We start from the raw sequence: 43,787 nt of genomic DNA, 5'->3' as shown, positions 1-43,787 counted from the left end.
ATGTGGAATCCGGCAGCATCCCGACTGCACACGGGTCGACCGGTCATATTCGGATACTGATTCGGGCCGTGAAAACATGATCGGCGAACCGCTCAGGCCGGCAGCGGCCTCTCATGCAAGATTGAGGTTAGGTTGGTGAGCAGCAAACCTGGTCCTTCAGGGCGGGGTAGATGATGCTGACGATCGACTCCGGGGAGGTTTCATCGGCTGGTGCACAACCAGATTTCATCCATTTTCTCGGATTCCGATAAACTTTTCCCAAAATTAGCTTGAATGTATTTACCTTGCATTTCTGTCGGGGTAGGCATGTGGATTACGGTCCATTGAGCTGGCTGTATACGCAATATTAACCGAGATCTTGCTGATTGCCGCAATGTCGACATCGTGGGAGAGTTGCCGTGCGCGTTGACAAAATGTGATCTACATTCGGTGTTGTAAGGATTGATTCAAGATCACAGCGAAGGGAAGATTGAAATGGGTAGTTTGGAAGATTTCGATATCTCGGTACTGTTGCAAAAGTTGATCGCATTCGTTGATTCATTTTCATCGGACTCGCCGGAGACTCCGGAGATCCCGCAGTAACCTCAGTGACGAATGGTGCTGCGTATCACCTGTTCAGCGGGTATGCGCAGCACCAGTAGTCGTCGACGACAGGATGGTGGGTCGAAAATGCTGCAGGGCACATTGCATATTTCCTGAACATTTATCGAAATTATTTCGTTTTCCAGGATCGTATTCTCTGCATCATCAGCGTATCGCTCCGTCGTTAAGTGGATAAGTTGCCGGCGTGCTGAGATGGACAGTGAATTTCGCGGACTTTGTTCATTCTCGAATCCGCGCATGAGTGTAGGCTTCGCATCGGCTGGCTGATTGTGCGAAGCTTTCGCGCGATATTCGGTTTTGGTCTATCTTCTGTGCACTGGCCCCGGTCGCAGGTTTGATCGCCGCGGTCGATGCTCTGGGTCGATCCCCTGCTGACGGGATGAACCGCGGCTTCTGATCGACACCAACCTTGTGAATAGGAAGAAAGCGTTCTACTGCGCCGCGCTGACCGACGACATGTGGAAGTCGGGGATCCGCAGCGGCGGCATTGCGGTGCGGGTGAACCAGTCCTTCCATTCGCGGGGGAGTGTGACCTCGGTGCGACCGGCCTCGGTGACCCTCCTCAGCAGATCGAGTGGGCTCTCGTTAAATCGGAAGTTGTTGACCGCTCCCACGATCTTGCCGTTCTCGATCAGATACACCCCGTCACGGGTCAACCCGGTGAGCAGCAGCGTTGTGGGATCGACTTCGCGGACGTACCAGAGCGTCGTGAGAAGGAGCCCCTTCTCGGTGTTGGCGATCATGTCCTCGATGGAACTGCTGTCACCGCCGGTCAGGAGCAGGTTGTCGCCGGGAACGGCGACTGGCCGACCGAATTCTCGAGCAGCGTGACGCGGATACGCGAGAGCGGCGATCATGCCGTCCTTGATCCAGTCGACGCGATCGATATCCAGGCCGTTGTCGAAGACGGAGACGGATTCGCTCGACGATGTGGTGACAACAAACGGCGCAGATTCCAGGCCGTCAGCTTCGGGGTCCGATGTCAGGGTCAACGCTAGATTGCCGAGGGTTTCACCGATCCGCGTTCCGCCGGTAGTGGAGAGAGCCGTGTGACCTTCCTCGGCTCCGCGACCCTCCATGGTCCACATCAGGTAGATCATGAGGTCGGCGACAGCGGACGGGGGCAGGATGGTTTCGTAGCGTCCGGCCGGCAGGCTCACCGAGTTCTTTGCCCAATCGAGGCGAGTGGTCAACTGTGACAACAAGTCCGATGTGGAGATATCGGTGAAGTCGACGGTGCCGGATCCGACCCAGGCGCTGGCGTCGCCGCGCTTGCCGTTGATCTCGACGGAACCGGTGGGCTGGACTGTGCGTCGACGCACTCCGCTCGAGGTACCCAGCCACGTCGTGTGCAGTTGGTGGTGGGCAAAGCCGAACAGCTGATCGTCACCGTCGAAACCTGTCGCAAGATCCGACGCTAGTTGCGCAAAGACATTGATATCGGTGAGTACCGGGGCCAGATCCCAGTCGGAACTGGCTGGACCTGCTGGAATGAGATCGGATGCGTCGTCGGCGGGTGTTGCTGTGCGAGCAGCCTCCTCGCTGGCCTTCACAAGAGTGATGATCTGCTCGGGATCAACACTGCTGGAACTGACCGTGCCGACGCGGGTCACATCACCGTCGCGCACAATCGAAATGACTGTCCACGTGCGAGACAGTGACACTCCGTTGGTGGTCATCGAATTGTTGGCCCACCGCAACGACGCTTCGCTGGCGTCGGTCACGATGACTATCGATTCGTCGACAGTCCGCGCAGCCAATGCGCGTTCGACTACCTGCTGCGCCATGATCACTGTTGAGCCTCCGAACGGGTGTTGAGGATGTTGACTCCGCGGAACAGTGCAGACGGGCAACCGTGACTGACGGCAGCAACTTGCCCCGGTTGAGCTTTGCCGCAGTTGAAGGCGCCGCCCAGTTTCCACGTCGATGCTCCGCCGACCGCTTCCATGGATCCCCAGAAGTCTGTGGTCGTGGCTTGATACGCGACGTCGCGGAGTTGGCCGTCGAGTTTGCCGTCACGGATCTTGAAGAATCGTTGGCCGGTGAACTGGAAGTTGTAGCGCTGCATGTCAATTGACCATGACTTGTCGCCGACAACATAGATGCCGTTTTCGATGCGTGAGATCAACTCGGCCGTCGACGTATCAGTTTCAGGATCCGCCGAGAGGGACACGTTGGCCATCCGCTGGATCGGAACGTGGTGCGCGGAGTCGGCGTACGAGCAACCGTTGGAGCGCTCCAAGCCCAGGCGCGGCGCAAACGCGCGATCGAGTTGGTAGCCGACCAGGGTGCCGTCGTTCACGAGATCCCACCGCTGCGAGGCAACCCCGTCGTCGTCGAATCCGACGCTGGCCAGGCCATGCTCGGCGGTTCGGTCAGCGGTGACGTGCATGATCTGTGTGCCGTATTTCAGTGTGCCCAACTTCTCGGGCGTCGCGAAAGAGGTGCCGGCGTACGCGGCTTCATAGCCGATCGCGCGGTCGTATTCGGTTGCATGACCGATGGATTCGTGGATCGTGAGCCACAGATTTGTCGGATCGATCACCAAGTCCGTCAGACCCGGTGTGACGGACGGAGCCTTGACCTTCTCGGCCAGCCACGCTGGGATGTGTGCCAGCTCGTCGGACCAGTCCCAGGTGCTTTCCGAGCCCAGGTACTCCCAGCCGCGGGCCACCGGCGGAGCCAACGTCCGCATCGACTCGAAACTGCCTGCCGACTTGTCGACGGCAGTTGCCTCGAACTCGGGGTGCAGGCGCACACGCTGCTGGGTGATAGAGGAACCGGCAAGGTCGGCGTAGAACGTCTGTTCCTTGACCTGCAAGACGCTGGCCGTGACGTGGTCGACGCCGTCGGATGCCTGCAGACGCCCGGAATAGTCGACAAGTAGATCAACCTTTTCTGCCGTCGGAACTGCAAACGGATCGACCGCGTACGGCGAAACCCAGGTTGCGTCGGCATAGACCGGTTCATCGGCCAGAGCGACCGGATCGCGATTGAGGGAGCGCAATGCGAGGGCAACCTCGACAGCTTGGCGGGCGATCAGTACTGCGATTTCCGGCGAAACCTCGGCATGCGAAGCGAAACCCCACGTTCCGTCGACGATGACGCGGACGGCTAATCCCACTTCGTCGCTGTCCGAGACGGCTTGAACTTTGCCGTCGCGCAACCGGATCGACTGGGTAAGCAGGCGGTGAACGCGGACATCCGCGTGCTGCGCTCCGGCAGCGCGGGCTGCGGACAGCGCTGCCTCCGCAACGGCATTGAGGGGGAGGGCGAGGAAATCTGCATCGACATCTCGGGTGACGGTCACCGTCATCACGCTAGCCGAACTGCTGCCATCCCAGACGAATCACCATGGCAATGACCACAACCAGCAGTGTGATCCGCACAAAGCCGGAGCCCTTGCTCAGCGCCATCCGAGATCCGATGACCGCGCCCACCACATTGCACACGGCCATCGCCAGTCCCAAGCTCCACCACACATGGCCCGCGACGGCAAAATACGTCAACGCCCCGAAGTTGGATCCCAAGTTGATCACCTTCGCCATCGCGGCGCTGCGCACAAATTCCGTGCCCAGAAATGTCGCGAAGCTGATGATCAGGAAAGTGCCCGTGCCGGGGCCGAGCAAACCGTCGTAAAGCCCGATGAGGCCCGCCGACAGCAAGATCACCAGCGCTGTTTTTCGTTGGGTCGGGCGATGGGTCGCCAGCGTTGTCCCCAAACTCGGGCGCATCGTCACAAATAACGCGACGCCTACCAACACGACCATGACGATGGGTATGAAGTATTTTTTGTCGATCAACGAGACTGCAGCTGCGCCGCACGCCGAGGTGATTGCGGCCAAGATTGCTGCCGGGACGAGTTGACGCCATTGCATCGGGATCCGACGAGAGAACGTCCAGACAGCGGCGCTGGTGCCGGTGAACGCGGTCAGCTTGTTGGTGGCCAGCGCGGCCTGTGGCGTCAACTGGGGCGCCACCAGGAACAGTGCCGGGAGCAGAATCAAACCACCACCACCGACGACGGCATCTACCCAACCCGCCGCAGTTGCAGCTGTCATGAGTAGGCCCCAGTCCGCGATATCCACGGCGGTGACTCTTTCACAGTTGTGACAGTCTTGAGCGCATGAGGAGGTTCAGCCTGTGGCTGCGGGGTAAACCCTTGATCGCGGACAGTGGGCTGGCGCTGCTCTTCTTTATCCTTGAAATTGTTTCGTTCGTGGGTTCTGATCGCGATGAGCGTTGGCCACAGCTTTTTCTCGGACTTCTGATCTGCCTGCCAGTCGTGTGGCGACGTAAGTATCCGCGTGTGTCGGCTGCCGCGATTCTCCTGATGTCTTTGACCAGCACGTTCATCATGTGGACGACGGACAGTGCTGCAGCCGAGCATCCGGGCCTCCTGGCACTCGGTGTCGCTCTCTACACCCTGGTGGCGTACGTCGACCGGCGCACCGCTGCCGTCTACCTCGGTCTCCTCGTCGTGGACACGATATTGTCCTCGTTGGTTGTGCGACAAGACGTGATCCTCGGGATCATCATTTCCGCACTGCTGTTTGCCCTTGCCTGGATCACTGCTGAATTCTTCAGTGCACGAAGGGCATACGACGAGGAAGTGGCGGCACGTCTGAAAGTTGCCGAATACGATCGTGATCGACGCGCCGAAGAAGCTGTGGCAACTGAGCGCACGCGTATCGCCCGCGAACTCCACGACGTAGTTGCCCATGCGGTGAGCGTGATGATCGTCCAAGCCGACGGCGCTTCCTATGCCGTTGATACCAATCCTGCGCTGGCCAAGAAGGCATTGGGCAACATCTCGAGTACCGGCCGTGACGCGCTCGCAGAACTGCGTCGCACCGTCTCACTCCTGCGATCCGAAGTCAGCGACGACGCGATGCCTCAGCACGGAACTGCCGGCATCGCCAAAGTTGTCGACATGATGCGCGCGACGGGGTTGCAGGTACGGCTGGAGTTGACCGGAGAACTCGACGACATCAGCCCGTCCGTCAGTTTGGGCATCCACCGACTTGTTCAGGAATCGCTCACCAACGTATTGCGGCACGCCGGAGCAAATCCGAAAGCGCGTGTAACTGTGCGACGCACCGAGACCGCAGTTCTGCTCGAAGTGATTGACAACGGCTCTGCGAGATCAGCATTCATCGGAGGTTCGGGCAACGGATTGGTCGGGATGCGCGAGCGGGTCCACGTCTTGCACGGCACTCTCGAAACCGGTCGTCGCCCGGACGGTAGTTGGCGCGTGTACGCGGAACTGCCGCTTGAGATTCGCGATTGAGGCACACGAACTCTGTACGAACGACCGATACCGATTGCGTGGTGTGTGCCGATATCTTAGGAGGGTTGAGCACGGTGCTTCGCAACCATCGATTGTTCAGCGCCTGATCCCCTGCAAGGCAACGACGATCCTTCTTTGCCGCTTGTGGCGTGCTCCGAAACCAGTATCTACCTTCTGGGACCGAGCATTCTGAGCGGCAACAGCCTGAAATCTCCGAGTGCCTCCTATAACGATCAGCAGGAGAGATTTGAACTCGGCGTGGACTTCACAGCGGAGGGGAGTCAGACGTGGGCTCAATTCACCTCCGTCAACATCGGCCGTCAGGCTGCGTTCGTCATCGACTCGAAAATCGTCAGTGCACCTACGATCCAGGGTGCGACTCCGGCGGGTTCTCCGACGTCCATAACCGGGTCATTCACGGAAGAGACCGCATCGACCTTGGCTGCCACGCTCAATAGCGGCGCGTTGCCGATTCGTTTTACACGATCGAACTGACGTGTTCCCCGCGAGTGATCCGAGGACGAAAAGCAAACACCCGCACCTGCCGGGAAGGCAGAGTGCGGGTTGTATCGGTGAGGGTTGTGCGTTTGTCGGTGCGGGCAATCTTGAGCAATTTGTCGGCAACAGGGGGAATGCCCTGTACTTTTACGGCGTGGTTGCTTCTGGTAGCCGCACCGCACCTTGTGCGGATACCGCCCGGAAAGGGCCAACACCATGACAAGAACCGAATATCAGCACCGCCGGCCACACGGACACGGACACCGTCGAGGGTTCGCCGCTCTCGCGGCCGCCGGATTCTTGGCGCTCGCCGCCGCGACCACCGCAGCCGCAGCACCCGTCGGTGTGCCGATCAATACGCCGGCCCCAGCCCCCGGCACAATCGCCTCCTGGGGAGACAACATCAGGCAGCAGGTAACCGACACCCCCGCTGGCAGTGATTTCACCGCCGTCGCCGGCGGCTACGCCCATTCGGTGGCGCTCACAGCCGACCGCACAATCATCTCCTGGGGAGATGACGCCAACCAGCAGGTCACCAACACCCCCACCGGTAGCAATTTCACCGCGGTCGCCGCCGGCCGCGACTATTCGGTGGCGCTGAAAACCGACGGCACGATCGTCTCCTGGGGATACGACGACGACGGGCAGGTCACCGACACCCCCACTGGTAGCGGCTTCACCGCCGTGGCCGCCGGCACCCGCCATTCGGTGGCGCTGAAATCCGACGGCACCATCGCCTCCTGGGGAAACAACGGCAACCAGCAGGTCACCGGCACCCCCACTGGTAGCGGCTTCACCGCCGTCGCCGCCGGCGGCGACCATTCGGTGGCGCTCAAAGCCGACGGCACGATCGCCTCGTGGGGAGAGGACGGCCAGCAGCAGGTCACCGACACCCCCACCGGTAGCAATTTCACCGCGGTCGCCGCCGGCCGCCTCTATTCGGTGGCGCTCACAGTCGACGGCACGATCGTCTCCTGGGGGTTCGATGGCAACTTTCAAGTCAGGAACACCCCCGCCGGTAGCGGCTTCACCGCCGTGGCCGCCGGCAGCGGTCATTCGGTGGCGCTGAAATCCGACGGCACCATCGCCTCCTGGGGAAACAACGGCAACCAGCAGGTCACGAACACCCCCGCCGGCAGCGGCTTCACCGCCGTCGCCGCCGGCGGCTTCCATTCGGTGGCGTTGAAGAAGGCGACTGCCCCCGCATTCACCGACGCCGGACCGGTCACCCTCAACGGGATCGCCGGAACGCCGTTGACCCGAGAGTTCACGGTCACTGGTAACCCGGCCCCGACCCTCACCGCGACCGAACTCCCGGCCGGACTCACCCTCAACCCCACCACCGGTGCCTTGACCGGAACACCCACCGCTACAGGGTCGTTCCCGTTCACGATCACCGCAGACAACGGTGTCGGAACCCCCGCCACCTTGACTGTCACACTCACTGTTGCGGCAGCACCGGCAGCTCCGATATTCACCGACGCCGGACCGGTCACCCTCAACGGTATCGCCGGAACGCCGTTGACCCGCGAGTTCACGGTCACCGGAAACCCCACCCCCACCGTCACCGTGGTCGACGCGGCGCTGCTGCCCACCGGCATGACCTTCACCGACGGTGTTCTGTCCGGAACCCCCACCGTTGCAGGGACGTACACGTTCGTTCTCCGAGCAGCCAACGGTGTCGATCCTGACCTGACGCTCACTGTCACCGTCGTTGTCGCGGCTGCGCCGCCGGTGGTCGATCCGCCGGCGACCGGATCCCTCGGTTCGCTCGGCTCCCTGGGTAGCTCATCTTTCAGTTTCGGAAGCTGATATGAGTTGAGTTAGCTGTTGTGGGTACGGACGTTGATGACGCGGGACTGAAGTAGACGGGCTGGTCCTCGGCGCGAGAATGGGAATTGCGACATAGCCGTTCTCGACCAAGAAGGACCAGCCCTGTGACACACCGTAATGCTCCACTGACAGTGGAAGGAAGACGCCGCCTGATCGAGCGGTGCCAGAGCCGTCCGATCGCCCACGTAGCGGCCGAAATGGGCATCTCCCGCCAATGCGCCTCCAAGTGGGTCAACCGGTATCGCAAGTACGGTGACCTGGGACTACAGGACCGATCCAGCGCACCGCACCATCACCCGGCCGCCACAGCGGCAGGGCTTGTGGCCGAGATCGAAGCGATGCGACGGACCCGGAAATGGTCGGCCTCACGGATCACGTTCGAACTGCGCACCGACGGCATCGTTATTGCTCGTCGAACGGTCACGAAAATCCTGCGGAACCTGGGATTGCACCGCCGCCGGTTCATCGACCCGAACGGCGAAACCAACCGAAAACCACAGGTCATCATCGCGAAACGGCCAGGGCAGATGGTGGATGTCGACATCAAGGAAGTCGGAAAGATCCCCGACTGCGTCGGTTGGCGTGCCCACGGCCGCGGCTCCGACAAGGCCAAACGATCCCAGCAACGGAAAACGAAGAACAAGCAGGCCCGCATCGGTTACACCTACCTGCATCCGCGATCGACGGCAACACAAGGCTGGCGTACACCGAGGCCCGCGACAACGAAACCGCAGCAACAGCCATCGATTTCATGAACAACGCCCGCATCTTCTTCGCCGCGCACCGAATCATCCGTATCGAGCGCGTGATCACCGACAACGGATCATGTTATCGGGCATCAGATTTCACATCTTCATTGCGAGAAGCGCGGCACTACCGCATCAAGCCGTATACCCCGAAACACAACGGGAAAGTCGAGCGCTACAACCGCATCCTCGCCGAAGAACTGCTCTACTCCCGCGAGTACACCAGCGAGGAGCAACGACGCACCGCCGTGGAAATCTGGAACGTTCACTACAATTATCACCGACCGCATTCAGCACGCGGAGGACGACCGCCTGCCGCTTACCGCCGGCACCGCGTCACCAACGTCCGCGCCTCATACAGTTAGCCCTTCACAAACACCTCCGGAGATGACAGGAACAGTCGAAGCCTCTCACCTAGTGGTGAGAGGCTTCGACTGTTTCGGCCGAGTCTCGGTGACCATCTTGCGACTGCCGGATCGGGTGGTCGGCAAAAAGGGAAGAACCGGCACTCTGCCGGGGAGGGCAGAGTGCGGTTCTGTGATCCGCCTTTCGGCGTCACCACAGTGTCAGAAAACTGACACGTCCCTTCTGTCGGCGATGGACCAGGCCAGCGGCGTCGTGATTGGGCAGGTCGAGGATGGCCTTCAAGACGAACGAGATCCCCAGGCTGAGTGAGCTTCTCGGCCAGTTCGATACCAGAGACATTGCTTGCCTGGTACAAATCACAAGCGGTTTGCAGCTCACCGGGGTCGGCAATGGGATCCGGTCAGTGCGGATAGCCTCGACGTACTGTTCGAGCGAGAATCCCGAGGGTGGACTTCAACGACGTTTCGGCGATGACTGGAAAGATCCCTGCCTCACGCCATTTGGCGTCAATGGCGGACCAGTCGTAGTACGACGTCACGAGGGAACCGGCGTCGGTCGGTTCGATCCGATAGCCGTAGACGTGCCCGATCGCAGGTCGAATCGTTCCCAGGATAGTCCAGGCGATTTCACGTCCCGGCACAAAGGTTTTGATGTTCACGGTCACGTCGTACTCGCCCATCGGAATGTCACCGAGGGCCTCGCGATCCATGTGTACGACAAAGCTGTCGCCGACCGCCGTCACGGTGTCGCCGTCCGCATCCATCAACATTCCGGAGCCGTCGATGGCAACGTGTCCTTGGGGATCGCAGAGGACTTCGAAGATCGACGCGGGATCCGCGCGGATGATCCGTTGTACTTCGATTCGCTCAGTAGTCATATGGGGAATCCTGTCAGATGTTTTCATCTCACGGATCAGAAAACTGACACGTCCGCGTCCATGACGTCGTTGTCGATATCGCGCAGGATCTCTCTCGTCGACGTCAGTGTTGGTAGGACGTTCTTCGCGAAGAACGACGCCACCAAGAGTTTGCCCTCGTAGAAGGGCCCGTCTGCGGTAGAACTACCGCTATCGAGTGCCTTCATCGCTACTTCGGCCTGCACCAACAGTCGCCAGCCGATGAGCAGATCACCCACAGCAAGGAGGAACCGCACCGAGCCCAGTCCCACTTTGTACAGTTCCCCGGCCTGCTCTTGCGAGGCCATCAGGTAACCGGTGAGGATCCCGGCCATACCTTGGACGTCGTCGAGCGCCGTGCGAAGTAGCGCGCGTTCCGCTTTGAGTCGCCCGTTGCCCGCTTCGCTGTCGATGAAAACCTTGATCTGTCCGGCAACATGGGCAAGCGCGACACCACGGTCACGCGCGATCTTGCGGAAAAAGAAATCCTGCGCCTGGATGGCTGTCGTGCCCTCGTACAACGTGTCAATTTTCGCGTCGCGGATGTATTGCTCGATGGGGTAGTCCTGCAAGTATCCAGAGCCGCCGAACGTCTGCAGGCTCTCGGTGAGCCACTCGTACGCTCGCTCCGAGCCGACGCCCTTGACGATCGGAAGCAGTAGATCGTTCACTCGATGCGCCAGTTCCGCGTCTGCTCCGGATACATGCTGAGCTACGTCGGCATTCTGATGAGCCGCCGTATAGAGATACACCGCGCGCAGACCTTCGGCGTACGCCTTTTGCATCGCGAGGCTTCGGCGGACGTCCGGGTGATTGATGATCGGCACCCGCGGCGCCGTCTTGTCTGCCATCTCGGTGAGGTCCGAGCCTTGGATACGTATCTTGGCGTACTCCAGAGCATTCAGATAGCCGGTGGACAGAGTTCCGGCAGCCTTGGTACCGACCATCATCCGGGCGTTCTCGATTACCTGGAACATCTGGGCAATACCGCTGTGTACGTCGCCGACCAGCCAACCGACTGCGGGCACCTCCGTGGCACCGAATGTCAATTCGCACGTCGGTGAGGATTTGATCCCCATCTTGTGTTCGACGCCGGTGACGTACACACCGTTGCGTTCGCCGAGGTCGAGTGTCTCGGGATCGAAATGGAACGCCGGCACATAGAACAGGCTCAGGCCCTTCGTTCCCGGACCTGCGCCCTCCGGACGTGCCAGCACCAGGTGGAATATGTTTTCGGCGGTATCACCGACATCGCCGCCGGAGATGAATCGTTTGACGCCTTCGATGTGCCACGTTCCGTCGTCCTGTTGCATTGCCTTGGTCCGGGCGGCGCCGACGTCGGAGCCGGCATCGGGTTCGGTCAACACCATCGTGCCCGCCCAACCGCGATCCAACCCGGTTTTGGCCCAATGCTTTTGCTGTTCGGTACCCACGTTATACAGCACACTGGCCATCAGTGGACCCATGTTGAAGAAGCTGGCCGACGCGTTGGCGGCCACCATCATCTCGCCGATCGCCCAGACCAGGGGCGCGGGGGCCGGAACGCCGCCGACGCCTTCCGGAAGTCCCAACCGGGACCATCCGGCCTCATTGACAGCTGCCACAGTTTTCCGAAGTGGACCGGGCACGATGATGCGATGGTTTTCGGCGTCGAATTCCACAGGATTGCGATCGGCGTCTACGTACGACGCCGCAACTGGCCCTTCGGCGAGCCTTGCAACTTCCGCAAGAATGTTCCGAACGGTATCGGTATCGAGATCTCCGTAGTCGCCCGCGTCGAGTAGCTTGCTCAGGTCGAGGACCTCGAAAAGGTTGAATTCTATGTCGCGCACATTGCTCTTGTAGTGGCTCACAGCTTCTCCTACCGCAATAGACCGATGTTAGAAGCCTGCCCCAGAAGAGAATCCGTACGCAACCGTAGGTCGCTAACGGAGGGGGGATAAGTGTGTTGCACGGGCGCGGCGGGCACCCTGCTTGCACTCCCGGGAGAGATCCCAGAGGTAGTGGTCGAAGTCGACTTCCATCGTGTGTCGAGGCGAGGTGTAGAACTGGCGTTTGTTGCGGTTGTGCTCGCGTGCCATCTGCCTACGGATCTGCGCGTCTACCGGCGGAACGTATCGGCCGGTGAGGATGTCCGTGATCCAGGCGCATTGCGCTTCGGCTAGTGGCATTACTGCGCCGACGGGCTGAAGGAGTCCGATGAAGTACAGGCCTGGAAGATCCGGGTGCACTGTTCGCTTCCAGAGCGGAAGGTCGTTGTCACGGGCACGGATCAGGTCGGGGTCGAGGAACGGAAAGCTGACCCGGTAGCCGGTGGCCCACACGATCAGGTCGGCTCGTGTGCTGGTTCCGTCGGTGAAAACTACTGTGTCGCCGTTGAATCGGTCGATTGCCGGGCGTGGAACTATCGCGCCGGCGTCGAGTCGTGCGCGCAGTTGCTCGGATTGCACCGGGTGCGACTGGCCCGGCTTGTGCGTTGGCCGGGGAAAACCGTAACGGGTGAGGCTGCCGGAGGCGACGGCGCCGAGCCTCAACCTCGCACTAGTCACCCACCACGGCATCCATCCGGGAAGCGCGACCTGATCGGCTGCTCTGCCGAAGAGCATCTTGCGCAGTACCCACTGACTGCGCCGTACCGAAAGGGTTGTGCTGCGAGCAACTTTCGATGCCTCGACTGCGATGTCGAGCGCCGAATTCCCCATACCGACAACGACCACGTCACGGTCGGCGAGTTGCTCTCGGCTGCGGTAGTCGTGGGCATGGATCTGAGTGCCGGTGAATGCGCCCGGGTAGGCGGGCTCGGGCCAGCGCGCGTCCCAGTGATGCCCGTTGGCGACGAGGACGGCGTCGTAGATTTCGACGCGTTTGCCGGTGGGGCCGTTGGTGCGCACCGACCAGGTGCCGTCGGACTCGCGCCGGACATCGTCGACGGTGGTGTTGAAAGTGATCGTGTGCCGGAACCCGAAATGGTCGACGTACGACTCGAAGTAGGCGTGGACCTGCTCATGCCGCGCATAGGGCGGGTAATCGGCGGGCATCGCGAAATCCGAATACGCCATGCGCGGGCAGGAGGTGTTGATCTCCAACGTCTCATAGCAAGCGGACTGGCCATTGGGGTTGTTGTAGACCCAGTTGCCGCCGATCATGCTGCCCTTTTCGAAGCAATCGAACGGAATGCCGGCGGAATACAGCGCCTTGGCCGCGGCGATGCCCGATGATCCCGCGCCGATGACACACACCCGAGGGAGCGACGGGTCTACCGGCACAGGCGCACTGACCGGCGGTGCACGATGTCCGGGTTTTACCAGGTAGGCCACGGTATCCATTCTGGCACAGGCGCTGCGGCGTCGTCTGCACCTTGGCCCTAGAATCCTCTGACGAACAGGTACCAGTCGCCGTCGAATTTTTCGTAACCGGTGTCGCCTTCACGTCGCGGCTCGCCGAGATACGGCGCCCCGTCGGGCAGGTACGCCAAGCCGATCGAATTGAGCAGTCCACCCTCGATTTGGAAGCGGCACCCATTGTTGTCCGGCCAAATCTGAACCACCCGGTACACGCCGATCCTCTGGGCGTCCAAAGATTTCTGGCAATCTACGGCCATTGCGGCGAGGGAGTCCTTGGATACCGCGAACGCAACGCGTGACGGGACGGACAACATCACGAGGGCGAGGGTGATCAGCACGAGTACCGGTGCAGCGGTACTCAAACGCAGTGCCCGGTACTTGATCCAGCCAACCAGGCTGAGTACCAACCACGCAACACCCACGATGGCGAGCGTCGATGCTGCGAGCGCGAAGATCGGAAAGAACACGACCGGCGGCATGAAGGACCACACGATAACGCCACAGGCGAGGGCGACAAGTAGCACTGTGAACCAGGTGAGCGCGGTCCACCAGGACGCCGGACGTTTATCGTCAGTCATCCGCGAACCTTCGCACAACGATGAGCGTGCCGACGGCAAATGACGTCAGATGGCTTGGGTCGGGTCATCTACGGAACATAGAAGGTTGCGACGCCGGGGATGGTCGTTCCGCCAACAGCCGGTATGACGGTGACTGCAACCTGCCCGGCGCCGGTCGGCAGGATCGCCGCGGCCGGAATTCCGTTCAGCCCGTCCGAGAGCCGAGCGGAGCCGGATGCCCCGGTCGAGAGGTTCAGCCACAGCACCTCGGACGAGAGAAGGCAGCCCCATCGGTCTTCCTTGCCGCCGGTGATCGTCACCGCGCCAGGCTGCTCGCCGACCACGGCCGTACAGCGGATCGGCGGTACGTCGAAGCTGCCGTTCGGGTTTCCGAACGGTGCCGGGTTGATCTGGAACGGAACGGTGTCTGCAGCGGAGGCGGCAGACACCGGCGCTAGAGCGGAACCGATGGCGACGGACGTGCAGATGGTAAGTCGGCGAACAAGTTTCATCACGGATACCTCCAGCGCTCTGGTGACTAGGTGTCGCGCCCATCCTGCACGCGGGGTGTGGTCGGTGCAAGTTGGTCGTCGCCACCAATGGGTCTTGATCACCGGTAAGTCGTGACCTCAAACGAGTCCGATGAGTCCGTTTTGCCTGGTACGTTCTTTCGAACTGAAGAAACGGAGTTCCAGCGTGACAATCCGCCGCGTGCCGATCTTATTCGTCTCATTCATTGCCGCAGTCGCACTCGTCGCGGCCGGATGTTCGTCGAACTCCGACTCTGATTCGGCGCTCACAGCCGACGCGTCACCGCCGGCCGGTTCCGTCGCCGGTGTGAGCGTTCCGGATGCGTTCACCGCGCTCACGTTCAACACGATCGGGAATTCGCCCCTGCCGTTCCGGGGAACCGACGGCAAATATCACGTTGCCTACGATCTGCAACTCACCAATGCCACCAAGGTGCCGGCGAGCCTGGACAAGATCGATGTAGTCGACGGAACAGATCCGACAAAGATCATTGCCAGTTTCTCCGGCTCGGCACTGGTTGACCCGACGTGCGCCTTCGGCAACTGCAATCGACTGCGCGACCTGCCCGCGGGCTACGTCGACAGCGCTGCGATCCCGCCGCAGGAGAGTCGGGTCCTGTTCATCGACTTCACTCTGGACTCGCTCGACCAGGCACCGAAGGCTGTGCTGCATCACCTCTACGGAACCGGCGCTGCCTCACCGGCATTCGGTGCGCCCGGGCCGATCGACTACCTGGCAATGCCGGTTGCCTTCTCCGCGCAGACCGTTCCGGTGATCTCGCCGCCGGTGCGTGGTGACAACTGGATTGCGCTCAACGGCTGCTGCGAACCGGGTTTTCCGCATCGCAGTTCGGTGATGTCGGTCAACGGCAAACTGAACAACAGTCAGCGCTTCGCGATCGACTGGAAGCGCACGAACGATCAGGGCGAGTTCTATGCCGGTGACAAGACCGACAATGAGAGCTACGTCGACTACGGGACAGATATTCTTGCCGTTGCCGACGCCACGGTGGTCTCGATCCTCGACGGCATGGAGGCGAATGCTCCGGGCATTCTGCCTGCTAGCGATCCGGCGCTAGCGGCGAAATTGACTGTCGAGAATGTCGATGGGAATCACGTTGTGCTCGATCTCGGTGACGGCGTGTACGCAATGTACGCCCACATGATCTCCGGGTCGGTGACGGTCAAGCCCGGCGACAAGGTGACCGAAGGTCAGGTGCTCGGAAGACTCGGAAACACCGGCAACGCCAATGCTTCACATCTGCATTTTCAGCTGATGAACGGACCGAGCCTGCTCGAGGCGGATTCCTTGCCGTATGAACTGAAGAGCTTTGGTTACGACGGGCAGGTTGCGCCGCAGCAGATCGCTGATGCAGATGACTACCTGAGTGGCACGTTTCTGCAGGGAAAGTTGCCGAAGCCGGAGTCGCGGACAAGCGAAATGCCGCTTAACCTGGCGATCGTGAACTTCCCCTAGGCTGGGCCGACGAGCCGGACGGCGCCAGAAAATGGACGTAATAGGCGTTGTGGTGTGTCGGTAGCCTCTCCACAGCGTGGCCACCTATGGGTACACCGTCGCCGCTATCGACGCGCCTGGTCATGGTGACCGGCCGCGAAACGTGCAGGATCAACGGTGGGCCGAGGAGATTCATCAGGCCCGGGCGGCAGGGGAGCCGATCATCCCGATCGTCGTCGACTACAGCAGGTCGCTGGCGGAGCGCGCGGTTCCGGAATGGCAAGTGACCTTGGATGCTCTCCAGGCATTGCCCGAGATCGGCGCCGAAGCGTCGATCGGTTACGGCGGTGTGTCGTTGGGTGTCGTGACGGGGCTGATGTTGTCAGCGGTCGAACCACGAATCGTTGCCGTGAGTTTCGGTGGGGTTTTCGTGGACGACGCACTGATCGAGGCGGCACGTAAGGTCACCGTCCCGGTTGAGTATCGGATTCCGTGGGATGACCAGGAATTCGACCGTACATCCGGGATCGCGTTGTTCGATGCCTTCGCGTCGAAGGAGAAGACATTGCACGCTTACTCGGGCCGGCATTACCCGGTGCCCGAGTACGAGCGCGAGAGCTCGGCTCGGTTCTTTGCTCGCCACCTCGACCGGGTCCCCGGTACGACTTCTCGCTGACAATTTCCGAACCTGTTGTGGTTCAAGGACATTCCCCTCGGGTGATGCGCCTTCTCGGAATGAGATGTCGACCGAGACGAAAACTGCCGGTGACCGTCGAAGTCGACGGTCACCGGCAGTGACGTAAGTAGTGAGGGCTGGGATCAGCGGAGGTACTGACCGCAGACGGGCCATGCTCCGACGCCCTGGCCGGCGAGGACGTTTTCGGCGACGCGTTCCTGCTCGGCCTGGCTGGCGTTGTGGGCGCTGCCGGATCCGCCGAAGGCGTTCCAGGTGCTCTGGGTGAACTGCAGTCCGCCGTAGAAGCCGTTGCCGGTGTTTGCAGCCCAGTTGCCCGATGATTCGCATTCTGCGACGCCGGACCAGTCGTGGGTGGCGGCAGATGCGGTGCCGGCGCTGAGTCCGAGGGCTCCTGCTGCGAGTGCTCCGGCTGCGGCGACGGTTGCGATGGTGCGGGTAACGGTGTTCTTGGTCATTCGGGGTGAATCCTTTCGGGTCCCGCCGTTGGAAGACGGTGACCGTCTCAATTCCCACTACTAGGAATGATGTTGTCCGATATCGCGGGGTGGGATGTGGCGCCGGCGATTCGGTGCTGCCCGGTTGCTCGGGCTGAGAACAACGATAGAGAACGATTACGGATTGGTCACGGGTCGGCGTGTTTGCGCAGTTTTGTGCAACGGATGTGCATCAGTTGGTGTTTTTGCAGGTCAATTGCCGTTAATCGGGCGCGGAAAACGTTACAGAATTGCACCTACATGTGATGCAGATCACTTTTGTGACGGTCTTTGTTGGCCTGATGTGAGCTGATTTCGAGCGATTTGTGACATTCGAACGACCGCTGCGGGTGGTTCCGGTGGGGGGAGTTTCGGGTGTGTTGTGGGCCGGTTCTTGTCGACCGACCGCCTTGGTTTTCCTTGCAGGCCAAAAGAATTGGCTCTGAAAGCTTCGCAGAATCTGGACGGATGCTCAGATGCCGGCTTACGAGATGCCCGTGTCTGCGTCCGTAGCTTCCATTGCGAGAGTGCCGAGGGTGTCAGTACCCGTCGTAGGGTTGGAAGATGACAGGCCCGGGAGGCGGGACGTGGCGTAGGACGGCGACGATGTGGCCACTGGTCAGCGGCGCCTTGTGCGGGATCTACGTCGCACGGCAATTCGCGGCTCCTGGTTTCACGACGCGGCTCCTGGGGATCTTCCTCGGCATCCTGTGCTCGCTTCCTGCGGGAGCGTTACTGGGCGTAGTTGCGATCTTCGCCGGAAGGGCCGTACTCGCCTTCATGCCGCAGAACGCGACGGGCCGCCGGTTGATGGGTTGGAGACTCGCATTCGGTGGTGCAACAGGCATGGCAGTCGCGCTGGTGATCATCGCCGCTCTCGTATGGGTGGGCCTCGACGGCTGGGGTCCGTCTACGTACGGTGCTGTGGGAGCGATCGCAGTCGTTGCCTTTGTTGCGTCATGCCTTTACTTCCCGGACCCGGGCTGCGCAGGGTCGGGATGAATGGCCTACGCGCTCAACTCCATTCTCACGGACCCAATTTCGTCACTTTCTCCGGTTCGGGTCGGCTATCGGCGCTGGGGCCGCTACGGTGAATGGACATTGCTTCGAGGTCAGGGGTCCGTCGTGCCAAAGTTGGAGATCAAGCGGAAGTCCGAACTTTCCCGGAAAGAGGCCTCTGAGAGGCTTATTGCGCTGGGACATGCACTTGCGAGCGGTTCCGAGGTGGAATTGGGCTCCGGTGGAGACTCGATTGAAATCGTTGTCGCCGATCGGGTCCAGTGGGAGCTCGAGATTGAGGTCGACGGAGACAAGTGCGAGATCGAGATCGAGATCAGCTGGCGCGACGATCCGTCCAGCGACTCGAAGTCCGAGGCACCCGAGAAATCGGCGCCTCCAGCCAAGGCCGTGCGTCGTAGTCGGACGCGGAAGACCGCCGCAACCTGATCTGCCCCGGGCGTCGTCAGCGACAAGTTAAGCGTCGAACTCGGCGGCGAGGTGTCGGGCCTGCGCCAACTCCGCCGTTGCACGCTCGGCAGCTTGCTCGGCGGAGCGGCGAGCAGAGTCGGCGAACCGGCTCTCCGTCTCGGCTCGTGAGAGTTCGTCCCGGAGTTCTTCGACTCTGCGCGTCGCCTTTTCTGCTCGTTCGATCGCCCCGTTCAGCTCGGAATTCGTCTGGCCCACAGTGGTTTCTGCATCCGTGACGCGAGAATGTGCCTCACCGCGCGCCTGTTCGTCGGCTCCGCGGATGGTGTCTTCGGTCGGAGTTGGCGGCTCGGGCACCGATGCGAGGGTTGCCGGTCCGAAGCCGCTGTAGGACACTGCACCGAGCATCCGCCCGCGGCGCAGGTCGTCTCCGATATCGGGGTCGGCGAGCGCCGCGGACAACGTCTGGCCGATCTCGCGCAGCACGGACTCCGGCAACTGGTGAGCGCGGTCCTTGGCCGCGGCTACTGCGCTGTCGGTGAGCTCAGACAGGAGTGCGGCGCGGCGGATTGTCAGCGACCGCAGTTCGTCACCGCGTAGGGCTTGCTGCGCCGAGCGCAGCGCTGCCCCGAGATCGAGGAGCCGATCGAGATTCTCCGGCTCAGCCCGAGCAAGCAAGTTGAGGGCCCAACCCGTCGTTGTGGGTTTTCGCAGACTGCCCAGTTCCTTTGCCAGTGCCTTGTCGCCAGCTTCCTTGGCTCGCGTCACGAAGGAGTTTCGGGCAGCAACGAACTCCGCGGGTTCGAGCCCGTAGAGATCGTCGGCCGCGCTGTCGAAGTCCACACGTCATTGTGGCATTGCCGACGCCATCCGCACATGACGAAGCCGCCGGCCCCGAAGGGAATCCAGCGGCTATGTCAGGGTCGGCATCCGCCTTGCGCCTCTCGGCAAGTGGCCGCTCGAAGCGGCATTTCTGGGGTGGTACCCGGGGCAATGGATCGGACTCCGACAGCCTGTACAACGAGCACGTGCGACGGGATATTCCCCTTGCCCGGGATCCGCGGCTACCGGCTCGCGGCGATGCCCGCTCGGCGGCCGAAAAATGTACCGTCGCCGAGTGAGGTCCCGCTGACATAGCCCCACGAGTGCAGGCCCGACGTCGCGCGCCCCGCTGCGAACAGGCCGGGGATCGCGTCGCCGCCGAGGTCAAGGACGTGGCCGTCGACGGTGGTGTGCAAGCCGCCGATGGTGAATACCGCGGCGCCACCGCCGTCGGTGCCGTTGTCGCCGAGCTCCGGTGGGGACATGCCACGTTGGACGTCGATCGCGGCAAACGGCGACCGCAACGGTCGCAGCCAACGCTCGGACTTGTGGAAGTACGGGTCCTCGCCGTCGGCCGCGAAGCGGTTGTACTCACCGACGGTATTCTGTAGTGCACCCTCCGGCATGCCGATCTCTCGTTCGAGCTCCTCGAGGGTTTCGGCGACAAAATGTGGTTGCACGCCCCATCGTTCGTCGACTGGTACCTCCTCGTACGCCTGCTCGTCGAGGATGACCCACACCTTCAGGTTGTGCTTGAAGAGCGCTGCCTGTCCGACTAGGCCGGGATAAACGTCTTCGTTGATGAATCGTTGGCCCACGTTGTTGACGATCATGCCGCGCACCATCATTCCGGGCACCAACGAGATCCCGACCTGGCCGGCCGACATGTGCTTGACTGCCGCGCCCGCAGCTTGCGCCATCACGATGCCGCGGCCGTCGTCGCCGCCGTCGCTGTTGACACTCAGGCCCACCAACTGTGGTGCGTGCTGCGCCAGCATCTCCTTGTTGTCGGCGAAGCCGCCAGTGGTGATGACGACGCCGCGACGGGCTCGATACGTGACCGTCTCGTTGAAGTGTCGGGCGAGGACGCCGACCACCCGGCCGTTATCGGTGATCAGCCGCAGCGCTGTCGTGTCGGAGTGGACTGCGATGGCGCTTTTCTCGACGGCCTCGCTGAGCACAGCCATCAGGATCTTGCCGCCGAACCCGTCAGAGGTCACGCGGTGTCCGCGAGGCGCGGGCTTGGCGATCTCGTAGAAGGGATAGGCGTTCTCACCCATCCACATCAGGCCGTCGTCGGTGGGCGGAACCCAGGTGGGGGAGTCCCACAGCGACGGTTTGAACGGCACACCGTGGTCGACCAGCCACTGATAGTGGGCGACGCTCTCGCGACTGTAGAGACCTACTTTCTCCCGGTCCGCGTCTGGTCCGAGGGCGGCGAGGAGGAACTTCTCCATTTCTTCGGCGGTGTCGTCGAAGCCGCACGCCTCTTGGATGGGGGTGCCGCCGCCGAGATACATTTCGCCGCCGGAGAGCGCCGATGATCCACCCCCGCCGCTCTGCCGTTCGAGGAGGATCACGTCGGCCCCCGACTCCACAGCTTCGAGTGCGGCAGAAGCGCCGGCGCAGCCGTAACCCAAAACGAGGACATCGGTTTCGTGGTCGAAGGAATCGATCTCAGCGATATCGATGGCTGTGACGGGTACGCGTGCGCTCATCCGGTTCTCCTGTTGTCGATACTGGCATCAGAGTGGTGCCAGTCACAGTAGGGGTGTTTCAGCGGATCGAGAATTAAATGACCCAGTCAGTGGGAGACGACTGAATCGCTTGCGTCCCTGACAGTCTCGGCCAGTTCGCCGGCTCTTGCCCGTCGCATGGAAGGAATTGGCCCCTCAGGGACGTCGAGATTTTCGCTTCTTGTGCGTACCGTCGCAGAAGGGCGGGATCGATGTTCCGCCGCATCGGCAGAGCGCTACAGTGGCTCGTTCGCGGTTGATCGGGTTGCCGTCGGCGTCGATCAGAGTCGCCGGGCCGCGTACGAGCAGCGGACCGTCCGGGCATACCGTGATCGTGACATCGCGATCCTCACATCCAGGATTGGAAACGGAGCTCACATGTCCTCCACAGAGATTGATCGAGCACCATCACACACAACCAACGTCAGTACGCGCATGCCGATCCCTGCTGCGCGAGGATCGGTCAGTGCGAGGTTGATCGCGGTGCTGTCCGGTTCCGACGCTAACCCTGCGGCCTTCAATGCCGCCGTCCGGGGGTTGGCTGAGCAACACGATGGACGATCGATCCTGTTCGACGAGGACGCACAGTTGACGTTGACACTGCTGTACGAACTGCATCTACAGGGGCTTCACGGTGTGTCCGACGATTGGGAATGGAACCTCGACCTTCTCGCAGGACGTGCCGCACTGGAAACGATCTTCGAAGCAGCGGTGCGTGACGTCGTGGGCACGCAGCAGGTCAAGGATGGCGATGTGGTGTCCGAACTGTGGGCGATGACTGCCCCGTCGACTGGCCCGAGTATGTCCAAGTTCATGGCAACAGAAGCCAGTTGGGACCAGTTTCGAGAGGTGCTTGTCCACCGTTCGCTCAATCAACTGAGGGAATCCGACGTTCACACCTTGGGCATACCTCGCCTCGCCGGGGCGCCGAAGGCTGCTCTGGTGGAGGTGCAGGCAGACGAGTACGGAGGAGGCCGCCTCGAACGGATGCACTCGACGCTCTTTGCGACGACGATGCGCGAACTCGGCCTCTCGGATCACTATGCGCATTACCTCGAAGTCGTTCCGGCAGTTACTCTGGCAGGACTGAACGTGCTTTCGTTCTTCGGCCTGCACAGACGCCATCTCGGGGCTTTGGTCGGCCATCTGTGTGCGGTGGAGACCACCTCCTCGCTTCCGAGCAAGAATTACAGCGCCGGCCTGCGAAGGCTCGGTTTAGACGCTCGCGCCACTTTGTTCTACGACGAGCATGTCGAAGCCGACTCGGTTCACGAGCAGATCGCGGTTCGTGACCTTGCGGGAGGGCTCGCTGAGCAGGATCCTGCCATGGGCAGGAATATTTTATTCGGCGCTGCAGCATGTCTGGTGTTCGATGATCTACTGGCCGAGCACATTACGGGCAGCTGGGAGCGGGGAGAGTCTTCATTGCTTCCAGCACGGCTTGGGCCTTTTCGGTCCTGTTCAGCGCCGATTGAGTGATCAACGAAATGCACGCAGGGATCAAGATCTGAATGAAGAGTATCCAGGCAACGATATTATCTGTATCCTCTGATATAGATTAACTGTTTCCGGGGTGAAGGTGTTCCGGTGTACTGACGGGCGTCCGAATTACTTCAGAGAACGGAGAGTGCAGTGTCCGATACCGATGGAGACCTCCCAACTGATCACGCACATACCAATCGATCGCATGTCGGTGAAGCGATCGCCGACGAACGTAGCTATCCCGGATACATTCTGATCGGGCTTGGTCTTGCGGCACTCGGATTAGCCTTGGTAGCAGCCGGCTACGGATTTCGCGGATGGGCACTTATCGCTGGGGCTGTGTGCGTGGTGTCCTTCGCATTCGGAGTGTCTGCCGTTTTGATGGAGCGACGGCGCATCAAGCGTCTCGAAGGTCGAAATCTTCTAGATCAGGAAGGTCACTGATTCGCGCCGACAGCTAATCGACCGGCACCTGACGGCTCTCTGTGGCTGTACGAATTCGGTTCTGTCCGTGCACTATGAAGATCGTTGTCGCTCGAAGTGCATATCCGGAGCGGTTTCCAAAGGGCATTGAAGGGTTTCGTCGATGACTGGAAAACCCAGTTCTGCGCTGGGAAACGAGCAGACAATCAACAGGCGGACAATAACTTACGGGATCTCTGTCGGTTTGGCTGTGACTGCGATGATCATTGCGATTGCATGGCTGGGTGCTCGCCGGGGCGAGTGTTTCGGTGCCGACACACTGATCTGCTCGCGGAAGGATCGGCGTCTGTTGGTCTTCTTGCCGAGCGCAACGCTGGCACTGGGCACTGTCGGTGCATTCTTGCGAGCTTCGCCCCGATGGCATCGCATGCAGCGCCTGTGCGTCAGGCCCTATTTAGGATGGGTTCTCGCGGGCCTGACTGTGGTGTACGGAGCGGCATCCATTTCGTACTTACTCTGACCTCGAGGCAGGGTGAGCGCGGTTGTCGGGGCATCAGAGTCGTCAGAAGTGAAGGGCGCAGGGATGGATACCCAACACGTATTCATCTGAAACCTATTGAGCTGATTCACTTTCAATCTCGTGATCCAGGAACCTTCGAGACCGTCCCGCGCGTTGTTCAACTATGACTAATTACAAAACAGTCAATCCCGCGACAGGTGAAACCGTCAGGGAGTTCGATACTTTGGATGACGCGGGAGTGGAAGCCGCACTGAAGAAGGCGCATCGCGGCTATCTGAGCTGGAGAAATTCTGCACCGCAGACGCGCGCGCAAATACTGGGTAGCACTGCCGAGTTGTACATCGAACGCGCCGACGAGTTGGCGCGCATGATCTCACTGGAGATGGGCAAACCGGTCAGCGAAGCGAAGGGCGAAGTGCAACTGTCCGCCGCCATCTACCAGTGGTATGCCGACCACGGCCCGGCGTTGCTCGACGAAGAGCGACTCAACGTTCCCGGAGCCGAAGAATCGGTGGTGTACCGGCGCCCCATCGGCGCGCTGGTGGGTGTGATGCCGTGGAACTACCCCTATTACCAGGTCGCCCGGTTCGCAGCGCCTAATCTTATGCTCGGTAACACGATCATCCTCAAGCACGCGTCCAACTGTCCGCAATCCGCATTGTTGATGGAAGAGATCCTGCGGCAAGCGGGTTTACCTGAGGACGCGTACGTCAACGTCTTCGCGAGCAACGAACAGATCGCTGACATGATCGCCGACCCTCGAGTGCAGGGTGTGTCCTTGACCGGCAGTGAGCGCGCCGGCACCAGCGTCGCGGAAACCGCGGGACGCAACCTCAAGAAGGTAGTCCTCGAACTCGGTGGCTCCGACGTGTTCATCGTCCTCGATTCCGACGACATGGATGCCACAGTCGCATCGGCAACCAAGGCACGCTTGTCCAACGCTGGTCAAGCATGCAACGCGGCAAAAAGATTCATCGTCACCGAAGATTTCTATGAAGACTTCACACGCAAACTGACTGCCTCATTCGAATCCGTCTCCGCTGGTGACCCTTCGGAAGAAAGTACAGTTCTGGGGCCACTGTCTTCGAACAGTGCAGTTGACACGTTGATCGCGCAGATCGAGGACGCGGTGTACAAGGGTGCGACATTGCTGACAGGAGGGAAGAAGATCGAAGGTCCGGGCGCATACGTTCAACCCACACTGCTGGCAGACGTCACCCCGGAGATGCGCGCGTACAGCGAAGAACTCTTCGGCCCTGCGGGCGTCGTCTACAAGGTGAAGTCCGCGAAAGAGGCTGTGGAGCTTGCTAATTCGTCGGTCTACGGATTGAGTGGGTCGGTCTGGAGCGCCGACCTCGACGCAGCGCGCTCGGTTGCTGCCGATCTCGACGTCGGAATGGCGTTTGTGAACGAACACGGCACGACGTTGCCCGGTCTCCCGTTCGGCGGAGTCAAACGATCCGGCGTGGGGCGCGAGCTAGGCCCCTGGGGAATGGACGAATTTGTCAACAAGAAATTGATCCGGGTCTCCAAGAAGTAACTACCGGATAAGTCCCCTGACTCCTGTTTGGATGGAGTCGGGGGACATCCGTGCGGGTATCCATCCGAGTGGGTGAATCTCACCGATGGTCAGGTGACGAGCCCCTCGGTCGCAGCTACGGATTCGGGCGTTGCACCGACGGGCACGAAGGTTTCCAGAAGCAGATCGGGGTCTTCGTATCGGGCTGTGCGTGTGAGGGCTTGCCGCTGGGAAAGGGTCTCGTGCACTTCGTCGCCCGTCATCGGGTAATCGGACACAGGATGCCGCCAGTGCGCCGCCACCAGCACGCCGTCCGTCGTGAGGTGCTCCGCAACGTCGTCCAGGACGCGCGGAAGAGCGTGCGGTTCGACGTAGTAACACACTTCGCTGAGAACGATCAGGTCGAAAGTGATGGCCGGCCACGGATCACCAAGCGCCCAGTAGATGAATGTCACGTCGGGATGGGGAGTTCGCTCCAACCGCGACCGAGCTGAAACGAGGGCAGAATCGACGATGTCGGTAGCCAGCAGGCGGTCGCATCTTGGCGCGAGCACGGTGGTGAGGTTGCCGATGGAGCAGCCTGGTTCGAACGCGTGACGGAATCGCGCGCGCGGCAGTATCGCGGCAGTGAGATTGCGTTTGCGGTGCTCGTACCACCGTTCGTCGAACCCCCATGGATCCGGGTTCTGCGCATACATCTGGGTGAAATAGTCGTCAGGCATTCTGCTCATGGGACGAACACCGTTTCGTGGTTGCGTATCAGCCGGGCGAGTACGTGTGGGGGGAGGATTGCCCGGTCCGCCGGGTGCTCCGACAGATCGGTGATCTGGCTCGCGAACATTCGGGCTGCTGCCCGTTTCGCGTCGAGTCGGTCCCTCACAAGCGGGACGCTCCGGGCACGTATCCAAGGAACTGATAGGTCGCCAGGAAAAGACCAGTGCCACAGCCAGATCGGATATTCGACAAGAACCGCTCTGGCCTCGTGCGAAGCGCGTGCCGCAGCGCGACCGGCGGCCTCATGATCGGGATGGCCGTCGGTGCGCAACGGGGCTGCACACCAGAAACCCGCCTGCAAGTAGGAACGAATCCGTGCAGCGAGCGCGTCTTCATGGTCGGCAACTGCCCCGTCCGGCAAGCCCAGGCGGATCGGTGAATCCAGCCCGAGGCATCGTGCGGCCCGGTTGGATTCGCCGCGTCGGCGGATTGCCAGCTCATGGCGGGTCACCGTCGGAGAATCCGGGTGGGAGGCATCTCCGTCGGTGACCGACAGGATCGTCACCGGCACACCTCGCGCCGACAATTGGGACGCCCACCCGCCGACGCCGAGGACTTCGTCGTCCGGGTGAGGGGCTACCAGGACCAGCGCCGGGCATTGCCGGTCGTCCAAGGGATCGAACAGTGTGTGCCCCGCCCAACGACTCTCGGGGGTGCCCCCGTCCGCGACCGGTGAACTTTCGAAGCGTTGCGTACTCGTCATCAGTCGGCAACTTCCGTTCGCAAGGCCCGGGCCAAATCGGCGAGGTCTCGTTCGGCGTGACTCTGACGCACGTAAACCGTCAGGTCTGCGACGAGCTGGGCATGCCGGGCATCGTTACATAGGGGTGCGGCGCCGAGGGCTCGGCCTACACGGTCAAGTACCTCGCTCACGGAGGACTCGACGACAGCCCGGACGCGTCGTGCCCGGATCTCCCCGGCGCTACGGTCGAGTGGGCGTCGGTCCAGGTCGATGGCGGCGGCATCGAGGACGCTGCCGGCGGCGTACAGGGCGGCATCGACGCCGCCCAGGTGCGCGAGTCGATGGGGGTCGTCGCTCGTGGTTGCGCGTAGCGTGTCGGCGACTGCCTGAGCCCCGCCGTACCAGCACGCCGCTACGCCGATTGCGCCATGCCAGAAGCCGGGGCGGGTGAGATAGTCGCTTGCCGCACCAACGGGTTCAGCCGGTACTGCGGTGAAATCTACTGCACCGGAATCGCTTCGGGCCATGCCGACGGCAGGCCAGCTGTCCGGTACCGGATTGATCCCGGCGGCGGAGAGGTCGACTGCGAACAGTGCCGACTCGTCCCCGGAGCGTGCAGTGACGAGTGCGTGAGTGCAGATGCTCGCGCCTGAACACCACAGCTTCCGTCCGTCGAGGACAATGCCCTCCGACGTTTTTCGTGCGACGACCACCGCATGTGGGGGATCGGCTGCCCATACACCCCAGAACTCGCCCAATCGTGGGGCCGTGCCTGACACTTCCCGCAGGATGGCGACCGCATCGGCGTGTGCTTCGAGCATGCGGGCGCCGACGAGGTCGATTCGCGCCGCGTCGGCGAGTTTGTGCCACCGCTCGCGGGCGCAGCCCGATCCAGGGAGTGGCCACTGGGCCGCCTCATCGGGAGTGACCGATGGGTGCACCGCTATGGATTTCACGGGTGCTCCGCGACTGCGACTGGACTGTGCGTCTGGGAGTCGTGTTCGAGACCGCGGAGATGATCGCCGAATCCGCCGCGTGCTCGAGGCGTTCTTCGATCGGACGTGGTCACCACATTCCGTTCATCCCACGCGATCCGTGCCCCCGCATCGCGCATCCGTTCCACCAGGTCGACATCTTCCGCGACGGCCAATGGGCGGAATCCGCCGACACGGTGGTAGAGGTCGGCCCGCATTCCCAGGTTGGCCCCGTGGATGTGGCCGTGATTGTTGTTCCCGCGAAGGCGATACGCGTTGTCGTATCGCCGACGGGTCCTCTCCGAATGTGTGGACCAATCGACCCGGACTTTGCCCACGACCACATCGTGGTGTGGCCAGTAGTCGAGTTGGTCGACGTACCACGACTCGGGAACTGTCGAGTCTGCGTCCGTAGTCGTAAACCAGACATCCTCGCGGCCGATGCTCGCGCTGGCGCTGAACCCCGCGGCTCTGGCGGCTCCTACGTTGCCGTACTCCACGACGAGGACGTCCGCGAAGTCACTGACAGCAAATGCGGAACCATCCGAACATGAGTCGAGCACGACGATAGTCGTCACCGGAATCGGTGTGGAGTCGGCCGCGCGCCGGAGGCTCCGTAAACAGGCCGGCAGCAGTTGCTGCTCGTTATGGGCGGGTATGACCGTGACGACGCCCCGCACATTGTGGGGAGATTTCAACTGCATCGACCATTCTCCTTGTTCGATCTACAGGTCCGCAGTGGCGGAACACTTGAACACCGACCGCTCTCCGGCAATGTCTCAGAGTCGACTCCAGACACGATGGGATTTGAGCAATGCGACTACCTGTTCGAGTACCGACGGACCGTCCTCGCCGATGATGATGCCGTCCGACGCAGTGAGCCCAGCGGATTCGAGAAGCACTGTCCCGTAGTTCCATGCGCCGATGACCTTGCCGTGGCGGAACATTTCGGCGAGAAGAATGTCCAGCCGCGGATCCGTCGGCGCCCCGGCAAGAAGAAGTGCATCGAATTCGATAGATCGGGCAGTGTCGAAGGTGCGCGAGATTGCGACAGTGGCTGAGTCCGAGTCCACGGTGCCGCCGTGGGGGCCGATCACCAGCGGCACCATTCCATCGGCGGCGAGAGCTGACACTACTGCTGTGACGCCGGCCAGGTCCGAGTTCTCATCGGCCACGATGCCGATCACTCTGCCGGCAACGGGCCATTCGGCGCCTACCTGAGACAGAGCGGGGCTCGGTGTCGGCGCGTCGTCGAATGGGACGGACGGTTTCGGGGCCGGTAGGCCCAGACCGGCTGCGACAGTCGCGCACAGCCCGGCATCGATGTTTGCGATCACGAGGAGGGCGCGTTCTTTGACTGGGTGCTCGTAGCACTTTCCCAGCTCGAAGGTGTACGCCTGCGCCACGTGAGATTTCTCGATATCACTGAGACTGCTGTAGAAGAGTCGCGCCTGCGAGAAATGGTCGTCGAAGGAGGCTGGAGATGCCCGGAGTTTCGTCGCGGCCTCCAGCGCTACCGGTACCTCGATGAATGCCCCGGACTCTGCGCCGGCCGCGAACGGGCAGCCTCCGTCCAAGGAATTCGGTTTGTAGGGGGCGACGCCGGAATGGACTGCGCTCTGGTGCATTCCGTCGCGGAACGTGTCGTTGATCGGTGCATGCGGACGGTTGATCGGGATCTGACCGAAGTTGGGGCCACCCAATCTACTGATCTGGGTGTCCAAGTAGGAAAACAGTCGTGCTTGCAGTAGGGGATCGTCGGTGACGTCGATACCAGGAACCAGATGGCCGGGGTGGAACGCGATCTGTTCGGTTTCGGCGAAGAAGTTGGTTGGGTTCGCATTGAGAGTCATCACCCCGATCGGCTGAACCGGGGCCAGTTCCTCGGGAACGAATTTGGTGGGATCCAGAAGGTCGATGCCTTCGAACACCTGCTCCGGAGTGTCGGGGAAGACCTGGATGCCGAGTTCCCATTCCGGGTAGGCGCCCGCTTCGATTGCGTCGGCTAGATCGCGGCGATGGAAATCGGGATCGAACCCGTTGATCAACTGCGCTTCCTCCCAGACAACTGAGTGCACACCCAGTCGCGGCTTCCAGTGGAACTTCACCAGTGAGGTTTCACCGTCGTCGTTGAGCAACCGGAAGGTGTGAACGCCGAATCCCTCCATCATCCGATACGACCGCGGAATGCCGCGGTCGGACATATTCCAGAGAGTGTGTGCGGTGGCTTCGGTGTGTAAGGAGACAAAATCCCAGAACGTGTCGTGTGCGCTTTGCGCTTGCGGAATCTCGCGGTCCGGATGCGGTTTCGCAGCATGAATGACGTCAGGGAATTTGATGCCGTCCTGGATGAAGAAGACCGGGATGTTGTTACCAACCAGGTCGAAAGTTCCTTCGGCCGTATAGAACTTGGTAGCGAAACCGCGAGTATCTCGCACTGCATCCGCTGAACCGCGTGAGCCGAGGACCGTGGAGAAGCGAACGAACACCGGGGTCTCGACTCCTCTACGGAGGAAGCCTGCCTTTGTGACCTTCTCAGCGGCACCGAACGCGCGAAATACTCCGTGCGCTCCGGCACCACGGGCATGGACGACACGCTCGGGGACCCGCTCGTGATCGAAGTGGGTGATCTTTTCCCTCAAATGATGGTCCTGGAGCAGTGTCGGCCCACGTGGTCCGGCTTTGAGGGAGTGATCGGTATCGCGGAGGCGCGCGCCTTGCGCGGTGGTCAGATATTCACCTTGCTGTCCGCGTGCGGACTCAGGTCCGTCGACAGCCGTGGCTGTTGCGGTGCGAAGCTGTGGGGAGGATTGATCGGCCTTCGGTGGCAATGGACCGCTGGGCTCGACCGGTTCTTCCAGCGGCGGTGTCGCGGGTCCGGGGGAGCCGGGGATCGGAGGGTTCTTCTTAACGGTGTTCTTCTCAACCACCTTCTTGGACATGATGCCTTCTCAATTCTCTTGTCGAATAACTCGTCAGAAAAATGTGTCGCTGGCCGCGAAATGGGAGGTTTCAGGCGAGTTTGAGTCCGCCCTCGGCGGCGAAGACCAATCGGCCGTCGTCGAGTGCGATCGCCCACCGCTTCGCCGGTGCCCATTCCCGGCCTGTCCCCGAGGGGACGATGACCGCGTCGGCGAAGTCTTCGATGACGGACCCGATCTGAGTTCTGGCATCGTCGGTTTGAGATTCGGCGGCCGCGATCACCTGGACTCGGGTACCGACGACAATGCCGTTGTCCGAGACCAGTTCCGTGATGACGCCGTCGTTGTCGGGTGTGTATCCGATTTCCCCTCGTGCTGCGCCGATGAGTTCTTCGGCCATGGTGATCTGATCCTCTCGGTTGGGTGACGTGGCCCTTCTTGGTTTTCCGTCCCCGGATCGTCCGACGATCGATCCGGCAGACTCTGGGGTCGATACACCATGTGGTGTTTCCTCAGCCGCACGTTGACGGGAGATTCGGTTGGTAGGTGGGGTTCCGAATCAGGTTTCGGGGGTGCCAGGACGCATGCCGGCGACGACGGCAGTTCTTTGGCGTGCGGTAATAGCTCGGTCTGTGCCCGGAGGACCATGGTGTGGTCACCGAGAATCGTTCCGTCTTTCCGGTCCACCGAGTCGACCATCTCTTGGTAGGTGATTCGACATGGCGCGTCAGTGTCGAACGCGTGTACGACGAGGCGGCGGAGGACTGTCAGCGGAAACCGCATCATCTTGTCTTGCAATCGCACTACGTCCCATGGCAGGGAAACCCAATTGCTCATGAAAAGTCCCTCATTCGTCGGTGAAGGCTGGCTCCAGATCGTGGTGTGAGCCGTTGGGCGCTGTCCGGCGTGTTGCTCGCTGACCGGTCATCATGCCTCCTGCGATTACTTGAGTCCAGCAATCTGAGGAGAAAGTAAGCCGAAACGAATATAGCTTATCTATGCCGTTGAAGGAAGATTTTAAGCGAAGAGGTGAGGGCCCCATCAGTCATCTTCGAGGGTTGATCGTCCGCAGCATGAACCGGAACACCGTTGCCGTTCCGGCGCCGATTATCACGCCGGCGACAACATTGACCAGTAAGGCACTGACCGTGACGCCCAGGATGATCGCAGTAACGATCACCAAGACGACATCTGCTGTGTGTTGGCAGCGGCCGGCTTCCGCAGTGACCTTGGCTGGATGATCGATTGCGTTCTTCGTGGTGAGCGGATGTGAAACCGAGCGGAGTGATGTGATTATGGCCCGTGCGCACGGCTGCCACATTGTCACTGGAGTTCGCCCCTGTTGATTCAGTTGGTTCTGGTGGTCATCTCCACGGCGATGGGGTCGCCGAAGACGAGTGCGATCGGTAGCTTCAGCTCGGCCGTGCCCAATGTGGAGCTGCGGAAGTGGGCCCTGTGGCTCTGCGTGGACTGAGCGTCAATCAACGTCAACATGCTTGCTCCAACGATAGGGGTGCGCCGGTCTTTTCCATCTACTGTGCGATTTTACGTGCCGTAAATCTATATCAGGTGACATAGATAATTAGCAACATGGGGGTGAGAGAACTGGCGCAGTGGGACCGTCGAATGATGGGTGCACAGCCTGAGGCTGGTTGAGAGGGCACTCATCCCAGCTAGGGGGTGCAAATCCACAGTGGTCCGAAAACGATACCGTCGTCGCAACCTCTCATACTGGCGGTTGCGACGACGGCTGGAATCCAAGGTGTGAATGTTCGGTGGGGCGGGCCTACGGTCCGTCATACCCCAATCACATTGCAATACAACGTCATTCCGAACCCAGTTGCCCGTTTAATCGAGAGTAGAACGATGGTCGACGATGACTTTGCGAGCAAGGTCTGCGACCTTGACGTTCATCTCCTGAGAAGTTCGTATCAGGGTGTCGACGGCCTTGTCCTCGGATACTCGATGCAATGCCATCAACAGGCCGACAGCCTGGCCGATCTCACGGTTACTCGCCAGACCTCGCCGCAGCGAATCCGAATCCTCACCTCGCGAAAGTGCTGTGACCGCGACAGACGCGAAAGAAGTCAAAACGACCGCCTGGTCGGCTACGCCTTTCGAGAAGGCACCGGGTGTATCGGAGAAGAGGTTGAGGGCGCCAAACTTGCGACGGTCGACCATCAGTCGGAAACCCATCGACCCGCGGATCGGTGTCTCCGACACAGCTTTCTGCGCGAATTCGGGCCACTGATTCGGAGTCCTGAGATCGGATTCGAGTTGTGGGAGGGCCGTTTCGAGAGCGTCGATGCATGGACCTTCTTGCGTGGCGCGTTCCAGTTCGTCTGCGTAAGCGGCAATCTCGTCACTTGCAGCGACAGTAACGTTGGTCTTTCCCCGGCGCAGCATCAAGCTGGCATGATCACAACCAGGAATCAACTCGACAGCGGCCGAACAAATTGCGTTGTACACCTCGGCGCTATCCTCTGCGGAGTAGAGAATCTGTGCCAACGCCGCGAACACCGCTGCGGGTTCTTTCAGTGTGTTATCGAGCCCAGCCATCGCCATACACCTCAGGTCTTCCGTTCATCCAAACGTGCATCGAACGGTTCGAATTCTACGTTCTCGCTGTTCGCGGGCTACCGCAGCGCGGCTTTGCCGGGGGTGAGTGGTGTCTCGTTTGGCGCAGCGTTAAGCGCAGGCATCTCGAAAGACGCCTGCGCAGACTAACTTGTTGGGTTCGTGCTGGTGGGGCGCTCCGACCGAATGCGATCAGAGCGCCCCACCAGGGCAGCATTTATGTGGTGGTTCAATACCAGACTTTGCGGCCGCCCACCGCGCGGCCAGTGGTGCCGAGGAGTGTCAACACTGCGCCCACGACCACCAAGATGATGCCGATCGTGGTCAGAATGCTGATCGCGGTGAAGTAGCCGACCAATGCCAATATGATGCCCAGGACAATCATGGTGAATCCTCGTCTTTCGTTGTGCCGGAAGTTTCTTGATCTACGGATTGTGTAAACCGGGACCGATCTATCGGTTCACCGGACTCGGCAAGTGGTTGAGGTGCGGCTCAGTTGGTGAGCTTGTTCTTGAGATCGCTTGCAGCATCGGAGATGTCGTCGCCAAGCTGTTTGGTCTTGCCTGAAATCTGATCCTTGGTGCCTTCGGCGGCGAGGTCGTCGTTGTCCGTCCTGTGGCCGATCTTTTCTTTTGCTTCACCGATGAGTTCTTCGGCCCTGTGCTTTGCCTTGTCGAGGAAATCAGCCATGGTGATCGTGATCCTTTCGGGTAAGTGTTGATCAGCTTTGTTCTGTGCGTTACCTGCGACGTACGATTTGTCGGCCACGCTGATGGCTGAACCTCACATCGGATTCTCGTGAGCGAGTGCCCGGTAGCTCTTGGCGCCGGCTCGGTCCACTGCTGCTTTCACTACTGCAAAAATTGCTCCCTGCAGCGCTGCCGCAATCAGCACGTCTTTGCTCGACCTGCTGAGGTCTTGTGGATCAGGGGCCTTTTCGTTGTGTCCGATGCGCTTCCAGACCTGCTGGAACACCGCCCCGGCGGCGATCCCACCAATAACACTCGTTGCAAGTGAAAGTGGTCTGTACATTGCTTTGGACATTGCACTCATTGCGTGAATTCCTCTGTCTTTTGAGTACGGCTGTTTTCCGAATACCTGCGTCAAACAATCTGGATATGAATAACTTTCGTATATCTCCAGGCATTGCACACTGGGGGGACACCAAGCGTTCCCGAGGAACCGACCGACTCAACACGAGCTCTTGAAGCGCTGTACTACCTACTCGAGTTCATCACACGCGTGTTTGTCTGGATGCGGGTGGCGTCTCGTCAGAGGGACGCGATCGCTGAGGCGCCGAGCAATGTTCCCACCACAATCGAACCCAACAGCAACCGTTGCTGTAGTTGGAAGATGCGATGTTCGCGTTGCGGCATGGTTGGGGGTCCTCCTCACGTATCGGCGGTGGACGGGTTCGGTCGGTGGTATTCGGCCAGTCGAACCCGCGAGCAGTGGTGGGCTTAGTTTTGGCGAGCCTTGTCGGCTGCGCCGAGCTCCGTCGAGCTTCCTTCGTGCACAAGTCTTCCGCCAGAGTTCTCGAGGTGCGCTCGGACGAACCATTGGAATTTTTCCAGCTGAGCGCTCTGGCCGATCAACATGTCTTCGGTGATCGGATCGATCTTTCCGACGGATTCGATCGCTGCGCGGCAGTCGGTGATGACGCCGGTGTACACGAGGTCCAGTGCGGCGAGGTGTGCGGTTGCGTCGTCACGGCCGACTGAGTAGTCGTCCCAGGTGCGGTCGGCGGCGATGGCGCCGGCGGTGCCCTTGGGGGAGTTTCCCAGTGCAGCGATTCGTTCGGCGACGTCGTCCGCGAATCCGCGGACCAATTCAACTTGAGGATCGATCATTTCATGTACGCCGATGAAGTTCGGGCCCACGACATTCCAGTGAATGTGTTTGAGAGTCAGATGTAGATCGTTGTAAGCGCTGAGTCGTTCCTGAAGAACTGCGGCGACACTCGTGCCGTCTTCAGTGCTCAGTCCCGGAACCGTGAAATTTGACATGTGTCTTCCTCTCGTTGCAATCGCGAACTGTCTGCACCGGTCAAGTGCGGTAGTTGCGGTGTCACTAAAGATCGTGCCTGTCGATTCAGGCGACGCGGTCTGCCAATTCCTCCGATATGGGATCCCCGAACATCAGCGCGATTCGGAGCTTGAGTTCAGCCGTCGCCAAGGTGGAGCTTGCGGTGCTGATCTCGCCGCTCTGAGCGGGCGGGATGTCGATCGTCGTCATCTTGCTCCCGTGGTGGAGGGGTGTGTGCAGAGGGAATCGGGTGTACCGGTCCCCTTGGCGTCGTGCCCTGCAGACTCGAAGCACCCGAATGTGTGTTTGCTTCCGTAGGTATATGTCGTTCAAGGCGCCCTAAAATCTATACCAGCCGATGAAGATAATTGGCAACACGGAAAGTGTGAAAATTGACGTTCGAGGATTGCCTGAACGCCGCATTTGTGGCCTTGATCAGCCATTATGCCAACTATTTGAAAAATCGAAATCCGATGGACGTCGTCCACCTACATGAAACCTATGTCTCGGAAGTTAGATTCGATGCGCCTGGATGCTAAGGTCGTGTGGTCGCCGATTACGCCTGGGAGGTTTGCAGTGACATTGGAGTCTCAGTCACGTTCGCTGCGCGGCGTATACGGGATCTCGGTGATGTCGGAACTCTCCGGAGTTGGACCGCAGACATTGAGACTCTATGAGCGGCGAGGGTTGTTGACCCCCACTCGCACTGACGGCGGAACCCGTCGGTACAGCGAATCGGATCTGGACATGCTGACTCGCATCACGGCGTTGATCGATGACGGCGTGAATTTGGTCGGAATCCGGTTGATTCTCTCGCTGGAAGCTGAGAATTCAATTCTTGCGGCGCGGATCGCTCAGTTGAGCGAATCGGCTGACGGTCAGGCTTGATCTCCGAGGCCGTGGACATCAGCTGATGTCGACGTTTCGGAACGGCTGATGTCCCCGAAGTTTGCGTCGGCAACGATCTTGTTTCCGTCGGCTTCAAGGGATTCGAGCGCGGAATCGAAAGCGTCGATGAGCCATTGGTGGCTTGCTTCGGCGAGGAGTTGATCCGATTCACCGGCGATATTGCCCTGAATGAAACGAACCCTCCAGGAGTCGCTGGTTTCGGGTTCGTCAGTCAAGCCGAGGCGTGTATTAGTGGCGACGACGTAGCGGTTGTATTCCAGATCGACACGGATCGCGTAGTCGCCGGCCACATTGACAACGCTGGCGGGGCGATGGGTAGCTGCTGCCAACGCAATCAGCGCATCGTTGTATGTTTCGGAATATTTCACCGTAAGGGGCATGGCCTGCCTATCTGTTCGACGTGGCCGATGCAACATCGCATGGCCGGGGTGAAGGCAGCCCATCGCCGCAGCTTGACGAAGAACTGAAATTGATCCTATCCCAGTCGTGTGTTGCCCGATTCCGGCGGTATCGGGTGATCAGGGCTGAAGCCGCAGAGACGCTCGCGGGGCCCTGCGGTTACAGCTTGTTCGAGCATTCGACCGTGGGTTCTTAGTTGAGATTCGGATAGCGGTGGCTGATGGACGGATTCCGGCAATCTTTATTGCGCAGTGCCCGCTGTTAAAGGGTTGGCCTCGACATGTGATCGGACCGCGCGAAGGACAACGATTTCTTCCGTGCGATGCCCCACGGCAGGTAGTCCGCGGGCCTCGAACAAGCGTGCGGCGTTGAACGATAGCCCCGTTGCTGTGGTCGAGCACCGAAGCCGGCGGACCAAGTGGAGAGCGAGCACCAGACGCGCTTCCTGGTCACGTCCAGCCCGCATCGGGAGAGTCCGTCGCGGGCAGCTCGCCAGCACGCCGCGTGGAGTACTGCGTGGTCGACGATCGGCGCGGACTCGACTCGGCTGACTTGGGTTGGTGGCGCTCGGATTGGCCTTGGTAGCAGCAGGTTACGGATTTCGGGGCTGGGCGTTGATCGCTGGGGTCGTATGTGTGGTGTCCTTCGTAGTTGGAGTGCTCGTCATTATGAGGGGCCACCGTCGCGTCAAGGAACTCGAAGGTCAAGCGCTCTTCGATCAGGAAGGTCATTGAGAAGGACGACCACGACGTTCAGGTGAAACGGGAAGTCTTCCGCCCTGGTTTGAAGATTTCCCGGTGGGTAGATTGGATGTATGTGTGCACGAGGGAGAATGGGCGGGACCACACCGACCGTGCCGCATCCCCAGGACGTGCGCGGTCATCCGAAGTCACTGTGAAGCCAGTGGCTCGGACGTCTGTCCGAGGTAAGTCCCAACCGTCCGCACCCCGCCGATCCACCGAGCAGAATCGCACGCGTCGACCAGACCAGCCTCCACAGGAGATCACAGGCGAGCAGCCTTCGGAGGCTCCTCGCGGCCGAGTGGCGCGGTCGGTTGAAATCCGGGATGGGATGGACACGCTCGTCGTATCGCTGCGTCTCGTGGCCAAGCACTGGCGCAACCGAGTCACCCTCTCGAGATGTCGAGCTTTCGCCCGGCTGAGTCCGCGCAATCGAAAGCTCAGGCCGAGCCTTTGGTCGACGACGGTGACAGTGTGCGGGAATCTGAGGGAGCTACGTCAGAGTTCGCGCGGCATCGGGACTGGTTGTACGAGCTTTTGTCACGGAGAACTCGCTTAAACGGCGGAGATTGTCAGGGATCACGAGGAATCGAGATGGCTCGTGTCGCCGTGCCTGGACGCGAGCGGCGAGTGCGTCAGGCTCGGTGATGAGCCGGGGAGTGTTCTGCGCCCTATCGACTCGTAAGCTTCCGGCTCGTGCCGTGGCGGCAGTCAGTCTTCTTGTTCGGCGCGCTGGCGTGCTTCCTGGGCCCCGGCCTTGCCGCGAGCTTTCTCCGCGGCTGCATCTTTCTTGGCAACCTCACGCTGGGCATCGGCTTTGTCCTGCTGAGCCTGACCCTCACGGGTCATGCTGTCATTTCCGGTGACGGACCCCACTGCTTCCTTGGCCTTACCCTTGGCTCCCTCTACTACGCCTTTTGAGACCCTCTGCAGGTCCTGATTTGTTGTCGGACATAGCCATTCCTTTCCTTTGTTCAACTTCGGCTGATTCGCCTACAACTCGGCTTACCCGGCGTACTATGCGTCAAACTGACGGTGAAGCGCTGGTGGGTGCCACTGCACCGAGCGGTGCGGTAGTACCGGAGCGATTGCGGAATTTCCTCTGTACGGCCCGAGTCGACGTAGGAATCGGTCGAGTTGGTCAGTGATTTCGAAGCGAATCGATCAGCTCGCTCTTCTTCATCGAGGAGTAGCCAGTGAGGCCGATTTCCTTGGCGCGCTTCTTCAGGTCAGCTAGCGTGCGATCTTCGTATGACTCTGCCTGACCGCCCTTCTTGCTGACGTTCTTGCGTCCGCGGCTGGCTGCGGCGTTCGAGATGCGGGCTGCTTTCTCCTTGGAGTCGCCCTTCTCTCGCAGATCCTCATATAGTTCCTGGTCTTTGAGATGGGGATCGGATCCCTTGCGGGGCATGACGTTATTCCTCTCTGGTATCTCAACGTTCGTTTCGGGGTACCCGGAGCGGTCGCCGGAAAACCCCTCCTGCCTGTTCGTAGACCTCTCGTCCAGCTATCGTTAAATCCACGGCGGATGGACGATGCACATTGAAATATCCGATAGTGCCCTTGACGCCTCAGCACACTTTCAAGTCTCGGCACTACGGCGGCTATTGGCGGTTACGTTCACCCCTGCTGAGCATCGTTTCCTATAGGCCACGAGAAGGTTAGGCGTGATGCTGATCGGCGAACAAGTGGCATCCGCGACTTGCTCCTGTGAGTGCGTCGCGGACGCGTGTCGCTGGGGCGTCGTCTTCGCTCGATGCGACACGGAAGCCCTTCCGGAAGTTGTCGTCAGAAAGGGATAAGGAGGTCATTGACATGGACCGATACAAGATCACGATGCCCGACGGCTCCTGGACCGACGAATCGTTCGAGTCGGACAAGGACGCGATCAGTTGCGCCACAGAAGTTAATCTCGGGGTGAGCGACAACGTTGTCGTGGAACGATACGCAAAGAACGGGCACCTGATTCCTACTACCCAGGCCGGAGCCAGTCACGCTACCCGAGGGAAGAAACGTCGTCCGAGAAACTGATCCAGAAAAACCGCTCTTCACCGGGGAAGTGTTGCCCAACCAGCAATGGCCCGGTCAATCGATACCGGCTTCATCGCTGACCAGTGCGACCGCTTCGAATCGGTACGGTACACAGTGGCTCGCGAGGTCGACGTCGACCGATCAAGCGTGCGCCCCAATTCCGCTGGTGAACTCCCGGATCCGGCCCGCCGGCCGGTCAGATGCGAGCGGGGCGGTCGGGCCTCCGGCGCCAGTGCGTAGACCGTCGAAAAATTCTTGGAGAACCTCGGTCGGCGTGTAGGTGGGGAGCCAGCCGAGTTCGAGACGCGCGCGAGTGCAGTCCATCTTCGGAATCCTCATGACAGTGTCGAACAGACCCGGCGTCGCCGGTATTGCGTGTGCGTACCAGGCAGCTCGAATGCCCGTTCTGATCATGCGTTCGGGTACATCGATCAGCCGAGCGCCCAGCAGTTCTGCGACGGTTTCCATGTCGACCGGCGGATCTGCCGCCAAATTGAATGCTCCAGCGTGTGGGCCGAGTGCCGCGGCCACGTAAGCCGATGCAACGTCGGCCGAGTGAATTACTTGCATCGTCAATTCGGGTAGTCGTGGCAACACAGGGATCCACGGGCGTTTAACGAGGGAGCCGGGAAGCAGTGGGCCTGCGAACAGTCGTCGTTGCGCAGAGGCGGACTTCTTCTGAAACGTGAAACCGGGGCGCATACGCACAGTTCTGGTGTGATGGCGATCCTGAAAAGCGTCGAGACACCGCTCCAGATAGGCTTTTTCGCGCGGATAGGCAGCATCGGGCCATCCATGCGTCGGCCACTGCTCGGACACGGCGGGTTGTCGACTGCCCGGTGAGTACGCGCCGACGGACGAGGCATGTATCAACGCTGGGACTTCGGTCTCGGCGACGGCCTGGAAGACACGTATCGAACCCGTGACGTTGTTCTCCCATGTAACTTCCGGATGGTGCGTCGGTTGGAACAACCACGCCAAGTGGATGACTGCGTCAGCTCCTTGGAAGTGACGATGAAGATTGTCCTTCGAGACATCGGCAACCGCGAACTCGACTTTGGGTACCGTCCATGTGGTGGCCCGTCGGGACAAGCCGAGCACTGAGCCGACTGATTCGTGGGCGCTCAATGCTTCCACGACGCTGCTTCCGACGTTTCCGGTGGCACCGGTGACAACTATCCGTTTTCCGCTCATGGATCGGCGGTACCCCGAGGCGGGCTTGATGAACCATGACGTGCCCAATCGAGCACGTGAGCAAAAGTTGAAACTCCGTCTCGTGAGAATCACCCGTGCGAAGTGGGAGCCCGGACCCTTCCGCACGCAATGCCCGGGAGGCATTGTGCAGGAGCTCGTCGGTTCTCAGCGTGCAGTAGTTTCGCAGTTCGTCTGGGGTGATGCATGGCGCACGAGCAGTCGTATCGCATGTTCCACCGTCGCAGTGAGAACGGACTCCGGCGTCCCGGAGAATACGTGTTTCTCGGTCTCGGCCGTGCCGTGGTCGACGATTCCGAACCAGACAGTGCCGGGAGGTTCAGATTCTTGTGGATGCGGGCCACCCTCTCCGGTGACGGACAAGGCCAAAGATGCTCCCATCAAAGTTGCCACGCTGCGCGCCATGACGCGCGCGGCCTCTTCACAGACAACGGAGCCGTCCGGTACGTGGAGCACGGAATGCTTGACGGCACGGCTGTAGGCTACGACGCCACCGCTGAACCATGATCCAGCGTCCGATGCTTTGCCGAGGCGCGCGGCGATGTTTCCGGAAGTCAGAGACTCGGCAGTCGCTACAGTCAGACCACGTTCTTGTGCCATGACGGCCAGTTGCTCGCACAGTGCATCGAGATCTGCGTCGGTGGGAAGGTCCTGTAGTGGATCGTCGCTCATGGTCGTTCTCCTGTGCATTTGATATGCCGTTCGTCGAGTTTCTGAAAACAAAAACTCTGCCAGTGAAAGTCAGGATTGGTGTGACCCAGGAGGCTGCCCTGATACGAAAGGGTGACGGCGAAGTCAGGCCATTTCTTGGTTGACTCACACATTCGCACCAGGCTTCTACAGGAGCGTATTGCCAGGCCGTTCACCTCGTCGTGGGAGAGTGGAGACGTGGGTCGTCCGAGCGGAACACAGCATTGTGGGTTCCTCACCGGTGTCGGTAATGCGTGTGACCGAGACGTTGTCGCTACATCCGGAGTTCAACGACACAGCGTATGCGATCGCTTCTCGATCACAGTCGAAGATTGCTACCATCGACGTACCGTCCGGCAAGGTGATTCTGTAGTTTTCCATGATTGATGACACTTCTTCCGAGAGCAAGATTTGCATACCCGAAGCGGAGGCAGGCAAACGTATCGCTCGGCTCCGCCGTCACTGCTCGGTGTCGAGCGCGCGGTAGTCACGCCACCACTCGAGAATTCTATAACTAAGTATCAGTCGCGTCGGCTACTGCCATCCCCGCATGTACGCCGGTTGCAGGTAGTCAACTACCTCCTTGTTCAGGCGTTCGCCGGCATGACGACTGGAATCCCAGGTGGATACGGCGCGAGTGGTTTGCCACCGATACAACGGGGTGACTGTTCGCGGGGAATCATATCGGTACGTGAAAAAAAATGCATCGCGCGGAGAGATCACGGTGTCGAGTTAGAGATCGGCCGGTGCAGCCAATTTGATGTGCGGGTCGATCGAAAACGTTTGTGCCGCTGTGCAAGGCCGTTGAGAGCGTCCAGAAGGCGCCGGGTGGTCGAGCGGTCATCCGCCGTGGAGATCGCGGCCAGGATGCGGCGATGATTCCACATCGATACGCTGTTGTGCTCGAAGCCAATCCGAGCACCGGTATCCGAATGCTTCTGATTCGCTGATCGTCAATCAGGATTAGCATTGGCGGACCCAACTTCGACGACATTCCTGTCAACCGCACCCACGCCCCAGTCAACGACATACTTCGAGACGGATTCCACCAGGACAGAGTGCAGACGGGAGCCTGCCGTACCACCCCAAAACCCGTGAAGACATGTGTGACTGGCGGCTGTTTCGGCCTCGTGCCCGAACGCTAGTGCAGTGATTGCGCGCAAGGATATCTCTTCCACGCACGGCTGTCGCAGACAGAGTCGGTTCTGCTTGAATTGATGTATGTGCCGGTGGATGGCGTACTCGGGTGAGCCGATCCTCGCTGCGGATTTGTTGTTCCGCCCTCAACATTCGCTGATCGATCAGAGTCTGCACTCGCAGCTCGGCGCGACGACCACTAATGGTGACGGCTTCGGTCTGGGCTGGTACGGAGAAGGTACCGAACCGGCGGTGTTCAAGAGCATCGAGCCGGCCTGGAACAACCCGAACCTACGAGAGGTCGCGGGCCAGGTGCGCACACCTATGTTGTTCGCGCATGTGCGCGCCTCGACCGGAACTACCGTGCAGCGCAGCAACTGTCACCCGTTCCGGCACAGTCAGTGGTTGTGGATGCACAACGGTCTCGTGCGGGGCTTCCACGAGACCCGGCGCGAGTTGGTGATGGCGGTCGACCCGACCTTGTTCCTTGACATCGAGGGTTCCACGGATTCGGAAACTTTATTCTATCTGGCGCTGACGTTCGGCCTGGTCGATGACCCTCTTAATGCAGTTGCCCGTGCCGTCGGCTTCGTCGAGAAGGTCGGGCGCGCGCACGGGGTCGAGGCTCCGGTTCAGATGACCGTCGCGACCACCGACGGCGAAACCCTCTGGATATTCCGCTATTCCAGCGAGCGGCAATCAAGATCGCTGTTCTTCTCCACCGAAGTCGCGAAACTGCGCGCACTCCACCCCGACGTCGAGCTCCTGCACCGCCTCGGCGGTAGGTCTCGCATCGTGGTCTCAGAGCCACTTGGCGACCTCGAAGGCGCGTGGAATGAAGTTCCGGAGTCCTCGGCTGGGGTGGTCCGGCCTGAGGGTGGTGAAATCCGGCCCTTTGCGCCGATCTCGCCGACGTGAGTTCGGGCAGCGCCGACATCAATAGGGGCTCTGGGTGAGTTGCCTCGGCATCCGAATTCCGGGACGCGAAGTCGAGTACCTCGACCTTCGTAGCGGGAGCAGCGTGACATCGCAGCCGGTTGCTCGCTACGCGCGAGTCACGCTGAAGGCACGAATGAGGTGATTTCTCCGTTCCTATGACCATGTGACGGTGGGTTGAGGTGACGGTCAGTGATACCGACCTCCCCGCAGGTGTGAGGGTTGTGCATGTGGGTAGGCAACCAATGCAGAGATTCTGATAGTTGTCGATGTCGAAACCGCGAAGGAGTTGCTCGCATGACTGCACCACCTCCGGACCCGGATCCCACGAACACCCCTGATCTTGAACAAGGCGGTGGGGTAAGGCCTGGATCGACACCACCGGACTCGGGTCAAACCTCAGGCCTGTCGGCGCCAGAACCGCGCACCAGTCGAATGTTTCCCCCAACGGGGATCGTAACAATGATGGCTGTAGGTGTCATCGCGGTCGGGTTTCTCGTGTTTGCCGTTCTTCTGATACTCGACGTATTCGACTGATCGTCTGTGAGGGAGTGCTATGTCGCCG

Annotated in this window: 43 protein-coding genes and 5 pseudogenes; 17 read left to right on the top strand and 31 right to left on the bottom strand. The window is 60.6% G+C overall.

Annotation, left to right across the window (positions count from 1 at the left end):
- Nucleotides 1–1,034: 1,034 nt before the first annotated feature.
- Genes MTX36_RS21345 through MTX36_RS21335 form a run of 3 tightly spaced genes read right to left on the bottom strand, consistent with a single transcriptional unit; the run spans nt 1,035 to nt 4,664 of the window.
- Nucleotides 1,035–2,396: a metallopeptidase TldD-related protein gene (locus tag MTX36_RS21345; RefSeq protein ID WP_243621704.1), complete on the bottom strand. Its 1,362-nt coding sequence runs from the start codon at nt 2,394–2,396 to the stop codon at nt 1,035–1,037.
- Nucleotides 2,393–3,919, bottom strand: a complete 1,527-nt coding sequence (locus tag MTX36_RS21340; protein ID WP_243621702.1) for a TldD/PmbA family protein — start codon at nt 3,917–3,919, stop codon at nt 2,393–2,395. The genes MTX36_RS21345 and MTX36_RS21340 overlap by 4 nt, the downstream gene beginning before the upstream one ends.
- 4 nt (nt 3,920–3,923) lie before the next feature.
- A complete protein-coding gene (locus tag MTX36_RS21335; protein WP_279394890.1) occupies nt 3,924–4,664 on the bottom strand; it encodes a TSUP family transporter in 741 nt (246 codons plus the stop codon).
- Between the two features lie 65 nt (nt 4,665–4,729).
- Here MTX36_RS21335 and MTX36_RS21330 point away from each other — a divergent pair, with 65 nt between their 5' ends.
- The 4 genes and pseudogenes from MTX36_RS21330 to MTX36_RS21315 all read left to right on the top strand — a co-directional run bounded on the left by MTX36_RS21330 (nt 4,730) and on the right by MTX36_RS21315 (nt 9,335).
- Nucleotides 4,730–5,893 (top strand): sensor histidine kinase, encoded by a 1,164-nt coding sequence (locus tag MTX36_RS21330; protein ID WP_243621697.1) that lies wholly within the window; start codon nt 4,730–4,732, stop codon nt 5,891–5,893.
- Between the two features lie 81 nt (nt 5,894–5,974).
- Nucleotides 5,975–6,382, top strand: a pseudogene (locus tag MTX36_RS21325) (protein translocase subunit SecD); the annotation flags it as partial.
- Between the two features lie 225 nt (nt 6,383–6,607).
- Entirely contained in the window at nt 6,608–8,203 is a 1,596-nt protein-coding gene (locus MTX36_RS21320; RefSeq protein ID WP_243621695.1) for a putative Ig domain-containing protein, read from the top strand.
- Nucleotides 8,204–8,328: 125 nt separating this feature from the next.
- Nucleotides 8,329–9,335 (top strand): annotated as a pseudogene (locus tag MTX36_RS21315) (IS481 family transposase).
- Nucleotides 9,336–9,736: 401 nt separating this feature from the next.
- Here MTX36_RS21315 and MTX36_RS21310 read toward each other — a convergent pair.
- The 5 genes from MTX36_RS21310 to MTX36_RS21290 all read right to left on the bottom strand — a co-directional run bounded on the left by MTX36_RS21310 (nt 9,737) and on the right by MTX36_RS21290 (nt 14,644).
- Nucleotides 9,737–10,213, bottom strand: coding sequence for a polyketide cyclase (locus MTX36_RS21310; protein ID WP_243621694.1), 477 nt, complete (start codon nt 10,211–10,213; stop codon nt 9,737–9,739).
- Between the two features lie 35 nt (nt 10,214–10,248).
- Complete coding sequence (locus tag MTX36_RS21305; RefSeq protein WP_243621693.1) at nt 10,249–12,084, bottom strand: acyl-CoA dehydrogenase; 1,836 nt, start codon at nt 12,082–12,084, stop codon at nt 10,249–10,251.
- A gap of 72 nt (nt 12,085–12,156) precedes the next feature.
- Nucleotides 12,157–13,548: an NAD(P)/FAD-dependent oxidoreductase gene (locus MTX36_RS21300; RefSeq protein ID WP_243621691.1), complete on the bottom strand. Its 1,392-nt coding sequence runs from the start codon at nt 13,546–13,548 to the stop codon at nt 12,157–12,159.
- Between the two features lie 47 nt (nt 13,549–13,595).
- Nucleotides 13,596–14,153 (bottom strand): hypothetical protein, encoded by a 558-nt coding sequence (locus MTX36_RS21295; protein WP_243621690.1) that lies wholly within the window; start codon nt 14,151–14,153, stop codon nt 13,596–13,598.
- Between the two features lie 68 nt (nt 14,154–14,221).
- Nucleotides 14,222–14,644: a hypothetical protein gene (locus MTX36_RS21290; protein WP_243621688.1), complete on the bottom strand. Its 423-nt coding sequence runs from the start codon at nt 14,642–14,644 to the stop codon at nt 14,222–14,224.
- 199 nt (nt 14,645–14,843) lie between these two features.
- On the opposite strand from MTX36_RS21290, the gene MTX36_RS21285 reads away from it, so the two are divergent.
- Together MTX36_RS21285 and MTX36_RS21280 are read left to right on the top strand one after the other, a co-directional pair.
- Entirely contained in the window at nt 14,844–16,139 is a 1,296-nt protein-coding gene (locus MTX36_RS21285) for a M23 family metallopeptidase (RefSeq protein ID WP_243621687.1), read from the top strand.
- Nucleotides 16,140–16,206: 67 nt separating this feature from the next.
- Nucleotides 16,207–16,794 (top strand): annotated as a pseudogene (locus MTX36_RS21280) (alpha/beta hydrolase); the annotation flags it as partial.
- A gap of 149 nt (nt 16,795–16,943) precedes the next feature.
- Here the strand turns inward: MTX36_RS21280 and MTX36_RS21275 are convergent.
- Nucleotides 16,944–17,270: pseudogene (locus MTX36_RS21275) on the bottom strand (transglycosylase family protein); the annotation flags it as partial.
- 582 nt (nt 17,271–17,852) lie between these two features.
- Here MTX36_RS21275 and MTX36_RS21270 point away from each other — a divergent pair.
- Nucleotides 17,853–18,290: a hypothetical protein gene (locus tag MTX36_RS21270; protein WP_243621686.1), complete on the top strand. Its 438-nt coding sequence runs from the start codon at nt 17,853–17,855 to the stop codon at nt 18,288–18,290.
- Between the two features lie 123 nt (nt 18,291–18,413).
- Complete coding sequence (locus tag MTX36_RS21265; protein ID WP_094275026.1) at nt 18,414–18,734, top strand: amphi-Trp domain-containing protein; 321 nt, start codon at nt 18,414–18,416, stop codon at nt 18,732–18,734.
- Between the two features lie 27 nt (nt 18,735–18,761).
- On the opposite strand, the gene MTX36_RS21260 is transcribed toward MTX36_RS21265, so the two are convergent.
- The 3 genes from MTX36_RS21260 to MTX36_RS21250 form a co-directional block, all read right to left on the bottom strand.
- Nucleotides 18,762–19,556 carry a hypothetical protein gene (locus MTX36_RS21260; RefSeq protein WP_243621684.1) on the bottom strand — a complete coding sequence of 265 codons (795 nt, stop codon included), beginning with the start codon at nt 19,554–19,556 and terminating at the stop codon, nt 18,762–18,764.
- Nucleotides 19,557–19,777: 221 nt separating this feature from the next.
- On the bottom strand, nt 19,778–21,253 hold the full coding sequence (locus tag MTX36_RS21255; protein WP_243621683.1) for an FAD-dependent oxidoreductase: 1,476 nt from the start codon (nt 21,251–21,253) through the stop codon (nt 19,778–19,780).
- Nucleotides 21,254–21,427: 174 nt separating this feature from the next.
- Nucleotides 21,428–21,649, bottom strand: a complete 222-nt coding sequence (locus MTX36_RS21250) for a CDGSH iron-sulfur domain-containing protein (protein WP_243621682.1) — start codon at nt 21,647–21,649, stop codon at nt 21,428–21,430.
- On the opposite strand from MTX36_RS21250, the gene MTX36_RS21245 reads away from it, so the two are divergent.
- The 3 genes from MTX36_RS21245 to MTX36_RS21235 all read left to right on the top strand — a co-directional run bounded on the left by MTX36_RS21245 (nt 21,650) and on the right by MTX36_RS21235 (nt 25,236).
- Complete coding sequence (locus tag MTX36_RS21245) at nt 21,650–22,750, top strand: iron-containing redox enzyme family protein (protein WP_243621680.1); 1,101 nt, start codon at nt 21,650–21,652, stop codon at nt 22,748–22,750.
- 153 nt (nt 22,751–22,903) lie between these two features.
- A complete protein-coding gene (locus tag MTX36_RS21240) occupies nt 22,904–23,197 on the top strand; it encodes a hypothetical protein (protein ID WP_243621679.1) in 294 nt (97 codons plus the stop codon).
- 662 nt (nt 23,198–23,859) lie between these two features.
- Nucleotides 23,860–25,236 carry an NAD-dependent succinate-semialdehyde dehydrogenase gene (locus MTX36_RS21235; RefSeq protein ID WP_243621678.1) on the top strand — a complete coding sequence of 459 codons (1,377 nt, stop codon included), beginning with the start codon at nt 23,860–23,862 and terminating at the stop codon, nt 25,234–25,236.
- An 89-nt stretch (nt 25,237–25,325) separates the two neighbouring features.
- On the opposite strand, the gene MTX36_RS21230 is transcribed toward MTX36_RS21235, so the two are convergent.
- The 14 genes from MTX36_RS21230 to MTX36_RS21165 form a co-directional block, all read right to left on the bottom strand.
- Entirely contained in the window at nt 25,326–25,946 is a 621-nt protein-coding gene (locus MTX36_RS21230) for a class I SAM-dependent methyltransferase (RefSeq protein WP_243621677.1), read from the bottom strand.
- Nucleotides 25,943–26,692 (bottom strand): PIG-L deacetylase family protein, encoded by a 750-nt coding sequence (locus MTX36_RS21225; protein WP_243621675.1) that lies wholly within the window; start codon nt 26,690–26,692, stop codon nt 25,943–25,945. The genes MTX36_RS21230 and MTX36_RS21225 overlap by 4 nt, the downstream gene beginning before the upstream one ends.
- The gene (locus tag MTX36_RS21220; protein ID WP_243621674.1) at nt 26,692–27,627 is read right to left on the bottom strand and encodes an acyl-CoA dehydrogenase family protein; all 936 of its coding nucleotides are present in this window, start codon (nt 27,625–27,627) and stop codon (nt 26,692–26,694) included. Before MTX36_RS21220 ends, MTX36_RS21225 begins: the two co-directional genes overlap by 1 nt.
- A complete protein-coding gene (locus MTX36_RS21215; protein WP_243621672.1) occupies nt 27,624–28,349 on the bottom strand; it encodes a glycosyltransferase family 2 protein in 726 nt (241 codons plus the stop codon). The genes MTX36_RS21220 and MTX36_RS21215 overlap by 4 nt, the downstream gene beginning before the upstream one ends.
- A 75-nt stretch (nt 28,350–28,424) precedes the next feature.
- Nucleotides 28,425–30,587 (bottom strand): catalase, encoded by a 2,163-nt coding sequence (locus MTX36_RS21210; RefSeq protein WP_243621671.1) that lies wholly within the window; start codon nt 30,585–30,587, stop codon nt 28,425–28,427.
- Between the two features lie 70 nt (nt 30,588–30,657).
- The gene (locus MTX36_RS30600; RefSeq protein WP_243621669.1) at nt 30,658–30,966 is read right to left on the bottom strand and encodes a hypothetical protein; all 309 of its coding nucleotides are present in this window, start codon (nt 30,964–30,966) and stop codon (nt 30,658–30,660) included.
- Between the two features lie 645 nt (nt 30,967–31,611).
- Nucleotides 31,612–31,893: a hypothetical protein gene (locus MTX36_RS21200; protein ID WP_243621667.1), complete on the bottom strand. Its 282-nt coding sequence runs from the start codon at nt 31,891–31,893 to the stop codon at nt 31,612–31,614.
- Nucleotides 31,894–31,913: 20 nt separating this feature from the next.
- The gene (locus MTX36_RS21195) at nt 31,914–32,060 is read right to left on the bottom strand and encodes a hypothetical protein (RefSeq protein ID WP_243621664.1); all 147 of its coding nucleotides are present in this window, start codon (nt 32,058–32,060) and stop codon (nt 31,914–31,916) included.
- A 354-nt stretch (nt 32,061–32,414) separates the two neighbouring features.
- Complete coding sequence (locus tag MTX36_RS21190; protein ID WP_374230515.1) at nt 32,415–33,131, bottom strand: GAF and ANTAR domain-containing protein; 717 nt, start codon at nt 33,129–33,131, stop codon at nt 32,415–32,417.
- Nucleotides 33,132–33,372: 241 nt separating this feature from the next.
- A complete protein-coding gene (locus MTX36_RS21185; protein WP_169633592.1) occupies nt 33,373–33,528 on the bottom strand; it encodes a DUF6131 family protein in 156 nt (51 codons plus the stop codon).
- Between the two features lie 107 nt (nt 33,529–33,635).
- On the bottom strand, nt 33,636–33,911 hold the full coding sequence (locus tag MTX36_RS21180; RefSeq protein WP_374230514.1) for a CsbD family protein: 276 nt from the start codon (nt 33,909–33,911) through the stop codon (nt 33,636–33,638).
- 15 nt (nt 33,912–33,926) lie between these two features.
- Nucleotides 33,927–34,196, bottom strand: a complete 270-nt coding sequence (locus tag MTX36_RS21175; protein WP_243621662.1) for a DUF4235 domain-containing protein — start codon at nt 34,194–34,196, stop codon at nt 33,927–33,929.
- A 407-nt stretch (nt 34,197–34,603) separates the two neighbouring features.
- The gene (locus tag MTX36_RS21170) at nt 34,604–35,149 is read right to left on the bottom strand and encodes a Dps family protein (protein WP_243621661.1); all 546 of its coding nucleotides are present in this window, start codon (nt 35,147–35,149) and stop codon (nt 34,604–34,606) included.
- 85 nt (nt 35,150–35,234) lie between these two features.
- Entirely contained in the window at nt 35,235–35,378 is a 144-nt protein-coding gene (locus MTX36_RS21165) for a hypothetical protein (RefSeq protein ID WP_243621659.1), read from the bottom strand.
- Between the two features lie 366 nt (nt 35,379–35,744).
- Here MTX36_RS21165 and MTX36_RS21160 point away from each other — a divergent pair, with 366 nt between their 5' ends.
- Nucleotides 35,745–36,056 carry a MerR family transcriptional regulator gene (locus tag MTX36_RS21160; protein WP_243621658.1) on the top strand — a complete coding sequence of 104 codons (312 nt, stop codon included), beginning with the start codon at nt 35,745–35,747 and terminating at the stop codon, nt 36,054–36,056.
- On the opposite strand, the gene MTX36_RS21155 is transcribed toward MTX36_RS21160, so the two are convergent.
- On the bottom strand, nt 36,047–36,457 hold the full coding sequence (locus MTX36_RS21155; protein ID WP_243621656.1) for a hypothetical protein: 411 nt from the start codon (nt 36,455–36,457) through the stop codon (nt 36,047–36,049). The two genes, MTX36_RS21160 and MTX36_RS21155, sit on opposite strands and share 10 nt — an antisense overlap.
- 579 nt (nt 36,458–37,036) lie before the next feature.
- Between MTX36_RS21155 and MTX36_RS21150 the strand changes: the two genes are divergently transcribed.
- The gene (locus tag MTX36_RS21150) at nt 37,037–37,210 is read left to right on the top strand and encodes a hypothetical protein (RefSeq protein WP_243621655.1); all 174 of its coding nucleotides are present in this window, start codon (nt 37,037–37,039) and stop codon (nt 37,208–37,210) included.
- Between the two features lie 717 nt (nt 37,211–37,927).
- Here the strand turns inward: MTX36_RS21150 and MTX36_RS21145 are convergent.
- Both MTX36_RS21145 and MTX36_RS21140 read right to left on the bottom strand, forming a co-directional pair.
- A pseudogene (locus tag MTX36_RS21145) lies at nt 37,928–38,171 on the bottom strand (CsbD family protein).
- Nucleotides 38,172–38,357: 186 nt separating this feature from the next.
- A complete protein-coding gene (locus tag MTX36_RS21140; protein ID WP_243621654.1) occupies nt 38,358–38,627 on the bottom strand; it encodes a Rho termination factor N-terminal domain-containing protein in 270 nt (89 codons plus the stop codon).
- Between the two features lie 404 nt (nt 38,628–39,031).
- Between MTX36_RS21140 and MTX36_RS21135 the strand changes: the two genes are divergently transcribed.
- Nucleotides 39,032–39,247 carry a hypothetical protein gene (locus MTX36_RS21135; RefSeq protein WP_243621652.1) on the top strand — a complete coding sequence of 72 codons (216 nt, stop codon included), beginning with the start codon at nt 39,032–39,034 and terminating at the stop codon, nt 39,245–39,247.
- A gap of 141 nt (nt 39,248–39,388) precedes the next feature.
- On the opposite strand, the gene MTX36_RS21130 is transcribed toward MTX36_RS21135, so the two are convergent.
- Entirely contained in the window at nt 39,389–40,441 is a 1,053-nt protein-coding gene (locus MTX36_RS21130; protein ID WP_243621651.1) for an NAD-dependent epimerase/dehydratase family protein, read from the bottom strand.
- Between the two features lie 165 nt (nt 40,442–40,606).
- Entirely contained in the window at nt 40,607–41,131 is a 525-nt protein-coding gene (locus MTX36_RS21125; RefSeq protein ID WP_243621650.1) for a CinA family protein, read from the bottom strand.
- Nucleotides 41,132–41,399: 268 nt separating this feature from the next.
- Here MTX36_RS21125 and MTX36_RS29945 point away from each other — a divergent pair, with 268 nt between their 5' ends.
- The 3 genes from MTX36_RS29945 to MTX36_RS21115 all read left to right on the top strand — a co-directional run bounded on the left by MTX36_RS29945 (nt 41,400) and on the right by MTX36_RS21115 (nt 43,759).
- Nucleotides 41,400–41,522, top strand: a complete 123-nt coding sequence (locus MTX36_RS29945) for a hypothetical protein (RefSeq protein WP_279394877.1) — start codon at nt 41,400–41,402, stop codon at nt 41,520–41,522.
- A gap of 860 nt (nt 41,523–42,382) precedes the next feature.
- On the top strand, nt 42,383–43,204 hold the full coding sequence (locus MTX36_RS21120) for a class II glutamine amidotransferase (protein ID WP_243621648.1): 822 nt from the start codon (nt 42,383–42,385) through the stop codon (nt 43,202–43,204).
- Nucleotides 43,205–43,519: 315 nt separating this feature from the next.
- Nucleotides 43,520–43,759, top strand: a complete 240-nt coding sequence (locus MTX36_RS21115) for a DUF6480 family protein (RefSeq protein WP_243621647.1) — start codon at nt 43,520–43,522, stop codon at nt 43,757–43,759.
- The last annotated feature ends 28 nt before the right edge of the window (nt 43,760–43,787 follow it).

It is taken from the genome of Rhodococcus sp. ARC_M6, from assembly GCF_022810305.1.
GTDB lineage: Bacteria > Actinomycetota > Actinomycetes > Mycobacteriales > Mycobacteriaceae > Rhodococcus_F.
This window is presented reverse-complemented; position numbering and strand designations above follow the sequence as displayed.

Coding starts and splice junctions, on each gene's coding strand:
- MTX36_RS21340 (WP_243621702.1), bottom strand. CDS start 3,919: ATGACGGTGACCGTCACCCGAGATGTCGATGCAGATTTCCTCGCCCTC.
- MTX36_RS21335 (WP_279394890.1), bottom strand. CDS start 4,664: ATGACAGCTGCAACTGCGGCGGGTTGGGTAGATGCCGTCGTCGGTGGT.
- MTX36_RS21330 (WP_243621697.1), top strand. CDS start 4,730: ATGAGGAGGTTCAGCCTGTGGCTGCGGGGTAAACCCTTGATCGCGGAC.
- MTX36_RS21320 (WP_243621695.1), top strand. CDS start 6,608: ATGACAAGAACCGAATATCAGCACCGCCGGCCACACGGACACGGACAC.
- MTX36_RS21310 (WP_243621694.1), bottom strand. CDS start 10,213: ATGACTACTGAGCGAATCGAAGTACAACGGATCATCCGCGCGGATCCC.
- MTX36_RS21295 (WP_243621690.1), bottom strand. CDS start 14,153: ATGACTGACGATAAACGTCCGGCGTCCTGGTGGACCGCGCTCACCTGG.
- MTX36_RS21290 (WP_243621688.1), bottom strand. CDS start 14,644: ATGAAACTTGTTCGCCGACTTACCATCTGCACGTCCGTCGCCATCGGT.
- MTX36_RS21270 (WP_243621686.1), top strand. CDS start 17,853: ATGACAGGCCCGGGAGGCGGGACGTGGCGTAGGACGGCGACGATGTGG.
- MTX36_RS21255 (WP_243621683.1), bottom strand. CDS start 21,253: ATGAGCGCACGCGTACCCGTCACAGCCATCGATATCGCTGAGATCGAT.
- MTX36_RS21245 (WP_243621680.1), top strand. CDS start 21,650: ATGTCCTCCACAGAGATTGATCGAGCACCATCACACACAACCAACGTC.
- MTX36_RS21235 (WP_243621678.1), top strand. CDS start 23,860: ATGACTAATTACAAAACAGTCAATCCCGCGACAGGTGAAACCGTCAGG.
- MTX36_RS21230 (WP_243621677.1), bottom strand. CDS start 25,946: ATGAGCAGAATGCCTGACGACTATTTCACCCAGATGTATGCGCAGAAC.
- MTX36_RS21225 (WP_243621675.1), bottom strand. CDS start 26,692: ATGACGAGTACGCAACGCTTCGAAAGTTCACCGGTCGCGGACGGGGGC.
- MTX36_RS21215 (WP_243621672.1), bottom strand. CDS start 28,349: ATGCAGTTGAAATCTCCCCACAATGTGCGGGGCGTCGTCACGGTCATA.
- MTX36_RS21210 (WP_243621671.1), bottom strand. CDS start 30,587: ATGTCCAAGAAGGTGGTTGAGAAGAACACCGTTAAGAAGAACCCTCCG.
- MTX36_RS30600 (WP_243621669.1), bottom strand. CDS start 30,966: ATGGCCGAAGAACTCATCGGCGCAGCACGAGGGGAAATCGGATACACA.
- MTX36_RS21195 (WP_243621664.1), bottom strand. CDS start 32,060: ATGTTGACGTTGATTGACGCTCAGTCCACGCAGAGCCACAGGGCCCAC.
- MTX36_RS21190 (WP_374230515.1), bottom strand. CDS start 33,131: ATGGCGATGGCTGGGCTCGATAACACACTGAAAGAACCCGCAGCGGTG.
- MTX36_RS21185 (WP_169633592.1), bottom strand. CDS start 33,528: ATGATTGTCCTGGGCATCATATTGGCATTGGTCGGCTACTTCACCGCG.
- MTX36_RS21175 (WP_243621662.1), bottom strand. CDS start 34,196: ATGAGTGCAATGTCCAAAGCAATGTACAGACCACTTTCACTTGCAACG.
- MTX36_RS21170 (WP_243621661.1), bottom strand. CDS start 35,149: ATGTCAAATTTCACGGTTCCGGGACTGAGCACTGAAGACGGCACGAGT.
- MTX36_RS21165 (WP_243621659.1), bottom strand. CDS start 35,378: ATGACGACGATCGACATCCCGCCCGCTCAGAGCGGCGAGATCAGCACC.
- MTX36_RS21155 (WP_243621656.1), bottom strand. CDS start 36,457: ATGCCCCTTACGGTGAAATATTCCGAAACATACAACGATGCGCTGATT.
- MTX36_RS21140 (WP_243621654.1), bottom strand. CDS start 38,627: ATGCCCCGCAAGGGATCCGATCCCCATCTCAAAGACCAGGAACTATAT.
- MTX36_RS21135 (WP_243621652.1), top strand. CDS start 39,032: ATGGACCGATACAAGATCACGATGCCCGACGGCTCCTGGACCGACGAA.
- MTX36_RS21130 (WP_243621651.1), bottom strand. CDS start 40,441: ATGAGCGGAAAACGGATAGTTGTCACCGGTGCCACCGGAAACGTCGGA.
- MTX36_RS21125 (WP_243621650.1), bottom strand. CDS start 41,131: ATGAGCGACGATCCACTACAGGACCTTCCCACCGACGCAGATCTCGAT.
- MTX36_RS29945 (WP_279394877.1), top strand. CDS start 41,400: ATGCGTGTGACCGAGACGTTGTCGCTACATCCGGAGTTCAACGACACA.
- MTX36_RS21120 (WP_243621648.1), top strand. CDS start 42,383: ATGGCGTACTCGGGTGAGCCGATCCTCGCTGCGGATTTGTTGTTCCGC.
- MTX36_RS21115 (WP_243621647.1), top strand. CDS start 43,520: ATGACTGCACCACCTCCGGACCCGGATCCCACGAACACCCCTGATCTT.